Here is a 57,671-nt window from a genome sequence, read left to right on the forward strand (position 1 = left end):
CCTGGCTAAGTCGAAATCTTTTTGTACTATGTATTGCTCGATGAGTAACTCAGTTGAATGTTCAATAACCCAGGTATTATGAATTGTTCTAGGTAGAAGTAATATTTTCTCCAAATAAGGTAATGCCTTACTGTTATCTTTGGTGAATATCACGAAGTGATAATAGACGACAGCGAAATTAGATTCATTTAGCTTATGTTTCAGTAACAGAGCTTGCGCTTCATTTAGGTGAGCATATTTTTTGTGTCCGTCACCGGCTTTTTTAGCCAGTATTGAATAGGTAATATGTAACTGGAACAAACTTAGCGTGTCAACGTGTTTCTGACTAAATTCAAGACCTTGCTCTAGTATTTTAAACATTTTTTCAAAATCGTGTAGCTCTTGAGCTACCCACGCTCTGGCACTTATGTTTTCATATTTCAAAGCCCACAATGGTGTATCAGCTAATATAGATGATACTTTCTTTAAACTATTCGAGGCTAGTTTATATTTTCGATGCGCCTTATAAATATCACTCATTAGTCGCTGTGCCTTAGCTCGATAAGGACTAAAACCATAGGACTGGTCTGCATTAGCTAGCTTTTGTGCATAAGTCATTGCCACTTCCAGCTGTTTTACATCAAAATAATGATTTGCTAACCGGAATAGTAAATCCGGATCATTAGGTGAGGTTTCCATCATCGATGTCATTGTGCTGATATTTAACTTAATATTTGGCTTGGTAAATAAACCAAGTTGATCTAGCTCGATTAAGCGTTCTGACAATTTTTGAGTAACTTGTTCATGAGTTTTTCCAAATACATAACCACGCCAATAAACGTCGCCATTTGATACCCCATAATTTAAGAAAACTCCGTTTGAAGAAGCGAAATTTTCTGTCCATAACAACCACTCATTATCCGGAATACTCGATAACTTCCATGTTAGTTTCGGGGTATGAAAGGATTGTCTAGATGAATGATTGACAGTGGTATATTTGACCTCAAACCTGTTATCTTTGAGGATATTTTTCTTAACTAACTCAGTAAAATTTTCTGAATGTTGAGAATTTGCTTTGGTACTATGTACAAGGTGTAATATTACTTGTTCTTTTAGTGTAAATGTTTGAAAAAGGTAAACAACTATTGCTAACAAAACAGCTAAAAAGTAAATAAGCCAGTGCGACTTTACCAACGAGCTAGAGGCTTTATCCGCCTTAATTATAGTTGGTTGTACGTCTACCGTTGCAACTTTCTGTAATGGTATTTCCCACTTATAACCTTTTTTAGAAAAAGTCTTAATAGCATCAGAGCCCAAAATGGCTCTAAGTTGGCTGATGGTTTGAAAAACAACTTGTTCAGAGACAATTTTGTCCTGCCAAACAGCGTCCATAATTACATCTTTGCTGTGAATACCGTCAGGATTAGTGATGAAGAAATCTAATAATAGTGCTTGGTTACGTTTCAGCGGAATAATTTCTTCATGTTTATAAAGGATGAGTTGATCGCGTAAGAAACGGTATTCTGAAAATTTAACGTCCATATAATTATTGCTTAAGGAACTCATTACTATAGATGATTTTAATGGTGACTAACTTAGCATAGTAATGCAAATATGTAGAAAAATAATATCCGTATGAACTAGGCACATGATTTGAGCATCCTAATGATGGTCTTGTTCTAACTACAAGAACTATAATACGTACAGACAACTCATAAAAATTAATGAGTAAAACGTCCGTTTTCGTATCACTGTGACCATAAAAAACCGTCAATATAAACCTAGCTAATGAGCGAAATAGGCTCACAGTCATAAGCATTAAATATAATGTCTTCTTTTAGCGAAAATAGTCATGATCTCATCAGTTATTATGAGTGGCTTAATAAGTTAATGCATCACGGCATGCACACAGATATCGATAGCAAACACTTGAGACAACTGACATAGTCATTTTCAATTCAAGTGCGCCTATGCTCGAAACTAATACCTGACTCTTCACTTACCCAACCATACTACATCCAAGACTTGCCTGAGCTTTCTACAACCCGCAGCGCTTCGTCAACCCAGTCATACGCGAGTGACTCGTCTATAAATGGTACCGTTTGTGAGCCTGAAGCTAGAATTAAACTAATACTTGCCAGTGCTTTGCGTTTTGAAAACCAACTTTGTTTAATACTCGTTTGCTGTACTTTATAACGAGGGAAACAATAATAATCAACACCCAATAAACCTTTACGAATATAGATATAATGCTCATCTTGGGCGAATCCCCAGCGACGCCAACGACAATAAATCAGCGCAGTTAGGACGCTAAATATCCCCGAAATCAGCCAAAGTAACATGGTTTTTTCAATAACAAACACAAAAATACTGAGTAGCATAAAAATTGGCAGTAAAATATAACCAATATTGCGTAATAAAAAATGCTTGCTGATCGATTGGTAATCAATGCTCATTAATTGATTATTCGGATACGCATCGGCAATTAACGCTTGGCATTCATGGTATTTAATCGCTGGTACAATAATTTTATTGTTATGCGCCCCCGGCTGAATATTTTGCATATTGGCATTACTTTGCTCAAATTTTAAGTTGATGCGCTTTAATAATATATCGAGCCAATCTTGCTGTTTTACCACCATTTGTAACCGTGATAAGCGCATAGTCACTTCATGTTTGGTTAATAAACCACTGCGCCGAATGTAGCGATCATCAATTTTATGCAGGGTAAAATTATAAAAACTGATAATAGCGCCGGCTATCGAAAATAACGTTACCGTAAATAATGCCAATAAAGTTAACGTCAGCGCAAATAAACCAACTTGCCACCAAGGTTTGTCTGCCACCGTTAATAACTGCTCAATGTCTATGCCGAGATAAAAAAATGCACGCACACCATACTCGGCAATATCATCAAGAAATGGCGCCAGTAGCCCTAAAAAAATCCATACGCGATTACTGCTAATACCATGAATGACTAAATCTTTTAACGAACGTCGATTTAATAATATTTCAGCGCTGTCGCTAACACTCGGTTGGGTCGACTTATCTGTCTCAGCAGCTGCTTCTGTCATTGGAGCTTGCTGGTAACTGGCAAGAATTTCCGCTTTTAACTGCTCGGCAAAATCAACCTTTAAAGCGACCACTTTTGCTTCTTGTTTGGCCGAACCCGCGGTATCGAGTTGCAAACAAGTATAAGCAAACGGCCGGTAATAAATTGGCTGCTCTAATTTTACGTTTTGAATGCGACTAAAAGGCAAGTTGATATGTGTTTTTGAGAAAACCCCTGAGCGAATTTCGATATGACCATTAGATAAGCGGTATTGAAAAAAGTAAAACTTTAACAAGGTCACCGCAACCATTATGCTGAACAGCAGTAAACCGACCGGTAACCAAATATGGGGATGCGCTAAAATTTCGTTGTAACTCAGTAAAACCGCTGGCGCAATATAAACCACATTGCTGAACAGTGTGGTGATGAGTTTGGCGGCAAAATAAAGTATCGCGATAGGCGATAAACGTTGCCACTGCTGCGTATTCATCTCAGTTCTTGGCTCTGAAAAACTTGTCTCTGACACACTAGCATCAACTGAATACGGCTCAGCAACCTCGTTAACATCAACCGTATGACCATTAATAACATTGTCGCTCTCTTGCTTATGTTCCGTCGCTATAATGCTTTTATCCATGACGATTACTGTCTTTGTGATCAAGAATAAACTGGCGAATTTTCTGCGCCTCTGCGATAGGCAACCCCGGTATTTCAAAGGTATGTAAAGCACCACCGGCACTGAAAACCTGCAGCTTAGCTAGGCCTATTTTTCGATCAATAGGCCCTCTTTTTAATTCCACATGCTGAATGCGCAATATGGGTTGGCTCACTGTTTTATAAAAAATAAGACCCGAGCTATAACTAATATCATGCTCACGTAGCGCATAAAATTTAACCTTGTCAGCATAAGTACCGTATAAGGTCACAACAAAACCGAGTGTGGCAATGATTAAAATAACAACGGGAAATAAAGATAATAAACGGGCATTAATCGAGATAAAATCTTGCTGAGGCGCTAACCACCAAACAATAGCTAAAGCAGATATAAGTACCAAGGTAGTGCTTAAACGAAGATAACGATTTGCCTGAGCATAATTACGGGCAATACCCTTTTGTTGTAACTGCTTAACCGACGGCGCAACTAAGTTATCTACCCCGTGGTTAGTAAAGTTATTTTGCGTTATCTGGCTTGGTTCGGTATGACTTAAATCAATATGTTCGGGGTTAAGTGCTGACATAATACTCCTTATTAATAAGCGGTTTGCTAAGAAATGATTGATAATAACTATTTATGGTAGAAAGTCTTAATAAAAACTGCTGGCAAATTAAAGCCAGCTTGGGACACCATTAACTTTGGTTTAACTATGCTGGTTTAACTATGCCACCCATTATAACGTCAGGACATTAATTGTAATCTAATTGCGATCTTTATAACTTAATAAAAGACTCATTTATAAAAAAATGAATTTTATCTAGCCATTTACCACCAATATATTGCTATCCCTTGAATTTTAGCTGAGTTAAATTCGTCACTCTAAAAAATAAAGTAACATCACGCTTCTGATAGTTCATAAAAAGGCTATGCGCTATTCAAACAAGCCTGAGCATTGGCGATACCATGTGTGCGCTGCAAGCCAATATGTTCACTAAATTCACATAAATGCTCTGCTGTGCCTACGGCTCCTGTAAATATGCTTTCAAACTCTGTAGTGAGTTTGAACCAACTTTCTTCACTGATGTGTAGCCTTGTCAGAATGTTTGCCGTTTGATGGTTAATTGCACCAAATTTATTATCGCGAATGATACGAGCGGTTTCATCAACAAGTGATAAATAATCTTTTATGCTGAAGCGAATACCTCTTATTTTGTGCTGGTGTTCATCGCCTATAAAAGGTAATAACACTGTAGGCTGTTTACCTTTTATAGCTGCTTTAATACGTAATTGAATACTGGTGAAGTCAGACTGTTCAGGCGTTGGAACGATACCTGCGCGTACAGGATTCAAATCCACATAAGCCATACATGACAGTAATGCTCCTTCATCAAGTAGTGCTTGAGATTTAAAACGTCCTTCCCAAAAATGTCCAGTGCACTGGTCTTCTCGGTTAGCTTGTCGCGCTATCGGCTCGTTCAATGAACGCATAAACCAGCTAATGTTCATTAAGCGCTGTTTGTAAATATCAGCAGTGCTTTCCACCATCGCGAGTTGAAACTTATCAAGCGGTTGTTTATTCGAATATTTCTGAGTTAATAGTGTGCCTTTGAATAATTGATGCCAGCGTTGCAATATCTCATCAGTTGACCAGTTTTTTACTTGCTCACTATCAACGTGTAATACGATATGTAAGTGATTATGCATCACGGCATGCGCACAAATATCGATAGCAAACACTTGAGATAATTGAAATAAACGTTTTTCAATCCAAGTGCGCCTATGCTCAAAACTAACACCTGACTCTTTATCTACTCCACATAAAAATGCCTTTCGTACCGTGCGACTGCAAATGTGGTAAAAGGGCGTATCCAATAAACTAATTTGTTGCGAACGAGGTTTAGGCATAACAATCACTAGACTTAATCAAGGTAAATTAAGTCTAGTTTATTGATGTAAATATGCTCAAGTTATTATAGGTGGCCTAATAAGTTCTCAAGTTATTATGGGTGGCCTAATAAGTTTTACCAAACACTCTCATAATAAGATTAGCTAAACTCTACATAGAGAATTATCACCGTGATTAATTTCATATAAAGTACTCATGATAATAGCTAAACCTTCGGTTACTTCTATCTCATTCATCGCAGCAAAACCCAAGCGAATAAAACGGAACTCTTTACTAGATAAAGAGCCCGGTAAATGATTAGGCAAGTTATCCGGTAAAGCCTTATCGCGACTAAACTCTAGCTCGGTTTGCAAATAAACTTGCTTGTTTTGCAACTGCTCTTTTAAACCAATAATCGATTTACCCATATCTAACCATATCGCCATGCCGCCAGCAGGTATTTCAAATTGGATTGGTAAACCCTGCTTTTGGTAACCTTGTAATAAGGTAACCATAAAATCACGACGCTTTTGATATAACCTTGTCATACGGCGCAAGTGCCCTTCAAACCCGCCTTGTTGCATCCACTTAGCGACGGCTTGTTGCACTAAGACATTACTCTTGTGATTCATCAACATTTTATAAGCCGCCAGTTGCTCAATTAAGACGCTATCTGCGACAACATAACCAATACGTGCACTGCCAAACATCAGTTTTGAAAAGGTAGAAATATAAATCACTAGACCCGCGGGATCATCAGCAGCCATTGGCGCAATAGGTTGGCTGTCATAATGAAACTCATGATCATAATCATCTTCTACAATCGCCACACCATATTGCACAGCTAATTGATAAATTTCCATACGCCTAGAAATATCTAAAGAGACTGTCGTTGGGTATTGATGTAATGGCGTTAGATAAAGCAGCTTTACCTTGCCTTGTGCAAGTACTTGCGCCAAATGCTCAGGCACTATGCCTCGTTCATCTTGTTTGATGGCAATCAACTCAGCGCCAGTACGCTCAAAAGCAGCCCAAGCAGGAGGATAACCTAGCTGTTCAACCGCGACCCTATCGCCAGGTTGTAACAATAACTGCGAGATCATATACAAGGCTTCTTGCGAGCCATTGCAAATCATCAGCTCTTTATCGGTAATTGAACGAACACGCCTTAAGTAAGTCGATATTTCGTCAATAAGATCAGCTTCTCCGCGACTACCACCGTAACTTAAATCATCAATTTTTGGTCGTTGACATGCTTGTGCAAAATGACTTTTGAACTCATCAAAAGGAAATTTCCTTATATCCGGCTGACCGCCAGAGAAGTTATATGGATATTGACTCGCTTTAATTTTTTGCGTAACTGGCAAGTTTTGTTTTATTCGAAATTTCCAGGCGAATTTTTTCTCTGTTTGTCTCGCTTTATTCACCGCAAGACTACTTTGAATAGGTAAGTTATCTACCACTCTATAACCAGAACGCTCTTTTGCCTCTACCCATCCTTGAGCCACTAATTCAGCCAATGCTGCCATTATTGTATGGCGGTTAACAGTTAATTGCTGGGCAAGTTTTCGCGCAGAGGGCAAAGCTTCCGTTGGTGCAACTTGCCCTTCTTTAATTGCTTTTCGCAATGCATCAGCAATGGCTAAATATTTTGCTTTATTTGTCGCTATTTTATTGAGGTTTAACGCTTTCAATCTGGTCTATCAACTTATGTAAATCTGGTTGTAGTAGTTATACCAAAGACAACCATAATAACAACCATTACAGCTCGCTAAACTTTTATTGGAACAAGTTATGTTAAATGAAAAAACACTAAAAATAATAAAGCCAGTCACACTAGAAACCAGCTTAATAAAATTAGTCCCCATGACTATACAACACCTTAACGATTATTGCTTGGCAGGAAACTACCCACAAGTTTGGCAGCACATGCCTATCAATCGAAGTGCAAGTCATGATATTGCACGGCCATGGATGCAAGAAGCTATTGATGAAATGGCAGAAGGACTGCAACTTGCCTTTATTACCATTGATAAACAAACCAATAAAGTTATTGGTTCAACACGTTTATTTCGCTATACCGAAAAAGATAAAACCATTGAGCTTGGCCATACCTTTATTACGCCTGAATTTCAACGAAGTTATGTTAATTCTCATGCTAAATACTTAATGTTAAAGCACGCTTTTGAACACTTAAAAATGACGCGTGTCGAAATATGTACTAATGAGAATAATCAAAAATCTCGTAATGCTATTGCCCGTATTGGCGGTCACTTTGAAGGTATTTTAAGAAAACATCGACGTGCACCAAATGGTGATTATAGAAATACTGCCATGTTTAGTATCCTTGATGATGAATGGTCAACTGTAAAAATAACCTTATTAAATACAGCAAAAAATTCGGGAGAGTTTGAACATGTATCCACCTAAGTATTTTCAAACAACTGAAGAAGAAAATCATAAATTAAGCACACTAATCAATGACTACCCATTAGCAACATTATTAGTGAATATTGAGGAAGCATTACCACATATTAGTCACATACCTTTCCATTTTGCTGAATATAATTCTTCTACTGAGACAGAAACAGAAACAGAAACAGAAACAGAGAACAAGGTGCTGATTGCTCATGTCAGTAATCAACACCCGTTAGCAGAAAAATTATTAGCGCAGGATGATGTTCAGATCGGTTTAGTGTTTCATGGCGAGCAAGCTTATATTTCACCTCACTGCCATGACAATGCAGATAGTAATCAAAATAACAGAGCTAATGGCCAAGTTGTACCAAGCTGGAACTATGCCAAAGTACATGTTACCGGCACTGCTACGCCAATAAAAGAACCAAAACTGAAGTACCAACAAATGAAAATGAGCAGCCAATATTTTGAAAGAAAACAGGATATACCTTGGCAGTTAACAGAGGTTTGCGATAAAAAAATACGACAAATGTTAACAGCCATTACTTTTTTTAGCGTCCGTATAACGACTATGGAGGGACGTTTTAAACTGAGTCAAAATAAACCAGATCTGGTGAAAAATCGGATAGCAGAGAAGTTAGTGATAAAGGGTGAAGTGCTACTTGCTAACCAAATACTGTAGAATTTTTATTACATTGCTAGCTTATTGTAAACCATTAATAACGCCAAACTGGTAACGCTTAAAAAATTTAACTATGCAAATTTAACTATGCAAATTTAACTATGCAAATTTAACTATAAATTTAACTATGCCACCCATTATAACGTCAGGGCAATAATGGTGATTTAATTGCTATCTTTATAACTTAATAAAAAACTCATTCAAAAAATCAATGAGTTTTATCTCGCCATTTACCACCAATATATTTCTAACCCTTGAATTTTAGCTGAGTTAAATTCGTCACTCAAATAGAATAAAGTAACATCACGTTGCTGATGGTTCTTAAAAAGACTATACGCTATTCAAACAAGCCTGAGCATTGGCTATACCATGTGTGCGCGGCAAGCCAATATGTGCACTAAATTCACATAAATGCTCTGCTGTGCCTACGGCTCTGGTAAATATGCTTTCAAACTCTCTAGAAGTTATTATGGGTGGCCTAATAAATTGCCAAATAAATTTTGCTTGCATCTAATGCAGATTTATCAATACCTTGCTTTAATTTATAGGTCACTAGTTCAATTACCGTTGTAGTCATTTTTATTTCCTTTTTATATTCAAGTTATATAACGAGTTAGATAATAAATAACCCCTACTGACACCGTAGTGTCAGTAGGGGTTAAAAAAATTAAAATATATTAAAAAACAAAAATTGACTGGTCGCAATTATCAGAATTTTACCAAGGTTATACCCAAAAAGAACACTGTTAGAATAACAATGAGAAAAAGATTAATTGGAAAAAAAAGAGTTATTTGCTGACACATTTAAATTAAATACTAACGAAGGCGCTGTACAAAACAGCACCCTCTACTGCACAGTAGTTTGTAGAAACTTATCAAAAAGCTGAGCAGGAAATTCAATTAAACCAGTTAAACTAAGTCAGTTAACATTTCATCAGAATAACTGACTAACGGCTGCTTATTTCGGATTTTAGCAACATAATCTGGGTTAGCAATGAAAGGTCTGCCAATAGCAATCAGGTCAAACTTGTTAGCCTCTATAGCTTCACTTGCCGTTTCTGCGGTGTAACTACCCACACCAACTAAGGTGTTTTTGTAGTTTGCTCGAACATAACTTGAGGCTTTGCCGCCTAAATAATCAAACTCCATGCTATCGTCAAATATACCAATATGTAAAAAGGCCAAATCACGTTTTTCAAGCTCTGGAAGTAGTAGATCAAATACTTGACGATCGCGACTATCACCGGCCATATTAAAATAAGCTCCGGGCGATACTCTTAACGCAGTTCTGTCATTGCCAATTTTTGAGATAATCGCATCGACCACTTCTAAGGCAAAGCGGATCATGTTTTCACTGCTACCACCGTACTCATCATTACGTTGGTTACTATCATGATGTAAAAATTGGTCAATCAGGTAACCATTAGCGCCATGAATTTCAACTCCATCAAAGCCGGCTTTAATCGCATTTTCTGCAGCTAGTGCATAATCACTCACTAGTAATTTTATTTCATCTAAGGTCACTGCTTTTGGGGTTTTATAGGTTAGTTCGCGCATTCTAGGTACGCTACCTTCAACACCAATGGCAGATGGTGCTAATACTGGCGCATCATCATTGCCCTTGCCGTAAAAGTACGGATGTGCAACGCGACCTGTATGCCAAAGCTGGGCAAATATTTTTCCACCGTTTTTGTGTACTGCAGAAGTAACTGTTTGCCAACCGTCAATTTGTGCTTGGGTAAATAAGCCCGGTGTATTTGGATAACCTTGACCGTCAGGGCGGATAATAACCGCTTCTGAAATGATTAATCCTGACTCAGCTCTACGTGCGTAATACTCTGCCATTGCTTGAGTGGGTACTAAATTATCATCAGCCATACAACGTGTTAATGGCGCCATTAGAATTTTATTGTTTAAACTAATGCTGTCATTTAACGCGTAAGGTTTGAATAAATTTTCGGTCATGATTTTGTCTCTATCTTGAATGTCCATTCAAGATATCTTTATTTGAACGAACATTCAACTACTATTTTGAATGCTTGTTCAAAATTAGGTATAATAATGACATCGACTAAAATGAAGATGATAAATTAATGCGTAATGCTGAGTTTGATAGAGAAAAAGTACTAAGAGCTGCCATGAAAGCTTTTATGCATAAAGGTTATGCTAATACCAGTATGCAAGAGCTTAAAAAAGCCACCGGTTTACACCCGGGTTCTATTTACTGCGCTTTTGAAAATAAGCGCGGTTTATTACTTGCTGCGCTTGAGCAATATCGTGTCGACAGAGCTACCGAATTTGATCAGTTCTTTGCTAACTCGCATTTAGCTCTGCTTAATTTAAAATCCTACCTTGATAATGTGGTCGTTGAATGTATTAGCTGTGATAGTGCTCAGGCTTGTTTGTTAACAAAAGCATTAAATGAAATTGCTGAACAAGACAGTGAAATACAACAGATAATTAGTGATAATTTATCACTGTTACAACAATCACTAGCAGAAAAATTTGAGCAAGCTAAAGCAGAAAGAAGTATTAGCGCTGACAAAGATTGTCATCATCTAGCACGGTACTTTTTAATGGGCATATATGGTTTAAGAACCTTTGCTCATACTCACCCCGAAGCGAAAGTATTAGAGCAACTTGCTGAACAGCTTTATCATGATGTTTCTCAATAATTTTACTCATGCAATATTTTAATAACGCTAATTCTTCAACAGGTTTTTTAATTAATGAATAATATAGTTTTCATTAGTGGCTCAGAATCAGCAACTAAGTCCCTATGGCTAGCTGAGATCCAAAAGCAACTTATCAATGAAACAATACTTCTGCCTGAACAGATCGGTGAAGCACAAGCTAAGCAAGTAGACATTGCCATTGTTGCCAACCCAGATCCAAAAGACTTGGCCAGATTTCCTAATTTAGTGTGGATACAAAGCTTATGGGCTGGAGTCGAACAGTTAATAGCTGAAGTGGTTGATAAACCAGTAAAGTTGGTCAAGTTAGACGATCCACAATTGGCAAAAACAATGGCTGAATCTGTCCTTGCTTGGACCTTATATTTGCAAAGAAACATGCCTGGGTATGCTCAACAGCAAGTCAATAAACAGTGGCGACAATTGCCTTGTATAACGTCCGCAGAACTTAGAGTAAGTATATTAGGGGCTGGTGCACTTGGCATTGCCGCCTTAGAAACCCTTAAGAAACTAGATTACCAAGTCAGTTGTTGGAGCAGAACACCAAAGCAGCTTAATGGTATTCAAAGTTACCTAGGCACAGCGGGTTTACATACCATGCTAAAAAAAACAGATATTTTAATCAATCTGTTACCACTCACGCCAGAGACTTATCACCTACTTGGCAAGGAGTTATTAAGTACACTGCCCAAGGGTGCAAAGCTGATAAACTTCTCTCGAGGTGCGGTTATTGATACAAAAGCATTGCTGAATTTATTAGAAACCGGCCACATAAATCATGCGGTGCTCGATGTCTTTGAACATGAGCCTTTAGCGCCAACAGATGCCATTTGGAGTAACCCTAATATCACAGTGTTACCCCATATCTCAGCACCCACCAATATGTGCTCGGCGGCTAAGGTTATTGCTAAGAATATAACAAGCTATCGTGAAAATAACGTCATACCCATTTATGTCGATGTTAAACAGGGATATTAAGATACATTATCAATATCACTAAGCTTGTGTTTTAAAGCGCTCGCTAACATGGGTGAGCCTATAATTTCAAATAAACCGTCACTTAACTGATAACATTGCTCGGAAAAATTGGGCAACAAATAACTTTCTTCATCAATGGTAATAACATAGCCATCGTTTTGTCGCTTAATCGTAAGTGAGTGTTTATTTTTAATCCGCATTGAAATTAGTTTAAGGGTATTGAAATAACGGCTTGTGCGCCTTTTACACCTTCTCTATTGGTTAATTTAATTAAACCATCATGATTGAACATGATTTGTCGACAAAGTGTTAAACCAATACCACTGCCTTGGGGTTTGGTACTATAAAACGGCACAAATAAGTTCTCTTTGTTGGCTATGCCCATGCCCTGGTCGCTAATGATGAGGTGTAAATATTGTTGATCTTGTTGATAGCTAATTTCAAAAACCTTATTAGGAAGTTGCAACATGGCTTCGCGAGCATTTTTTAAAATATTGATAATAACTTGTTCTAACTGGCTTTTATCGGCGCTAACCTGGGTATTAATAGTTTTGGCATCATCCGCAAGTTGTAAATGGCAGTCATCAAATAATTTTGCTTGCTGTATAACCAAAGCATTGAGGTCAAATTTACTTTTGTTCGGTTGAGGTAAATGTGACAGTTGGCTGTAACTGGCGATGAAAGCACCCAGGGAGTCGGCTCGTTCTTTGATAATACTGACGCCTTCAGATAAAGAGCTTCTATTTAATGGCTTACTTTCATCTTGAAGTTTTTTCTTCATCGCCTGACTAATACTGGCGATGGGTGTTAATGAGTTATTCAGCTCATGACTTAATACTCTTAAAATACTCTGCCATGCTTTTCGTTCTTTTTCTAATAACAACCGCTCTGCATTGGTGATTAAATATAATGTATGTTGTTTACCCTCGCTCAAAAAGGATTCTTTAAAAAGAAAGTGTTCACCGCTGAGTTGTTGGTGAGCAAATTCGATAATACCAGAGTGGGCGTTAGCTATGGTTTTTCCTAATTTGAAGTCGGTTAATTGAATTGTCGTTAAGTCACTTTGCTCTTGAATATTGCCCAGCAGTAATTTTTTCGCAGAATCGTTGGCCATGACAATGAAACCTTGTTCATTGACCGCCAGTACCATGGCATCCATTTGTTGCATTATTTTTTCAAGTAACAACCGACTCTCTTTTGCTTCAAGTTTATGTTTCGATAAAGTATCGGCTAAGTTATTTACCAAGACCAGTAATTCTTGAAAGGCTTGATTATGCTGCAAGCGACCTCTTAAAGTATAATCACCACTAATCATCGACTCGATTATATTTGATAAGGTTCTAATTTGTTGTTCGGCTCTTTGTCGGCTTATCATCACTACAAAAAGGATAAATATCGATAAGACGATCATGATAAAGGCAACTAAGTAGCCCGATACACCGGCAACAAGTAATGAGATAGTTGACAGCAAAAAACAAGGCAGATAGATAATAAGTGCCAAAAAAGTATGATCATTTTTATGCGAGATACGATTACCTGCGACAAAAATTGCTTTCATCTTATAAATGCTAGTGTTAATCCAAGCCATATTTACTCATACGTCGATAAAAGCCACTTCGACTTAACCCCAGCGATTTTGCTGTTTCGGTGGCATTGCCACGATGATGTTTTAAGCGATTGATCAGGACTCTTTGCTCAATATCTTCCATAGAAAGCGTGGTATCTTCAATAGATTCTGTACCTTTCCCAGCCTCTTGCAGTAATAAATCTCGGGCGGTAATGGTGGTTTTTTTACAGGTAAAAAGTAACCTTTCCATTAAATGACTGAGTTCACGGATATTTCCTGGCCAACTGTATTGTTGAAGTTGTGCCACGGCATCGTCCGATAGCTCTGGTATAGGCAGGTTATATTTGATACTAAAAACCTGCAAAAAATGCTCTGCCAATGGTTTTATATCTTCAATGCGTTCATTCAAAGAGGGAACTCGCAGTTGAATGGTATTAAGTCGATAAAATAAATCCTGTCTGAATCGTTGTTCGTCAATGGCTTTGGCTAAATCGCAATTGGTTGCTGAAATAATACGAACATCGGCTGTTTGAGATTTGCTGCTGCCAACGACTTCGTATTTTTGCTCTTCTAATACCCTTAATAATTTTGCTTGTTGAGCGATGGGAATATTGGCGAGCTCATCTAAAAATAGCGTGCCTTGTTCCGCCATTTCAAAACGGCCAATGCGGTTTTCTTTAGCATCGGTAAATGCGCCCTTAACGTGACCAAACATTTCACTTTCAAATAAGCTTTCTGGGATAGCGCCCATATTAACCGGGACAAAAGAATTATTGGCTCGTGTAGACAGTTTATGCACGTATGACGCTAACATGCTTTTACCGGTACCATTATCACCCGTAAGAAGAATGCTCATATCACTTTTTGCTAAATCACTTAAGGTTGACATCAGTTGTTGCATAGCCGGAGACTGGGCAATGATTTGCTCTTTGGACTCGGGAAAAAATTGGCCGCTCAATAATTTATTTTCTTGGCTTAAACGGAGTAGTTTTCTATCACTTTTAGCCAATTTGATCTGGGTTTTAATAGCACTGATGATACGTTCGTTATTCCACGGCTTTTGAATGAAATCTACCGCACCCGCGCGCATGGCATCAACCGCAATATCTATGGTTGCCCAGCCAGTCATAACAATAATGGGCAAGTTTTCATCCAGTTTTTTGATCGCTTCAACTAGCTGTAAACCTTCTGCGCCCGACGTGGTGTCTTGCTGAAAATTCATATCAAGTAAAACCAGATCTACTGAGGTATTCTTTAAGTTTTCCAGCACCGCTTGTGGTGTTGTCATCGCCAAAATATCAAAATTTTCTTCCGATAAGATATATTTCAAACTAGCGATGATATTTATGTCGTCATCAGCGATGAGAATTTTACTATTATTCACAGAGCATTATGTCCGTTTTTTGGATGAAAATAAAATACGTTAATTGCCTAATATATCACTTTAACAAAAATTCACTAGGTTGTTGTATTCTAAATAAGTAATACCATTCCATCTAAGAAAGTGATCGCTTAGCGAGAATTTAAAGGTTTAGAGGCAAGGCTTTGATTGCAAATAATAGTCATTCTCTTATTAAAATCAATAACGCAGCATATAGGCCTTTAAACCTCGCCCTTCGGGAGCGCATGGGCATCATGATAAATGCACAAAATTTGTTAGATGTAGAATAACTATATCCCCACATATTTTGCTTGTTATCATATCGCCCATGTCGTTCTAAGTGGTCACTTCTTTAGATGGATTGGTATAAGCTTTATTTTAAGCGCTAAATTAACAAAATAAAGCCCCGAAATTAAGGGCTTTATTATGTGCTATTGATGATTATTCGTATCGTAATGCCAAACTTGGCTCCATAACCACGGCTTTTCTGGTGGGTGCATAGATAGCTAACATGACAATAAGGGATAAACTAACGATGACAACAGACGCCAAAACAAAGTATAAGTAAGTTGGAATAAGCCCTTCAGAAAACTCATTAAACATCACTGAAATAAGAGTGAAGAGCAGTAAGGCCAACCCCAAACCTGTCAGCAACTGTCTGCCACCTTGTTTGATAAACATGTCGGTAATGTTTTTGTCAGTTGCACCAACCGCTCGTCGTATACCTATTTCATGGGTACGTTGGGCAACAGAATTAGCGGTCAAACCATAAATGCCAACCATTGCTAACATTAGCGCAAAAAATCCGGTGCCAAAAATGACTTTCGAGGTCAAACGCATGCCGTCGCGCATGAGGTTTCTATTACGCTCTGCCGGCTGGACAGTCTGAACAACGTCAATGTTTCTATCTATCTCAAAGAGTGCTCTATAGAATATGCCTGCTGCATTCACACTTCCTTTAATCGTTTTGTAATATATTCTCATGCGGGGTTTTATGAATTGTAAACCAGAAATATAGGTTTCATCTTCGCTATCAAGTTTGCCAAAAAGAGATCTACCGTTAAACCGATTGGTCACTATACCCACAATGAAAAGCGACTCAGCCTTACCAGCTATTTCAAGGGTTATTTTCTTTTCTAGTGCCGATTCTCCTGGCCAATATCGGTTTGCCATTGATTGACTGATTAGGACGACTTTTCTAGCACCACTTTTGTCCCTTCGATTCAGGTGACGACCAGCAACAAGCGTTATACCTGAAAACTCGGTATTGCCGATGACGGTAAAGGTATCGATACTTAATTTTTCATGGCTATCATCGAAATCAAATTCACTTAAGATGATTGGTAAATGACTTAAGGTGGTCGCATGAGCATCAATGACATTACTGTCATTTTTTATACGCTCTAACAACGCCTGAAAGAGCAGAGCTTGTTCTTGCGGTGTTTGGTATTTGTTTTTCGGTAAGTTGATGCTGGCTCTCATGATATCGCTATAATCGTCGCCAGTTTCCAAATTAATAAATGTTTGTGTTATAAAGCCAGAAAGCGTACCAATAAGCATTAAAAAAGCCACTAAAAACACTTGTACGGTGACTAATAGTCGCGATAAACGACCGGCTTTTTTGCCTTGTGCACCTCGGGTACCGTCTCTTAAGGCCGCATTGATATCTTGATGGGCAGAGCGCCACGCGGGTAAAAAAACGGCGAGTATAATAGTCACTAAAGTAACAATAATAGCCATACCAAGGGTTTCTTTATCCAAACCCCAATGCCACCAAAAAACCATGCTATTTGGCATCCAGGAATGTAGAGCAATGTTGGTATAATCTAATGCAGCCCCTACTAGTAATACCGAAAGAATTGCTCCGACTGTGGTAATTATAATACCTTCCCACATGAGTTGACTAACCAAACGTTTACTGGTGGCCCCCAAAGCCGCACGAATCGCCGTTTCTTTTTGACGTTCCATAGAGCGAGCCAATAATAAATTACCAACATTGATACAGCCCAATGCCAAAATGGACCAGGCCACGACATTCAAAAAAATGAACATGGTATTGCCAATGCCGTTAACTTGATCCATTGGATAGCTGCGTAAATGCACTATTTTATTTGCCTCGGGTTGATTATAAAGTTTTACCGATTGTTGATAAAGTTGGTCAAGGGCAGCGCTTAAGTATTTTGTCGCTTGTTCGTTGCTGACACCACTTTTAAGTCGGGCATAGGCGGTAAAATAAGACGACGTATTTTGTTGTTTATTTAACTGGGATTGCTTTAGCGGTAACCAAATTTTAGCAATGCCAGGAAATCGGTAACCCGGTGGCATGACACCAATAACATCCGTTACCCTGTCATTTAAGTTAATCGTCATTGTTAACACGTCTTTACTGCCAGATAATTCATTTTGCCAAGTTTCATAGCTAATGACTGCAACCGGGGTTGTGCCAACAACCATGTCTTGCTGTTGAATGGTGCGTCCCATCATGGCTTTAGTTCGGCTAAATCTAAAGAAACCACTATCTACATAAGTTGCTGAAATGTTTTTCCCGGTATCTTCGAATGATAACCGAGCATCTATTGATTCATACAAGCCAAACTCATCAAGCGATGATTGTGTTTTAGCAATTTGCCTAAACTCATAAGCAGAGAGAGAATTTTGATTTGTATCCATATTCATTGAAATACCAATCGTTTCCGTTGATAAAACTAATGCTGTTTCGCCTTCAGGCATAGGCAGTGCTTTATGCAAGGTTGAATACAAAAAAGAAAAAGTGAATAAGCTGATGGTTAAACCGCCGACTAATACCGATAAGGTCATGGCGGTAAATTTAGGCGCTTTAAACAGTAACCTCAGTGCATATTTTATATCTATTAATACCGACATAGTAATCTCCTAACTTGCTACTAATTCAATTGCTGCGACGGAAGAAGCGAGCTTTTGATGCGATGGAGTATTTAAGTTATCCGCAATGAGGCGACCATCAAACATTTCTAAACATCGGCTGGCTCTTTTCGCTGAAATGGGATCATGGGTTACCATGCAAATCGTTGCGCCATCTTGGTGAAGTTTGTCAAATAAAGCCAATACCGCCTGGGCATTTTTTGAGTCTAAATTACCAGTGGGTTCATCCGCTAAAATTATGGCTGGGTCGTTAACTAAAGCACGAGCGACGGCAACACGCTGTTGTTGTCCGCCCGAGAGTTGTGACGGGAAATGATCTTTACGATGAGACATCTCTACTTTGGCCAGCACATCGTGTACTTTTTCTGCAATTTCTTTTTTAGAGAAACCTGATTGATAGGTTAATGGCAACATCACATTTTCAAAGATAGTTAAATCTGATATTAGATTAAATGACTGGAAAACAAAGCCAATTTGCTCGCTTCTAATTTTTGCCCGTTGATCACGAGAGAGCGATGAAACATCAACATTATTTATCAGATAACTGCCTGATGTTGGTGAATCTAACAAACCGAGCAATGAAAGTAGTGTTGACTTACCGCAACCAGATTGGCCACTTAATGATAAATATTCACCTTTATTAATGGTGATATTGATACTATTTAGCGCGCGAGTTTCAATTTCTTCAGTTAAGAATGTTTTAGTTATGTCTTTAAGTTCAATAAGTGCGGTCATGTTAGTCTCCGATTAAATTTGTTTTTAGCGATGTCTTAAAATGTGCATTGTGCTAATTGATCATTATGTCTGTGTGTTCTTGCCAGTTTGAGGTATCCGAAATGATAACTTGGTCGCCGACAGTCAGACCTGATAATATTTGGATTTGATTCACTGAGCTTTGTCCCAGTGCAACAAGTTGTTTTTGGGCAAACTGTGCATCAGGGCTTAAACGATATAAGCCGGTTTTACTATGTCTAGGAGCAAATACCGGCCGCTTAATATAGAGCGCATTATCGATATTACTTATTTCAATTAAACCATCAACGGTCAGATCAGGGCGAGCTTCATTAGGCAGTACGCTGGTTAACTTAACATCGACTTGCACCATGCCAGTATTAACTGCAGGGTCTATTCGTATTACTTCACCTAAGATTTCAGAGGTTCGAGTATCAACAACAACGGTTTGCCCTAAGGAAATGTCATTGATTTTAATTTCTGGTACTTGTAATTCTGCAAATAAAGACTCTTGGTCGGCGATAAGGGCAACACTGCCGCCCACTTGGGCTTGTTCGCCTAAGACCAAGGAAACTTGTTGTACAACACCATCTGTTGTTGCTTTTACGGCAAGTGATGATACTTGATCTTTAACACGTAAGTAGTTGTTTTCAACTAAGCCTAAACGGGCTTGCTGAGCTGTTTTTGTTGCTAATAAGTTAGCTTCCATTTTTAACACTTTTTGTTGTTGTGATTGCCAATATTGTATTTTCTGCTTCACTTCCAGCTGACTGCGTTGGTAGTCCAGGGCGGATACGGTGCCATTTTGTTTTTCAAATAACTGTGTTTCGGCATCTAGTTTTAATTTACTGCCCTGATAGCTATAGTCGGCGGCAACAACCGAATTTTTCAAATCGAGCAGTTGTGATTCAAGGGCAACAAACGCAGCATAATTTTCAGCTTTTTTTGCCGCAAGCTCCCAGCGTGCTTGTTCTAATTCTCGGTGTAAGTTTGGATTAGAAAGTAGCATTAAAATTTGACCTTCGCTGACCACTGCACCGGCTTTAACAAAAACTTGCTCAACGCGACCTGATACTTGTGATGATACCCAGCGAATATCCATTGGCTTTAAAACGCCACTAGCGCGAATATTGACTCTAAAGTTTCCTTGTTTAACGGTGGCGATAACGAGTTCACTCTTGGCGACAATAAATGATGCATTACCAGTCATGCCTTTAATTAAATAGATTGCCGTCACTAAAATTAGCCCGGCCACAACATACCAATATTTTCGCCAAATGGCCGGCTGTGCTTTTACTCGTATCGTATCCATAAATTATCTTTAGGTTGTTTTGCCTTATCTGGTTAAATACAAGTGTTATGCCAACCATGAAATAAAAAATAACCTACTGTTATTTAACAGATAAAAAATTTCGATTAAGTGGTAAGAATATTTAAGTGTGCCGATTTTAAGACAGGGTTTTTGCTTTAGTGTCTTAATATCGACACAGCCTTTAGCCAGCCGTATAATGATTAAGTCACTTAAAGCGGCAAGTAGGGCATGCTAGCGGGAGAAAACCTTCTCTTGATCTAGTTGAGATGGCAAAGGAGAAATTTGAAAGGCTGACGTGGTTTAATGGATTCGACTACCCCAGTTAAGAGATAATAAACTTAACTGGTGATAGAACATGTCAGTCTATAGTGGAACACAAAGCTCCCACCGGTTTTAAAACAAAACGTTTTCCCCTTCCGTAACAAATTTTATAGTTCTTTTTTTGTCTATATTCTTTGTCTTTAACTTGTTCACAATTTTTAAGTTCATTGATAAAATCTTGTTGCCTGTAGTTCGGCACCCTAAATGAAATTTCGATGTCATCTATGCCGACTTCAATATTGTACTCAGTCAATTAATTAGAAAATATAGGGAAAAAAAATTAGTGCTAATGTCTATAATGCGCACCACAATGTCATTAGCGTTAAACTATTTTTCACTATTCATTGGTTAAAAGCTAAGGCTCATTTTTACCACAATTTTGACAAAAAAAACCCTACCATTCCTGATCAGGGCTTCAAAATGATGGTACCAGCAGTGGACTCGAACCAACACGCCTTGCGACAGGGGATTTTTAATCCGGCGTGTCTACCACGTCCACGACTGCGGCAAAAGACTGTAGCCTATTTTTCAATTTTCACTTTAAAAACTGATTTCTTTGTAAACTATTTTCGTCTAACTATCTTACTAAATAACGATAGCGTTTATAAGTCTTCATCCGTAATATGATACATGTTTGAAGTTAAGTTGACAGTGCCCAATTGATGACAAAACTGTGACCAATTCCCTTTGCAGTGATTTTCTTGGCTAAATGATACAATCTAGTCGGCTAAGGTATTTAAAATCCTTAATAACTCGATTAAAGTGCAGTACCATGATTAGTGGTCAATGATGCCAAAAATAAAAACCGTTCATAACATAAAACAAGGACATCCTTTGCGCTATTTACACTTTGCTGATATTTGCATCGATACTCATAACCAATTGCTTTATCGTCAGGGTGAAACAATAAATTTAGCGCCTAAAGTTTATGATTTACTCGTCTATTTTTGTCAACACACTCATCGAGTGATCAGCAAAGATGAATTGATGGAGCAAGTATGGACTGGCACATTAGTGACAGAGAATGCCATCAGCCGTACCATAGTGAAAGTAAGGAAAGCCTTAGCAGACGATCCGAAGAATCCACAATTTATTATTACCGTGCCACGCAAAGGTTATCGGATGGTGGCAGAATTTGTCGCTGTAGAAACGGTCAGTAACCAAAAAACTTCTGATTGTGAAAGCCAAGAGTCACAAAGTCAGTGGGTCAAAAAAAGCAGACCAACTGATGTTCAACTAAATGGCATAACCCCAAGTAATCAGACAAAAAGTAACCTATCGAAAAACACCTTCTGGGTTATCGCAGGGCTAATGATCATCATCGTACTTACCTTTGTATTTTCAACAAAGAGCAATAAGGTTTTACAAACAAAGCAAGTGAAAGCACTAACACGTGAGGTTGGTATTGAACTTTATCCTGCTCTATCACCTGATTTAACTCAACTGGCTTATAGTAAAGAAGTCACCGGCAAGCCGTCATATATAAACATCGAAAACCTAAGCAACCATGTGAAGCGATCGATTTCTCATTCAAGAGCAGCACTGAGCAAACCGGTATGGTCCCCTAGCGAGGATAAGCTTGCTTTTTTGTACCAACACAATAGTGTTTGTATGATCTATTGGGCACAACTCGATAACATTAAAGACAAAGAGTCTTGGCAAGCCATTACTGAATGTAGTGCCGACAGTAGTCCGCATTTTGTTTTTTCGCCTGATGGCCAATTCCTTTATTTTAATGACAGACAATCGGCGAGTCATGGCTACCAAATATTTAGGGTTAATTTAACCAATAGTGAAAAAGATATTGTTAATCAGCCGATCACTAATGGCTTAGGAAATTATAGTTTTGATATATCAGCCGATGGCAAAAGCTTAGTCATGGTAAATAGTGAATTCTCGCCAACGACTCGGATATACACCTTAAACATTGAAGAATCTAAGCTTAAACAAACTGCAAAATTAGATTATTTAATGCGTGCTGTGCTTTGGCACCATGACAATGAAACCATTATTCATCCGTCACCACACCCAGCGTACGAGCTTTGGCAAAGTAACCTTGATGGCACTAAGTTAGCCGTTGTTGCCAGTAATACCTCACGGGTGAAACATTTATCTCGTCTTAATAACGGCAAAGATTTTAGTTTTGTCTCTTATTTACTTAATAGAGATATTCACTTCGAATCAAGAGGTCAAGAAAACATTGAGTTAGATAACTCTACCGTAATGGATTATCTACCGGCTTTAGCACATAACAGTGGTCAGTATGCCTTTGTCTCTAAGCGTTCAACCTCCGCTGAAGTATACCTTAGTGATTTACTCGACGCTTCAACCATTGAAAACACTAAGCAATTTACGTCATTCAATAACCCAGTTAAGCTCTATGATTTAGCTTTTTCGCCTAATGATAGTCAGCTAATGATTTTGGCTGATAATCAAATATATATTGCCAATACCAACAGCATGGAGGTTCATAAGTTGCCGCTAGATAATATCGCTATTGTTGGCGTCAGTTGGCAGGATGAAAACAATTTACTGCTATCGAGTGTAAGAAATGCAGATTGGTATTTAATGCGTTACAACATTAACGAGCAAAAATTATCGCCTTTACCTGTTGGTTACCAAGGTGGCGTATATTCAGCAGTTGATAATAGTTATTACCTGATTGCTGATGACAGTTTCCAAGTAATGAAATTTTCCGATTTATCGGTACTACCTCAGGTTATTCCACTCACTTGTCAACCAAGTATTATCAATAGAAAACTTAATTTGAAAGTAACGTCTGATGGCTTAGTATGCCAATCGAATGCTGAAGACAATCAATATAAGCGCTATTCATTTACCACAAAAAGTAGCCGGTTATGGCAAAAATCAGTGCCAAGCATTGACTTTGATATCAAAAAACGTGGCATGGTATACACCATAACGAAGCAATCTGTTTCGGATATAATGCAAACAATCAGTTTATAGCGTAACTTATTGGATGTTGCTAAATTAAATTAATTACACTTAACTCGTTGTTTTTATATATTTAAAGTTGTGACCACCACTGATGGTCACAACTTTTCCAACAATAATCACACTTTCATCCCGCTTTCTTCCTTCTTTTAAAGATGTTCTGGTTAACACTGCTTATCAAATTAATGAGCAGGAAACTCTATGGACAAGCCAATACCTAAAACTCGCAATAAAAAACATCAATTCACTATTTTATTTTTTGTCATTAGCACTAGCCTAATTATCGGCATTTTTTCTTTTACTCAAAGCAACAGTGCCTCAGGTAAACACTACAATATATCCAGTGAAAACCTCGTTATTAGTACCATTAAACAAGCTGAGTTTGCTGAATACTTACCTTTACGTGGTGTTGTCGAACCAGAAAAAACCATTTTTATTGATGCCATTGATGGCGGACGCGTGGATGAAGTGTTTATTCAAGAAGGCGCCATGGTCGCACAAGGACAAGCAATATTAAAACTCAGTAATACCAATTTGCAACTAAACGTCTTAGCACGAGAGGCCGAAGTTTCAGAGCAAATTAATAACATGCGCAATACTCGTTTGGCGTTAGAGCAAAATCAACTGGCGTTAAAACGAGATGTAATTGAGCTAGATTTTGCAGTGCTGCGCCTGCAAAAACAATTTACTCGTTATAAAACACTGGTAGAGAAAAACCTTATCTCACAACAAGCCATTGAAATGGTAAAAGACGAACTAGATTTTCAACTGAAATATCGTGAAATGGTTCAACAGAGCCAGCAAAAAGAAGCCTTATTGCAAACTCAGCAACTTCAGCAACTTGAGCAAAGTATAAATACCTTAGAGAGCAACCTTACTATCTCTCGTGGCAGTTTAGACAACCTAATTATTCGTGCCCCCAGTGCCGGGCAGTTAACCTTTCTTGATGCACAAGTGGGTGAATCAAAAAGTATGGGTCAGCGTTTAGGACAAGTAGATCTGATTGAACAATACAAAGTGAGCGCACAAGTGGATGAGTTTTACGTCAGTCGTGTAGCCAAGGGGCAAACAGCAAGCTTTGAACTTAACCAACAAATTCACCACATAGAAGTCGCCAAAGTATATCCGGGCATCGACAACGGAACCTTTAAAGTCGACTTTACTATTTCAGATAAGGTCGTCGCTAAGCAGTTGCGTTTAGGGCAAAGCCTACAGCTTAAATTCAATCTGTCGTCAAGCGAATCAAAACTACAAATCGCCAACGGTGGTTTTATACAAAACACTGCCGGTAGCTGGGTTTTTGTTGTTGATGCTAGCGGTCAGCAAGCAAAAAAACGCAACGTTCGTTTAGGCAGAAAAAATCCACAAAGCATTGAAGTATTATCAGGTTTAGTGAAGGGAGAGCGGGTGATCACTTCATCTTATGCCAGCTTTTCTGACGCAGAACAACTAAGCCTATCACTGAATAATTAATGCCTTAGAACCAATGCACCAACATAATAAAAGACAAAACCAACACAAAAAATAAGGAACAATCATGATTAAAATTAATAATATAAGCCGCTCATTTATCGGCGATGAAGTAGAAACCGTCGCCATTGACGAGATGAACTTAACCATCAACAAAGGCGAGTTTTTATCCATTTTAGGGCCATCAGGATGTGGCAAGTCAACCTTGCTCAATGTTTTAGGCATGTTAGATAGTATTGATAGTGGCAAATTCAGCTTTTTAGATAATCCTGTCGATAAGTTTAGTGAACAACAACGTGCGAAGTTAAGAAAACAACATATTGGTTTTATTTTTCAAAATTTTAACTTAATTGATGAGTTAACGGTTGAGCAAAATATTGAGCTACCACTTTATTATCATAATGTTGCCAAAGCTGAGCGAAAAAAATTAGTCGATGCGGTATTGAAACGTGTTGATATTAGTCATCGCCGTAAACATCTTCCGGCAAAGTTATCTGGTGGTCAGCAGCAACGTGTTGCTATCGCGAGGGCGATAGTCACTGAGCCAGATTTAATTCTGGCGGATGAGCCTACCGGTAATCTCGATTCAAAAAGTTCAACTCAAGTTATGACATTGTTGCAACAACTTAACCAAGACGGGGCGACTATCGTGATGGTAACCCATGCGGCAGAACATGTCTGTTATAGCAGCCGGGTAATTGAATTACTCGATGGTAAAATTATTAACGATCATCAGGTTGACGGGGAGGTACAAAGTGGCAATGACGAAATAAATGGTATGGCAAAGGGTGAAAAAAATCAGCAAACATTCGCGGAGGTTTCTTGTGGTTAAATTTTTATTTATTGTAGCCTGGAGAAACTTTTGTCGTGACAAGTTAACCAGCTTTATCCAGCTAACAGGTTTAATTATTGGCATCGCCAGTTTCATTTTAATACAGCTTTATGTTGATCATCAAAAAAGCTATAACACCGCTTTTACTGATGCTAAGGATATCTATCGAATTAACTTGCTTCGTGGTGAAAATAAACCGCAAGCACAAACCCCCTTAAGATTATCAAGAGAGTTAAGACAAAATTTTAGCCAAGTAGAAGATGCCACGCGCGTCTCGCCAGCCAATGTTTCGGTCAAATATTTACAAAGTGTTTATTCCGAGCGAGCCCTTTATGCTGATCCAAACTACTTTGAATTTTTTGATTTTGAATTGCTTGAAGGCGATATTAATACCGCGCTTGATGCGCCCGATAGCCTGATACTGCATCAAGACTTAGCGGTTAAGTATTTTGCTGGTATTGCTGGCGTTATCGGCAAACGTTTAACGATAAACGGTAAAGAACATCAAGTAACCGCCGTGATCAAAAAACCAACAACACCTACAACAATGCCACTGACGATGATCTTGCCTATGGTTAATTACTATGCACAATTTTCCAATCCTGAATGGATTGATGCCTGGAATTTTAATGCCACCAGAACTTTTGCCAAAATACCGCAAAAATCGGCAATTAATACCTTAACCGCAACCATCAGTGATTATTATGATAGTCGCGCTAAAGGTCTGTCATCGTATAAAACTAATCGAATTAATATTCAACCCTTATTAGATATCTATCTTGACAACACCACCACACAAAGCTTAACGCCACCCAGTAGCGCAGTGATGGTGTTAATCTTTAGTATCATTTCAATGATGATCTTAGTGCTGGCGTGTGTCAATTTCACTAACTTATCTACGGCTGCGGCTATGCGTAGAGGAAAAGAGGTTGGTGTGCGCAAAGCGTTAGGTGCAAGTAAAAGACAATTAATCAGCCAGTACTTAGCAGAAGCAGTGATGTTATCAGCGCTTGCCAGCGTATTTGCGGTTGCGCTTGTTGCTCTTTGTTTACCAGCCTTTAATCAATTAATGAATGTTGAGCTTCTGTTTGATTTTTCAGTATCGCAAGCGCTACAGTTGCTGGCGTTAACTCTATTGGTTGGCATATTGGCTGGTAGTTATCCCGCTTTTTATTTAAGTAACCTTTCGCCTGCTCATGTACTAAAAGGATTAGTGACAACCTCTAAATCAGGCGTGTGGTTAAGACAATCTTTGATTATTTTACAATTTGCTATTGCAGCTTTTTTATTAGTCGCTAGTTTAGTAGTGAACTGGCAAATGCAATATATTAAAAATATGGAGCAAGGTTTTGACAGAGAGGGTGTGATCGTTATTTCAAGAGGCGACAATACTTATAATGCGTTTAAAAACCAGGCGCTACGCCATCCAGACGTTTTATCGGTAACCATGTCTCATACGGTACCGACTAAAGCAACCAGAACTTCAAACACGGTCAGGCGACTTGATGATATTAGTAATGAGATCTGGGTAGGCAATAATCCTGTTAGTTTAGATTTTTTCAAAACTTACGGTATAAACCTGCTTAGTGGTCGAGCATTTTCTAATGCTTATATTAATGATGCCTATCAAGAAAACCAAACGAATTGGCAGTCTTCAACGGGTAAGCTTATGATTAACCAAACATTAGCCGCTACCTTAGGTTGGAGCCCAGAAGAGGCCATTGGCCAGCTACTGACTTTAGGTGGTGGTCAAGACGGTTTACATAATCATCAAATTATTGGCGTGGTTGAAGACAGCCATTATGTCAATGTGAAAAATATCGTGCCACCAATGACTTATGTTTTATCGGCGCAGCCAGAAGATTTATCATTACGTTGGACTTCAATCCGCTTTAAGGCCAGAACAAGCTATAAAGCGCTTAAGGAAATAGAGCTAATATGGTTGGGGTTAGCGCCAGATTTAGCCTTTAAATATGATTGGTTAAGTGATTTATTTGACTCAAGTTATCGCAATGAAACTCAGCAAACCGAATTACTTAATGTATTTACCTTGTTAGCTATTGTGGTCACTGCCATTGGTTTATTTGGCTTAGCGGCTTTTAATACTCAGCGCCGAGTGAAAGAAATTGCTGTGCGTAAAATACTGGGCGCGAGTACCGGCCAGCTTTGTTTTATGCTGGTAAATCAATTTTCCATCTTAGTAGTAGCTGCCAATGTTATTGCTTTACCTTTGGCTTATCTCTTAATGAGGGATTGGTTAGATAACTTTATCTACCGTATTGATATGCCTTATAGTGCCTTCTTATTAAGTGCGGCATTTAGTTTAGTTATTGCCTATTTTACCGTGATGGTTATCGCCTATCGAGCAGCAACGGCCAAACCCGTTGATTCACTACATTGTGATTAATTGCTGATGTAACTAATATTTGATAGGAACTAGCTAATTTCATTATCAAGGATAATTAGCTTACCAACAAATTCATGCATAATATTTATACCTGAAAGTGTAGATGCAAAAAAGCCCCGTTCATTCTCTAATAAAGAGCATGAACGGGGCTTTCTATGTATGGTACCGCAAGACGGACTTGAACCGTCACTTCTTTCGAAACCGGATTTTGAATATAACGCGCTTAAAATAACCCCGTAAATTCAACCACATAAAAACCCTAATACATACTTTACAAAAACTTTACGTAAACACTTTGCCGGTAATCCCATAATCGTGCTTTAATTACGTATGAGTAAACAAGTAGCACGACACGATATAACTGACGAGTTATACATATATAAACAAGCAAACAGCCTACGCTGGTATGCTCGCTTTGTGTTGTATGGTAATTGGTTTACTAAGACTACAAAAAAGAAAGACCTAGAACAAGCAATACCTGCCGCCCATCAGCACTTTATCGAATACAAACTCAAATTAGAAAATAACGTACCCATTAATACCAAACGCTTTAAAAGCGTTGCTGATTTAGCAATTAAACGTATGCAGCAGCAACTTGCACAAGGCACAGGAAAACTGTCTTACAATGACTATATAGGCGTATTAAATAAGTATCATATTCCATACTTTGATAATAATTATATCACCAGCATTGATAATCAACGATTATTAGAATTTGATGTTTGGCGTATTGAACAATTAAAACGTACACCTGCCAAATCAACCCTACTCAACCATAACGCCGCAATGATGCGTGTCTTTGAAGAGGCACTATTAAACAAGTGGATTTTACCAATTCAAATACCCAGACTAACTGCTTCTGCAGGGTCTGATGGTCAACGCAAGGCTGCATTTAATAAAGAAGAATATCAAAAATTAATATCAGCCTTACCTAGTTTCATAGGTAATAGCAGAAAACAAAATACTCATATGTTACGTGAACTATTACAAGACTATATGGATATTGCTGTTTACTCAGGTATTAGACCTGGTACTGAAATGGAAAACTTAACTTGGGGTGATATAGAACTAAGGCAGAAATACGATAAAATTGTATTTCTAATTACAGTTCGCAAAGGCAAAACCACAAAGCACACGGGTGCTAGAACAGTAGTATGCCGTGAAGAAGTATTGTGGGCATTTGAACGATTAAGAGAGCGTTTTCCAAACAGAAAACCAAAAGACCTTTTATTTAAATTAGAAGATGGCAGTAAGACAAAAGAACTTAGCAGAGCATTTGATAAATTAATTATTGAGAATGAATTAAAAGAATCACCCCGTGGTAAACGTACACTTTATTCCTTAAGGCATACGTACATCACATGGCAATTAATGAATCAATTACCTGCACAAATTATCGCTAAGCAATGTGGTACGAGTATTCAAATGTTAGAGCAACATTACAGCCATGTAATGCCTGAAATGTTTACTAATGAACTATCGGGTGTTGATTTTACAAATACCGACCCCGTTAAACTAATAGTGCAAGATACAGAAGAAGAAAAAGCAGAGTTAGCCAAAGATACGGCTAAATGGATGAATGAATGGAATGCTGAATATAAAAAACGTGGTTGCCTGTAATGCAGAATGATATTTTATATATTTTAGGTAACGGTTTCGATATTCATCACGGAATAAAATCACGTTATAGTGATTTTAAAGAATACATCAAATTAATCGATTGCGATGTTGCTGACTCAATTGAAAAATATTTAATGATTTCAGAGAACTGGAATAATCTTGAATCGGCATTATCAAGTGTGGATGTTGATACATTAATCGATGATGCAATGCAGTATCTAGCATCATACAGCGATGAAAACTGGAGTGATAGTGGGCATCATAGTTTTCAAATAGAGGTTGAACGATACACTGACTCATTGTCCTCAGAATTAAAAAGGCACCTACTTAACTGGGTACTTGAATTACGAATACCAACCCAGAAAAAAATTAAAGTTATTTCACCGTCTGCTTTTTTTCTATCATTCAATTATACCGATACATTAAATAAAATTTATGATGTTCCATGCGAGCGAATATTACATATACACGGCAAAGCAATAAACAAGGATAGTGAGTTGGTATTAGGGCACGATTGGTCATCATCAAAAACTTATACTGAAAATGCTAACATACAATTTGATGAGGACTGGGATACTAGAGTAATGGAGGGGTATGGAATTGTAGATGATTATTTTAAAAAAACATTCAAACCTGCTCAAGACTTAATTAATGATAACGAATTGTTTTTTAAAAAGTTAAATTCAATAAGGCATATTTACGTATTAGGTCACTCTATATCAGAAGTAGATATTAAGTACTTTGCCAATATCGTAAACAATATCGACAAACAATCCGTGCAATGGCATTTAAGTTACTATGATGCCGAAGATAAGCACTCTCACTTAAGTGCGCTTATATACTTAGGCATAAAAGAAAACCTCATACATATCTCACATATTGATTGCTTTTCTTAAACAAAAAGTTCGCTATTTGCGAATTTATTTGACATCGACGAAAACTACCTCTAGTATCTTAAGCGTCATTAAGAAAAGAGAGAAAATCGCCATTTAGAACTGAATGCTTGCATTCGAGGAGAATCTTGAATTCTCTAACCTTTTTCCCCCACATGTGCTCATCAGATAACTTAACTTAACTATGTAGCAAGATTGGTAGGGGACACACACCGCGGGCGAACCCGGTGTGTAAAACGAGGGGTATTTGCCAATAACTCTCACCTATATTTGGGCGAAACTGCTAGCAATTTTGCGAAACAGTAAATATGGGAGCATGAAAATGCAAAAAAGAATTAATGATTATTGGCAGGCACTTGATACTGAAGACCTAAAGAAGAAGAAACGACGAAAACTTTGGACTGCTATCAAACTCTTAATGAGAGTTGGGTATTGGATTTGGAGGTTATTAAATTGTTTCGGTTAACTAAGGGCGCTCATATCAAGTGTTCCCCTTAGTTTTTAAGGAATATACACATGATAAATAAAGCATTAAAGATTATTAGACAATTTCATAATTTAAAACAAGTTGAGTTAGCCGAAAGTCTTGCTATCTCTAAATCTTATTTGAGTGAAATTGAATCTGGTAAAAAACCAGCAAGTGTAGAATTGCTCGAAAAATATTCAAAGCAATTTGATATACCTATGTCTTCATTAGTTTTCTTTTCAGAGTCATTAGAAGACAAGAAAAAAATACCAGAAAAATTCAAACGTTTTTTTGCAGCAAAGATATTAAATATCATGGAATGGGTAACTGAGCGTGAAGAAACAAAAAAGACCCAAGTTTAAGATTAAAACATTAAACAAAGCATACGAAATTTCTGACTCTCCTTTATATAAACTAACAACTAAACGTAAACTTGCGGCTTTACTTTTACTTGAACCTGTAACTTTAAATGCTCTAATTAAAAATACTGACAATTACAATGTATTTGAGCAAGTAAATAGTAATGGTAAAAAACGGATAATTGAGCACCCGAACCTTGAGTTAGATAAAGTCCATACGAGAATTGCCAGTCTCTTGTGTCGGATAAAAATACCAGATTTTGTACATTCTGGTAGAGCGAAGCACTCACATATTACGAATGCGCGCATCCATATAGGGCACCATAAAGTATTAACAACTGATATCCGTTCTTTTTTCCCATCGACCTCTAGGACTCATTTATTTAACTTTTTCAATAGAAAGATGAAGTGTTCTTCAGATGTATCTGACATATTATCAAAAATTTGCACCTATAATGAGCATCTTCCAACAGGTAGCAGAATAAGTATGCCTTTGGCTTTGTGGGCTAATATTGGGATGTTTTTGGAATTAGAAAAAATAGCAGTAAAGCATGATATAAAAATGTCTGTTTATGTTGATGATATAACTTTTTCAGGGGATAAATTAAATAAATTATTTATATCAACAATTAAGAGAATTGTTGAACGTCACGGGCATATAATACATCCGGTAAAAACGGTTCTATACGCCAAGGATGATGCAAAGGTAATTACAGGCGTCATACTGAAAGACGGCAAACAATTTGTTAAAAACGAACAGCACAGAAATGTCTATCAAGATATAGAACAATGGAAAATCCTCAAAGACACCCCTTATATGCCAGAAACCCTAAAAAATAGGCTCCTAGGTAGACTTAACTCACTCTCCGCTATAGAACCAAAATTTAAAGATAAGGCACGAAGCATTCGAAATCACAAAACCCCAACACCTTATTAAGGAGCAGTTAAGTTTTTATTTATCTCCTCATTGCAATGCTTTGATGCGCTCTATGCTTAACTTGGTTTCATTATCCATACGGGTTTTTTCTAAGTCCACTTTTTGGTCGTTGGTCAAAGATCCTTCTAGACCATACATAGTAGGTAAAAACTCTAGCCGCTTTTTCTTTTCTTTGTCTGCATGGTCTTTAGATTTTCGTAAGTTATGAATATGGCGTAATGTTATCTTTTCAGCCCCAAGTTCATAATAATCATTGTTCTGTAATTCTTCCCTACTCAATGTTTCAATAAGTTGCTTTTTCTTATGTTGGTAATTGGATTCTAGTATTTCGTAAAAGTACATGGTCGCTCCCTTTACCCTATTTATGAGCCATTCATTAATCCCATATAATACATATTATGTTGGATTAGCATATATTTATTCTGTACCTCACTGAAATTATTAGTGAAAATGCGTTTTTTGTGTTTTTACCTAAAAACGGTGCCGAGTGTCATCAATGAAAATATACTTGTTGCATACTTTTTATGGGATTGGACTAAATTATGACTAAGCAAGCGGATATTTTAACAGAGAAGCAATTTGCCCTATGTAGCAAAGTAGCAAGTGCGGGTAAATTTGGACTTCGTAATAATTTGGCAATTAATTTAGGTTGGTTTGCTGGATTAAGGGCTAAAGAAATTTGCTCTTTGAAAATTAGTGACTGCTTTATGAAAAATGGCGAAGTTGTAAAAATGGTGCATTTGACTAAGGAGCAGAGTAAAAGCCACAGTAGAACTTTCGTAGCAAATAGTAAGTTAGCCAAAATACTGAGTGCTTACTATGTGCAAATGGGCTTATCAAAAAAAGATGCTAATAGCCCATTACTTGTTAGCAACAAAGGCAGTGCGCTTAGTGCTCACAGTACAGTGTGCGTTATTAAAAAAGTGTTGGAAGATGCAAATTTAGCGCATAACAGAAGTTCACATAGTTTTAGACGTAGTTTTTGCACCAAATTAATAAGTAAGGGAGTGAATAGTTTTTTGGTTTGCGAACTTATGGGGCACCGAAATGTAAGTACCACACAATTATATTTTTCTGCTAACCCAGTGCAATTACAGGAAATAGCAGAACTCGCATAAGCGTACTTGTTGTGCGCTCTGTGCTCCTCTGTGTGCTATTTTAGCGGTAAAAACAAGCATTGAGTACTGATTTTTGTTGTGCAAAAAGAGGAAAGTAAAAACGTTACTTGCTACCCCTTACGTCACTTGCGCTTACCAGTTCACTTGCTCGTATCGTCTATGTACTGTTTAGTTGTGCTGGGTGTTATGCAGTCATTTGTTAGTCTTCATCGTCGAATTTTTCTGTTATCTGGCGGGTTCTGCTTGGTTTTATACAAAGGCGCAACTTCCTGCGTCTTGCCCCTCGTGTCGTTTGTGCTTATCAGTTCAATTACTCGCTTCGCCTTAAAGTACATCCACTACGTCTATAATACAGTTGTTTTTGCTACTTAAGTCAAAGCCTATAAATATCTGCCAATCATCCAGTTTTGTGTCACATAGCAAATAGTTACAGTCTTCGTCAGTGCTTATATAAGTTGTTATTGTGCTGTCATTAAATGCGTTTTGTAGGCAAGTTATTACTGCTTTACTTGCCGCCTCGCTTGCCTTGTCTAATGTACTGTTATTGCCCAACCGTTTTATTTTGGGTAAGTAAGTTTTACTTAGTAAGCCTATTAGGTCTTTAGTTGTTATTTTATATTTTCCTGTTATGTCCATCTGTGTAATTCCCTTAATGTTATTTTTTACTTCTCTTTTGATTAACTTTGATTAGTCTAATTATTTTTGTTAAAGGGTGTGTTGTATAATTATTAGTGGATTTAATTACTTTTGTTTTACGCACACTTTAACAACAAGTGGCACGCTCCTTGTGCCACTTGTTAACATCTATCATCACATTAACATTATGTTTATATGCTCACCCAGCCAGTGCTAGTGCACCGTCTGCGCTCTCAATAAATGTGCGTCATATCCCAGTTAACAGCCTCCGCACTGTTCGTTTTGATTTCTTTAGTTATATAATCCAACCAGCCAGCCGTATTGTAAATTTCTTGCAAGTCATTTACTTTGCCGCCTCCTGCTCTTTTCCAACAACCAAACAGTTCATCTTCCAATAATTTAATACTCAATACTTTGCCACCTAAAGCAAAAATAGCGTGGTAATGCCACCTTTTATCTATACTTCCTTGCTCCAATACTGCAAACATCATTATTTTCTGTGCCTTATCTTTGCCTACCTTTTGCCTGTAGTTGTTAAAACCCATTGCTTCATTAAATAAACTGCAAAAGTACCTACCTATATTTCTTGCCTCTTGCTCATTTATCACATGCTTTTTTCCATACCTGCCGTACCTATCACTAAACGTTAGTGTTACTGCGTAATCAAAGTCTAAACTTGCATTTAACACATAACTCATTAGCGCTTCGCGTAAACCGCTCCGTACATACGTTTTACTAAACTCTGCCTGTATTACTGCCCTTGCCAGTTCAAGTTTTTCATTTACTATAAGTACCTTGTCTTTATTTTTTTTCATATCAAATTCCTTTTCATACTGCTCGTGCAGTAAATCTATTTATCCTTTCTTGCTAAATTTGCCCTCAAAAACCGTGCAAAAGCAGCACTTTTTAACTAGCCAATGAAGCACACTTAGTATTAAGCGCAGATCACTAACGGGTTAGTTTTTTAACAAGTAAAACAATACCTACCTGAACGGCATAAACTGTGTGAGGTGTTGTGTGTATGCACTGAATTAAGTGCAAAAAGAGGTGAGAGATACCTTAAACTTGTATTAAACATATACCATGTTTTGACTTTTTCTGGTGGTTATCCGACCAATAAAAACAACTAAACTGCCTGAATTACAGTTGGTTATACCTGATGGGTTTAGTGGCAGAGTCGTTTATTAAACTAACCATAAAGTGCTCGATGTCCGTCAAATTTGGTTGGTGGCACTACCGTTCAATTTAATGCGTTGATTAATTTAATTAACTGGAAAATACGTATTTCTTAATTAGGGGGTACGTTGACCTTGTTATTTTTAGGTGTGAAATTATTTAACTGGGTGCGTTATTTTTAGGTACTTTACAGGTTGGTATGAGTAGGTGTTTTTAACTGGTTTGATAAATACAAGTATTGCAAATGCAATGCAAATATAAGGAGAAGTAAATGGAATTACAAGAATGCTATGACAAATTGGTTCAAGTTGGATTGTGCAGGACGGGATTAGATTTTTCAGAAAATTACTGTGGCAAGTACAGGAGTTACTATAGCGTTGTTAAGGCGCGTGGGGATAAATTGAATACCGATGTGCTTGTGCATTTGAATTATTGCTTACGGAGGAAACTAGCGCGATTACAGGAGGAAAGTAGTACAGAGGTGCAGCGCCTAGCAGTACAAGACTTACAAAAACGTGTGAATGCGGAAATACAAGCAGTATGTGAGCAAGCCTTTTACGCTGCATAGGAAACTTGTTTAACATTGGTGATTGCCGAAAGTTTCAATACGGCTGTACTGTGTGGCTTTACTAACAAAACAAGGTCACAGATTATGGCTAAATCAATTATTGGTTCACTTAAATTAAGCGTTAAGCAAGTAGAAAAAAACGTTGACCCAATCGTACGCAAACAAAACAAGTTGATTAAAAACTTACGTGAACAACGCTTAATGGCGGAGTTTTTAATTAAAGGTAAGCAGTACGTTTCTTACAAAGAAAAAGCAGTTATTGACGAGCAAACAGGTGAGAAAACGACGTTACAGATACCAAAAAAAGTACGTGCTTGGTTTTTTGAAGTTGATAGCACATTTTTTATTGAGGTGAAATACTCAAATGTTGCGTTTAAGTTGGGTTCAAAAAGTGAAACTGCTATTGAAGTTGGTGATAAAAAGCAACTACCTGTTGTGATTGATAAGTTGATTGAAGCAACAGAGCAAGGCGAGTTTACGACTAACTTTGAAGCATTTAGCAAGACTAAAAAGTAAGTGGCATATATTCTATTAAATACAGGCCAATAAAAAAGCCCTGATATTTCTATCAGGGCTTTCATATAATGGTACCGCAAGACGGACTTGAACCGTCACTTCTTTCGAAACCGGATTTTGAATCCGGCGTGTCTACCAATTCCACCACTGCGGCAATACTCTTTCACCTCATGAAACATAAGGTTTTGTAAAATTACTTCACAAGAAACTTTACAAAACTTTACGAGTAATTTTTATTTATTTTTAATTGAAAGAAATTTAACTTTCAATGAGTTACAAAAATCACAGCGAATACGCTTTGTTTTTTGAATCCGGCGTGTCTACCAATTCCACCACTGCGGCATAGGGTTTAACCTACTTTTGCGATTTGCAAAGAATTAAATTTTCATTGGAAAACTGAAGTCTTTGCAAACTATCTCTTCTATCTACAACCCTATTTAGGCAAGAAGCTAAAGAGGTGGGCATTATACGAAACTTAGTTCAGTAAGCAACACCTTTTTCGCAAGTTAGCCTGATATAGCTTTAACTGCCGTTTATTTGTCCGAATGCTGCCTACTCTTTCTTAGAAACTAATAATTTAAAGATGATGGGCATTTAAAAAGAGTTCGACGGCCTGCTCTACCTGTTGGCTAATTTCCTCATCGGTGACTTCTTTGTTAGGCAATAATAAACTTCGGGTATGCAATGGCCCTTTTGCCATTTCAATCAACATTTGCGCACTAAAATGACAGTTTTCAATTTTTAATAATTTTTGCTCAGTCAACCACTGCAAATAATCGGCTAAAGGTAAAATACCAGTCATCGGTCCTTTTTGATAAATCATTTCGCCTAACTCTGGAAACTTCACCACTTGCTGTACCACTAAGCGAAAGAGTGACATCAACTCTGGCGATAACATACCTTTTACAAACTTAAAACAGACTTGGTTCAGTGCGGTTTTTGCTGAAACATCACGATTTATCGAGGTTAGCGTTGCCGTTTGCACTGTTACTTGTCTTTGAATAACCGCCATTAACAAGCCCTGCTTATTACCAAACTCGTTATAAATAGAACGCCTTGAGCCGCCGGTCTTAGTTATGATCATCGCTAAAGATGTTTCATCAAAGCCTTGTTGATAAAAAAGTGTTTGTGCTGCATCAAGTATCAACAGGCCTCTGTCGCTAAGTTTTGTTATATCTAAAGTACTCGCTGTAACCATTGGTGATTGCCGTAAATGTAATTATGTTGTTGACTTTGGTACTGTATAGTACCAAAATATCTGGTACTGTGTAGTACCAATTGTACAGTGTTACAAAAATGATCTTTACTAATAGGGATATCCCTGCACTTTACTCAGTTAAAGCACCCAAAGGAACACGCATGCGCCCGCTTTTATTTGTATTAATGACTTTATTTCTCGTTGGTTGTAATGAACCGGCTAAAGAAATAACTAAGCCAATTCGCCCTATCATGTGGACCAAGGTAGTCATAAGCCCTTTTGAACAAATCCGCACTCTGTCAGGCATTGTTGCTCCAGTAGAAGCAACAAAACTGAGTTTTGAAGTGCATGGTAAGCTGCAAAAAATTCACGTGAACTTAGGTAATGAGGTTGTCAAAGGGCAAGAGTTAGCGCGTTTAAATCAACGAAATTTTAATTTAGGCTTACAGTCTGCTCAAGCGAAATATCAACAAGCCCAAGCGACATTGTTGGACGCATTCAATAGCCATAAACGATACGAGAAACTACTTAAGCAAGGTGTTGTATCACAATCAGGCTTTGATAACGCCAAAGCAAATTATGATGCCAGTAAAAGTGCTGCTGATGTGACTCAGGCCCAACTAGATATTGCCCGTAAAAGCTTAGAAGACAGTATTTTATTAGCGCCCTATGACGGCATTATTACTAAACGCTTATTTGAGCCTTCCCAACAAATATCCGCAGGACAATCGCTCTTTGAAATTGAAGGCAAGCACGGTCTTGAGATTCATGTCATGGTACCAGAAACGCTGATTCGCGAATTAACTCATAATGCGATTATCCCCATCAAGTTCCCTGTTTTACCTGAATTAACTATGCAAGCTCGTATTACTGAAATTGGCACGCGTGCAGAGTTCGCTAATGCCTTCCCTGTCACTGTTGTGCTACAAGGTGATAATGCTTTATTACGTGCGGGCATGACAGCCGAAGTCGAATTTTCTTTTGCCGGAACGGGCAGAACGGGTCATAAAGGTGATGTTATAAGTATTCCTGTCACAGCATTGAGTGCCGGTTTAGCACAAAAATCCTATGTATTTGTCTATAACAGTCAGACTCAACAAGTCATTAAAACGCAGGTACAAACAGAAAATATTTTCAAAAATGAAGTGTTCATTTCATCAGGCTTAAAACAAGGCGATATTATTGCCACTGCCGGTGTTGCCTTTCTACGAGATGGCCAACAAGTCAGTTTGGTTGATAAAAACATCCAGCGCTTTAACTAAGCTAAGATAAAATTAGGAAATCTGATGAACATTACCCAACTTGCTTTTACTTATCGAAAAAGCGTGTTTTTGATTATGGCTGTGCTACTTGTTAACGGTATATTTGCCTATTTCACTTTACCTGCACAAGAAGATCCGACAATTACCATTCGTGAAGCGATTGTCAGTACTTCTTTTCCAGGCATGGCACCCGATAGAATAGAACAGCTAATCACTAAAAAACTTGAAGAAGAAATACGTAAGATACCCGAAGTCAAAGAAATAAAGTCGAGTTCAGCGACTGGTATTTCGATCATTCACGTTAAAATTTACGACCGCTATTTTAACCTTGATGATATTTGGCAAAACCTGCGCAATAAAGTGACTGCTGCCCATAGAAAAATGCCCTCAGGTACGCATGTACCTTTTGTTAATGATGAATTTGGTGATGTATCGGTTGTCACCCTAGCACTGACCGCTGATGGTTTTGACTTAGGTGAAATGTATGATATTGCCCAACATATTCGCGATACCCTATATGGCGTTGAGGGCACCAAGAAAATTGAGATATTAGGTCGCCAGGAAGAACGAATATTTCTAGAAGCTTCGAATGCTAGGCTCTCTCAACTAGGTATATCTCCGCAATCACTTATCAATGAATTACAAAAGCAGAACATTGTTCGCTCTGGTGGTCAGGTAAATATAGGCGCGGTTAGTTTTATTGTTGAGCCTTCAGGCAACTTTTCTAGTCTCGAGGATATTGGCAATACTTACATCAACATCCCCAATAGTGAAGACTTTATTGCCCTAAAAGATGTGGTAACTTTACGCCGTGATTTTATCGATCCCCCTGATAAAACTGCTTATTGGAATGGTCAGCCCGCAATACTTTTTGCTATCTCGATGTTGCAGCAAGACAATATTTTAGAATACGCGCCACGTGTACTCGATAAAATAAATGAAATTGAGTCGAGTTTACCTATCGGTTACCAGCTTAACATTGCCACTTATCAAGCCGATCAAGTAGCAAAAACCATTAATGGTGTCTCGGTCAATGTACTGCAGACCTTAGCGATTGTGCTAGTGGTTGTTATTCTATTTTTAGGTTTACGCACCGGCTTAATTGTTGGCGCTATTGTACCTTTTGTGATGTTAACCACATTAAGTATCATGCAGTTTAGTGATATGAAACTCGAGCGCATGAGTTTAGCGACCCTTATTATTTCGCTCGGCTTATTAGTTGATAATGGCATTGTAATCGCTGAAGACTTTAAGCGCCGCTTAGAAGAAGGCATTGCTCGTTATGATGCTATGTTGCAAGGTAGCAAAGAGTTGGCAATTCCCCTACTCAGTTCATCGGTAACAACTATTTTGTTTTTCTTACCCTTGATGTTGGCTGAGCATGTTGCTGGTGAATACACTCGTTCAATATCATTGGTAATTCTGATTACCCTACTAACGAGCTGGATATTGGCTTTATGCGTCACCCCACTGCTGTGTTACTTCTTTATTAAAGTGCCGAAAAACACCAAATCTAAAGGTGATAATGCTAGTAGCGAAACCTCACCACAAACACAGTCCAGTAAATTTTATCGTTACTATGAAGCCTTTTTACATTGGCTACTTAAACATAAAGCGTTGTTTATGATGGCTATGTTGGCGTTATTTATTGGCGCTATCATTTCGATGAAGTATGTCGCGAAACAGTTTTTCCCTGACTCAGACCGTACCCAAATACTGGTGAATATCGACTTACCAAATGGTACCTCTGCCAAAGAAACAAATCGCCAGATGAAAGATATTTTCACCTGGTTAGACGATGATAATCGTTTTGACTTTATTGACAGTTATTCTGCTTATGTCGGCTTTAGTGGGCCAAGATTTGTGATGTCACTAAACCCAGAAGACCCTGCGCAAAATAAGGGCTTCATGGTATTAAATGTTAAAGATGGTACTGATATCAGTGCCACCGTATTAAAACTTGATGAGCAAATAGAGCATAACTTCCCTAACGTATCAGCGCGCGTGAAGAAAATGTTTTTAGGGCCGTCAGACTCAAGCACGATTAAAATTCAAGTGAAGGGTCCTGACAAAGAAGTTATTTATAAAAAAGCCCAGAAAATTATGGCGGTATTACACGATGTTCCCAATACGCTTGATATACGAACCGATTGGGAAAACTTAATTACTAAGATAGATGTGCAAATAGATCAACATAGAGCAAAACGATCAGGGCTAACTTCTGAAGAAATAGCGCAAGCGCTAGAAGCTTATTTTTCCGGATCTAAAATTACTGAGTTTCGCGAAGGTGATAATGTTATCCCGGTGGTATTAAGAGCAAAGCAAACTGAAAGAGAAGATCTAGACCGGCTTAGAACACTAAACATCTACTCTAATAAAACGGGGCAAACCGTACCTTTATTTCAAGTGGCGAACTTAGCACCTTACAATCAATTTTCGATTATTCATCATGAAGATTTGTTCCGTACCATTAGTATTCAAGCGCGCAATAGCGACATGGCCGCAGAAGATCTTAAGCTTGTTATTGATAAAAAAATTCAAGCCTTAGCCATCGATTTGCCGATAAATCATCGCATTGAGTATGATGGTGTTATTAAGGAGTCTAAAGCAGCGCAAAAAGCCTTGGGCGCGAGTATGCCGATAGTGTTAGGGTTAGTATTAATATTATTAGTGGCGCAATTTAACTCCTTCAGACAAGCAGCGGTAATTACCCTAACTATCCCGCTATCTTTTATTGGCGCTGTCTTAGGGCTATTTTTGATGCAAGCACCTTTTGGCTTTATGGTCACGTTAGGCTTGTATAGCTTAGCGGGCATTATTATAAATAATGCCATTGTCTTAATTGATAGAATAAAAATTGAACGCGCGTCTGGAAAATCTGACTATCAAGCAGTGATTGATGCCTGTTTAACACGTTTAAGGCCAATTGCTATGACAACTATCACCACGGTTATGGGCCTTTTACCGTTAATTATTGGCAATGACCCACTCTTTTACGGTATGGCAAATGTTATCGCCTTTGGCCTCGGTATAGGCACTATTTTAACCTTAGCGGTGGTACCTGCCCTGTATTGTAGTTTTTATAAAATTACTGACACCCGAAAAAATCCAAGTCCCTTACCAAGCATGAGCTAAACATAGTTCTGTGCGCTAGAGCATTGAAAATAACGGCTGACATACTCGCTAGGTTCTTTAACACGGAATCTCAGCGAGTAGGCTTTGGCCTGTTTAACGGATATTCGTAGCAAGCTAAGCTTCTTAGTTATTCGCCCTGCGGGTATACTCAACTCAACTAAATTTTGCTAAACTGCGCCAATTAGCCCACTCCTCTGTTTACTCGTAAACATTCTAGATAAAGAAGATTAAATGACTGATAACACCCCTGCTACTTTTCCTCGCGCTGGCTTTAGACGACGTTTTGGCTCATGGATTTATGATTTCCTGCTGTCTTTTTCCGTCTATATGGTAGCGGGAGCGGTTTCTTTTTTATTAATATATCTAGGCCATTATATGGGTCTGTATGGCATGCAAGGCGAACAACATTTTTCCGATACTATTGCCAATACCGCTTGGTTAAAGTGGCCAAATGAATTATGGAAAATGGCTTGGGTGGTTTTTTTCTTTGTCTATTTCTGGACTAAAAATGGCCAAACACTCGGTATGAGAGCATGGCGTTTGCGCCTACAAAATCTTGATGGCTCACTGTTAAGTAAAACCACAGCCCTTAAACGCTTAGTGCCGACGTTATTAGGCTTAGGTAATATTTTAGTTATTGTTGATCGGAAGAATAAGCTGAGTTTACAAGATAGACTGACCAAAACTGAAGTGGTAGTGCTGTCGCTAGATGCGAACCGAGGCAGGCTGTAGCCTCTGATGCCAGACTATGAGAAAACGTTCGGGCGTAAACACCCTCCTACAGTGTGCCTGTAGGAGCGACTTTAGCCGCGAACAATGTTAGATTCCCGACAAGCAACCTCGGGAATGACGATAAGTATTAGCAAATTTGTTAGCTTTACTTAATTCAGTACTTAAGCTTTCTTGCTAATAAAGTACCAAGCAAAACTAACAAAAATTATACTCGGTAGCGTCGCCCCCAGTATTGGCGGCAACTGAAACACTAAACTTAATGAGCCTAACACTTCATTACTAATAAAAAAGAGTATACCGGTAAAAACGCCCATCATAATGCGCGCCCCCATAGAAACAGTGCGCAAAGGTCCAAAAATAAATGAAAGTGCCACTAGCAACATTACCGCAACGGTGAATGGCTGCATTATTTTTCGCCAGAAGGCGAGCTGATATCGGCTAGAATCTTGTTCATTTGCTTCTAAATAATCTAAATAATCAATTAAACCACGTAAAGAAAGTGACTCTGGTGTTACCGTTACTACACTCAGTTTTTTCGGTGTGAGTGACGAATTCCAAATTTTTTGACTATGCTTTTTAGTAATGATCTTATCTTCTAATAAGATGAACTCCTCTACATCCGTCAACAACCAACTATTCTCTTGATATTTAGCACTTTTCGCAGAAAGCCAACTATCAATTTCCAATTGTTCATTAAAGCCGTAAATTTGCACTTTTTTCAATTGACCTTTGTCGAGCACTTCACCAATATTAACGAAGTAATCTCCATCTTTAGCCCATACGCCGTTTTTAGAGGCAATTAAGCTACCGCCCGAAATAGCCTGCGCACGTATCTCACGTGCCTTGGCTTCCCCGCTTGGCGCTAACCATTCACCAATAGCCATACTGACGATAATCAATAGAATAGCGGTTTTCATCACCGATTTGATAATGTCTAACTTCGATAGACCCGCGGCCTGCATTACCACCAGTTCACTATTACTAGCAAGCATGCCGATACCTATTAAACCGCCAATTAATGCCGACATAGGAAAGAATATTTCTACATCGCGTGGTACCGCATACAATACGTATAATGCCGCATGAGCTAAGTCGTAATTACCTCGCCCTATCGCGCGCATTTGTTCAACAAATTTAATAATGCCACTGACGTTAACAAATACCGCCAAGGTGATAAATGTTGTCGAAGCAATGATGCGGCCAATATAAAGATCAAGAATACGCATTATTTTTCCTTTTCTTGATTGTTACTAGCGGCTGATTTACGTTTAAAACGCGGAAATTTTGCTTTGAGAATACGGCCACTACTGCGTTCTTTCATTAACAGCATAATGCCGATAAATAAGGCACTGAAATGGATAGGCCATAAGCCGATAGCACTGGGAATAGCATTTTTTTCGATGGCTGAACGCATTGACGTTAACAATAACAAATAGCCTAAAAAGAGCATCAATGCCGGTAACATTTTAGCGAATTTACCTTGCCTTGGGTTAACCACACTTAACGGTACGGCAATAAAAACGAGGATAATACACAGTAAAGGAAAGGCTATTCGCCATTGGATTGTGGCGCGATAAGCTGATTCTAATTCTGGCGAAATGTTATTATAAAGCTCAACTGTGGTTAAAGCGCTTAATTTTCGGTGTTTATGCTCAACTTCTTGATCTTTAATTTGGATATAATATTTTTTAAAGGCAACAGATTGGAATTCATTGGTATTAATATCTCTGTGGTAACGAATACCATCGCCGAGTACTAATTGTTGCGAGCCTGTTTCATCCTCAAAAACTCGGCCACTTTTAGCGTAGACTAAACTTGAGTTGATAATGCTGGCATCGGCATCAGCGCCTGATGGCATTTGAGCAACAAACACCTTATTAAAGCTGTTATTTTTACGGTCTTTATCATGGATAAACACTACAGCATCTTGGTTACCCGTTTGTTGAAAACGCCCTGACACTAAGGCACTTAAGCCAGAATCGGCAGCGAGTTCCTCTTTTACTTGATATTGATATTCTGAGGCGAGTGGCGCAAGGTATAAAGTAAAAACACCGGTAAAGATGGCGGTAATAACGGCTAAGACGAGCGTTACCCGTACCACATACCATTCACTAACACCGCAAGCGTGCAACACGGTCATTTCACTGTCTGCATAAATGCGACCATAAGCGAGTAAAACCCCTAGAAATAAACTAAGAGGTAAAATAAAACCGGCCAAATCAGGTATTTTTAGGGCAATAAAGGTCATCACCAATTGTCCAGGGATACTTCCTTCTGAAGCATCGCCGAGAACACGAACAAACTTTTGACTGATAAAAATAGTCATTAACACAAAAAATACTGCTAATTGTGTTTTGGCGACTTCTTTTAATAAATAACGAAAAATGATCACAAAAAGATCCCGTAAAAACGTAGTATTTTTCTGACATAATGGCAAATATTGAGTAAACTTGTCGTTTTCATAAGTAAACTATATAGTCAGTAACTAACGAATATTGATGAGTGCGACTATAATTATAGCCCTTAGCGATATCAATTGAATAGCCAAGAGTGCTATTTTTTACTTATTTTAGCAAGTTATACCAAGCTGATTAACTAATTGAGCAACTTAAAACTACATTAACGAGCTTAGAACAAGCAAAATGCATCAAACATAGTTATTCTATATTTAATTCATTTTATGATGTGATCAATTTACTCATCAGTTCCCAATAGATCAGCTAAGTGAGCAATTAATTCGCCTAATTGGTATTAAGCGAATTAAATACCTAAATAAACACCCAACAAATTTGTAAAAGGAAAAGTCATGGAGTTCAGTGTAAAAAGCGGCAGTCCCGAAAAACAACGTAGCGCTTGTATTGTAGTGGGTGTTTTTGAACCACGTAGACTTAGCGGTACAGCCGAACAGCTTGATGAAATAAGTGGCGGTTACATAAGCAACCTTTTACGTAAAGGTGATTTAGAAGGTAAATCAGGACAGATGTTATTATTGCATCATGTGCCTAATATTTTAAGCGAACGTGTTTTACTCGTTGGCTGTGGTAAAGAGCGCGAGCTTGATGAACGTCAATATCGTCAAATCATTACCAAAACAATTCATACCTTAAATGAAACCGGTTCAATGGAAGCAGTATGTTTCTTATCTGAACTACATGTTAAAGGCCGTGATATTTATTGGAAAGTACGTCAAGCAGTAGAAGCCGCACAAGATGGTTTATACAGCTTTGATAGTTTAAAAACACGTAAAGCCGAGCCTCGCCGCCCTTTACGTAAAATCGTATTTAATGTACCAACACGTCGTGAATTACCTATTGGTGAGCGCGCTGTTCATCATGCATTGGCCATTGCTGAGGGTGTTACTACCTGTAAGAATGTTGCCAACATGCCGCCAAACATTTGTAATCCGGCTTATCTTGCTGAACAAGCAAAGATCCTTGACAGTGATTATGAAAAGGTCACTACCACGGTTGTTGGCGAAAAAGAAATGGAAGAGCTTGGCATGGGTTCATACCTTGCTGTAGGTCGTGGCTCTGTCAATGAATCATTAATGAGCATTATTAAATATGATGGTGCTGGTGATGATTCAAAACCACTCGTTCTGGTCGGTAAAGGCTTAACGTTTGACAGTGGTGGTATTTCATTAAAACCAGGCTTAGGCATGGACGAAATGAAATATGATATGGGTGGTGCTGCTGGTGTTTTAGGTGCTATGCATGCCCTTGCCGAACTTAACTTATCTATCAATGTTATTGGCGTTTTAGCGGGTTGTGAGAACATGCCAAGCAGTAATGCTTATCGTCCTGGTGATATTTTAACAACTATGTCTGGGCAAACGGTTGAAGTACTAAATACTGATGCCGAAGGTCGTTTAGTTTTATGTGACGCACTTACCTATGTTGAGCGTTTTAACCCTGATGCGGTTATTGATGTAGCAACTTTAACCGGTGCTTGTGTAGTTGCACTTGGTGCACATGCGACCGGGCTATTAAGTAGTCATAATCCTCTTGCCCACGAGCTATTAAATGCTTCAGAGCAAAGCGGTGACAGAGCATGGCGCTTGCCGTTATGGGATGATTATCAAGATCAACTTGAAAGCCCATTTGCTGACTTTACCAATTTAGGTGGCAAAGAGGCCGGCACTATTACCGCGGCTTGTTTCTTATCAAAATTCACTAAGAAGTATAACTGGGCCCATTTAGATATTGCGGGCACAGCATGGCGCAGTGGTAAAAATAAAGGTGCTACTGGTCGCCCGGTAAGCATGCTAACGCAATTTTTACTGAACCGTGCCGGTCAAGAGCAAGGCGAGTAATTGTAGCAGGGAATTTATTCCCGATTGTCACGCTCATACACGAGTATGAGCTTAATCGCGGTTAAAGCCGCTACTACAAATTAACTTAGGCGAAAACAATGCAAAGCCAAGTAATGTTTTATCTACTTAAAGATGAAGTTACAGATGAGAGTGATAAAGATACTCGTTCTGCGATTTATCATGCTTGTTTGCAAGCCAGTTATTTCTACCGCCAAAATCAACGGGTATATATTTATACCCAAGATAAACAGCACGCTGAACAAGTTGATGAAATGCTTTGGGCATTTGATAGCGACAGTTTTGTACCACATAACCTCGTCGGCGAAGGCCCAAAACAAGGTGCTGTTGTTGAAATAGGCTATCAAGCTCCGCAAGGACGTCGCCCAGTACTGATTAACTTAACCAGTACTGTGCCTAACTTTGCTAATCAATTTCAATTTATCGTTGATTTTGTACCCAGTGATGAAACACTTAAACAACAAGCGAGAGAACGCTTTAAAACTTGCCGACAATGGGGCTTTCAAGTAGATAACCAAACGGTAACCGTGCCTGCCCCTCTACCAAGTGAGCCTGCTAATGAGTAGCTTCTCTGAGCTATAACAGGCACAAAAAATACAGAACTCTATAAGTGTGCATCTACTGTAGCGCGCTTTTACTTTGTTAGTCTTTTATTGCTAAATTTTGCAGATAAGCACTACGACAATAAAACAACGAATAATACTAAACTTATTACCGGATACTATGATGGAAAAAACCTTTAACCCTACCGACATTGAACAGTCCCTCTACACCAGCTGGGAAGAGCAAGGTTACTTTAGCCCTACAGGCGAAGGTGACAGTTACAGCATTGCTATTCCACCACCTAATGTTACGGGTAGTTTACATATGGGTCATGCTTTTCAGCAAACCATCATGGATACGCTTATTCGTTACCAACGCATGCAAGGTAAAAACACCTTATGGCAAACAGGTTGCGATCATGCTGGTATCGCGACACAAATGGTAGTTGAACGTAAGATTGCTGCTGAAGAAGACAAAACGCGCCATGATTATGGTCGTGAAGGTTTTATCGATAAAATCTGGGAATGGAAAGAAGAGTCTGGCGGCACTATAAGCAAACAAATGCGCCGTTTAGGCAACTCTATCGATTGGACTCGTGAACGCTTTACTATGGATGACGGTATGTCTGAAGCCGTACAAGAAGTCTTTGTACGTTTATTTGAAGACGACCTAATCTACCGTGGTAAACGCCTAGTAAACTGGGATCCTAAATTCCATACCGCTATTTCAGATTTAGAAGTTGAAAACAAAGATAAAAAAGGCCACATGTGGCACTTGCGTTACCCGCTTGCTAATGGTGCAAAAACAGCCGATGGTCTTGACTATTTAGTGGTAGCGACCACTCGACCTGAAACTATGCTTGGCGACACGGGTGTTGCAGTAAACCCAGAAGATCCTCGTTATAAAGACTTAATTGGTAAACAGATTTTATTACCGTTAGTAAATCGTTTAATCCCAATAGTTGGTGATGACCATGCCGATATGGATAAAGGCACGGGTTGTGTAAAAATCACCCCTGGACATGACTTTAATGATAATGAAGTTGGTAAACGTCACGCATTGCCACAAATAAACATCTTAGATAAAGATGCCGCTATTTTAGCTAACGCTGAAGTTTATGATACCAAAGGCGAAAAATCTGATGTTTACAGCACTGAATTACCAAGCGAATTCGCCGGTATGGATCGTTTTGTTGCCCGTAAAGCTATCGTTGCTAAGTTTGATGAGCTCGGTTTATTGGTTGAAGTTAAAGACCATGATTTAGTTGCCCCTTACGGTGATAGATCCGGCGTTATCATTGAGCCACTTCTTACTGACCAATGGTATGTACGTGTTGAAAAATTAGCCGGCCCTGCAGTTGAAGCCGTTAAAGACGGTCAAATTGAATTTGTCCCTAAGCAATATGAAAACATGTATTTTTCTTGGATGAACAACATTCAAGATTGGTGTATTTCACGTCAACTATGGTGGGGACATAGAATCCCAGCTTGGTATGACGAAAGCGGTAAAGTGTATGTTGGCCGCAATGAAGCAGAAGTTCGTGCTAATAACCCAATTAGCGACGACATGAAATTAAGACAAGACGAGGATGTACTTGATACATGGTTCTCATCAGCTTTATGGACTTTCTCAACGCTAGGTTGGCCTAAAGAAACTGAAGATTTAAAAACCTTCCATCCTACCGATGTCTTGGTAACAGGTTTTGATATTATTTTCTTCTGGGTTGCCCGCATGATCATGATGACCATGCACTTTAACAAAGATGAAAATGGTAAAGCACAAATCCCTTTCAAAAAGATTTACATGACCGGCCTTATTCGTGATGAAAATGGCGATAAAATGAGTAAATCAAAAGGTAATGTGGTTGATCCGTTAGATATGATTGATGGTATTTCTCTTGAAGACTTATTGAAAAAACGTACCGGCAATATGATGCAGCCAAAACTTGCCAAGAAAATTGAAAAACTGACCAAAAAAGAATATCCAAACGGCATTGAAGCACACGGTACTGATGCGTTACGTTTCACTTTAACCTCAGTAGCGACTACTGGTCGTGATATTAGCTGGGACATGAAGCGTCTTGAAGGTTACCGTAACTTTACCAATAAATTATGGAATGCTAGTCGTTACGTAATGATGAATACCGAGGAATTCGATTGTGGTCAAGCTTCAGAAAACGGCGCACCTGGCGAAATGGAATTATCTCTTGCTGATCGTTGGATCATAGGCCAGTTCGAACAAACAGTAAAAACGGTTCACGAAGCCTTTGATACTTACCGTTTTGATCTTGCCTCACAAGCTTTGTATGAATTTACCTGGAACCAATTTTGTGATTGGTACTTAGAGCTCACTAAGCCGGTATTATTCAAGGGTAATGAAGCACAACAACGCGGTACTCGTCATACCTTAGTAAACATATTAGAAAGCTTATTGCGCTTAATGCACCCGATTATGCCTTTTATCACCGAAACGATTTGGCAGCGTGTTCAGCCATTAAGTGACTTTAGTAAGGTGGGTGATTCAATTATGATTCAAGCCTTCCCTCAATTTGATCAGAGCAAGTGCGATCAACAAGCGATTGATGACTTAGAATGGGTAAAACAATTTATTGTTGCCATTCGAAATATTCGCGGCGAAATGGATATATCACCAAGTAAAGAATTACCGGTATTGCTTAAAAATGTCAGTGACCTTGATCAACGTCGTTTGAGCAGTAACGAGCAATTCTTATTAACGCTAGCAAAACTTGAAAGTATCACCATATTAGCTGAACACGAACAAGGCCCTGCTTCGGCATCTGCTGTTGTTGGTGATTTATCGGTACTTATTCCAATGGCTGGTTTAATCGATAAAGAAGCCGAGTTGGCCCGTTTAGATAAGGCTATGGATAAGCTTGAAAAAGATGCGGCGAGAACCCGTGGTAAGCTTAGTAATGAGAACTTCGTTGGTAAAGCCCCTGCAGCGGTTATTGAAAAAGAAAAAGCTAAATTGGCCGACGCAGAGTCTGCCCTCGCTAAAATGCTTGAGCAAAAAGAGCAAATAGCAGCGCTGTAATTCACAATACTTACCCATAGAAAAATAAAGTGACGACTGGTCTAACTAGTGGTCACTTTTTTATTTAACCCTCAGTAAAACCTCTTATCACTACATTTCCACTAGCTTTGATAGCCACTCTCATTTAAAACTAAGAAATGTTGAACTAATCTAATTTTTTATAAAGCATATTAAAAATAACTATGCTAGACTGCTTTTGCGTTGAGTTCTTGCGTTGCAGATGAAGGTTTATACTGACTTTTGTTGTAGGTTTTCTATCTTATACACTTTAGTGTATTGATATACTTGATTATTCTACACAGACAGATTTTAAACAATGCAAACTGTTGTTTGAAGCATTATTTGTGTCGAATATGGTTTGTTCCTTCCTCTTCCTGTACTTTTTGGTAGAGGGCATTTACTCGGGTGAAAACGGTTTCTATCCATTCTGGAATAGAGCCACATTATTATTTTATGACTACGGGAAAATGTTAGTATGTCTGATACAGTTACTGGTAAAGTTAAATTTTTCAACGAAACTAAAGGTTTCGGTTTTATAGAGCAAGAAAATGGTCCTGACGTGTTTGTTCACTTCAGCGCTATCTCTGGAGACGGTTTCCGTACTCTAGCTGACGGTCAAGCAGTTACTTTTACTGTTAAACAAGGTCAAAAAGGCCCTGAAGCAGAAAACGTACTAGCTGTATAAGTTTAACTTATAAGCTAAGCTAAAAAAACGAAGCATGAGTTTAACTCGTCCTTCGTTTTTTTGTGCCTGTTGCTTTATTTCTCCCTATTTTAGGTTTTAATCCTGCGCCTCTAAGCCCTACCCTTGATAGCTTTCCTAATTCTTAAATCCTACCCATTAAGCCATTAAGCCCCTAAAGTAATGATTAGTTATTCTTAGGTTTAAACATACCTTTACAGTAAAACTAATAATTAAATAACCAACTGCTGCGCCTACCTAACTTTATAACGTCCTTGTATTAATAACTCTACCGTCCAAATCAAACCAGTCAAACAAAACAGCAAGGTTAAGATAGCAAAAAAGATAATCTGCCAATTATTGAAACCGCCAACAGCATCTTGGCCAAATATAGCGTAATCCATAAAGTGCAGCATAAAGAAAAAATCAACAAAGCGTTTATCTTCATTACTGTGACCCACTAAACGACCTGAGCTAGCATTGATATAGACACTCGTATCGAGTTCATCGATAAAATTGACTTGCCATAAATTATTTTTCTCTTTTAAAAAATCAGCGATCGGAGGCCTAACCAACAATACCTCCGCTATTTTTCCTGAACCACTGTAACTAGACTGGGCAAGCGCAGATGCCATTTCAATATCTATTTGCTTAACGGTGCCAGTATAAGCATCAACTAAGCTAAAGTGGCTGTCAAAGTGGCTATATAAGCCTTTATCATGGGTTAATAAGTAATACGGCTGCCCAAGTCGCTGCACCAAGGTTATCTCACTAGCAGGGGAATTACTGGCAACTAAGACTCTATGGGGAGCAAGCAAACGCTGAGGGTCAATATCTTGCTTAACAAATGCTTGCCTATATTGATTACCACTCGCTTTAGCATGATCCATCCAGTTAAAAAATATGCCGGTGCCTAGCCAAATAAACAATTGGATAAAAACCAATAATGATAACCACTTATGCAGTGACTTGATGGTTGATAACTTAAAGTATGTCGAGCTGTTTTCATTAGATTTTTTCATTAGCTGCCCCGAGTATTTTTACTTTGGTTTGGCTGGACTTAACTCTACGAGACTTTCCTTTGCTGCGCTTGGTCTGCGATGGAGATAGGCGGTAGTAAGTAAGTACTAGGCCAAATATACTGGCAAGAAAAGCTAATATAGAAAAAACCCGTAGTAACTTATTGTCTGGGGATTCGTCGATATAATCCATAACATGAAATGAAAACATCCAATCAAATACACGCCAAAAGTTATGTCGCTTAGTCACTAGCTGAGCAGCATTGGCACTGATATAAAAACTTGGGCTAGCAAAGTCATCAAAATCAATGCGCCATACCGGTAAATTCCGAGCACTGAGCTCCCGTGGAGGATTGTCTGTGATCAACTTAACACTGGTTATCACGGCATTTTTATTAGCATAACTTTGCCGAGCAATTTCAGTCGCTAAACGTTCATTTATCGGTGAAAGTTGCTGGCCATCTTCTGCAGAAATGGTCACTTTTTCTTTGTTGAGGTTAAAACGGTACACCGCTTGATTAAGCATTAAACCAAGTTTAATTTTACTGGCCTGTGGATGAGCGACTAATAGCTGTTTAAAGCTATAGTTAACCTGCTCAGCACTTATGGTCTGCTTTTCTTCTGCAACTAACGAATCACCATGTATATAATCGATATCCATTAGTACCATATAGGTACCTGTGATAGACCAAACAACAAATTGTAAGCCCACGAACAGCATTAACCACTTATGATACTTTCGACTATTTCTATGCCAAGACACTAAACCATCTCCCTTACATTATGCCGCTTCATGATACCTGCTCAATTGTACCGGCTAGGTACAACCTTTAAATTTCTGCTAACGCTTGTACTAACATGGCTTCTATTTGTCCCATAATGGCTTGATTGGTTTTGGCATCAAAACCACTAATACGTGGGGTATGAATATGGCCGGTAGGAATACTTGAGCCAAGTTTATTGCGCAGCGCAATACTGCGATAGGATATTTCATTTGATAAATAACCACCGCCACCACCTTGTACTGACACTTTCCCCTTCAGCTCAGCTAAGCTATTGGCAGTGATATCTTTAGCCTTTCCTGAGGCGAGTATTGTTACACCACGGTTATCATTAATTTTATACTTGCCTTTGGCTTGCATCATTGCTTGATAAGGTAAACTAAAAAGTACAAATTCATCCCCCATTAGCGGTGCTTTAAGCAAACTAGGTACTAAAGGGTTAGCTTTATTAGCGCCAGTATAAATATTGACATTATCTGGTGCCGTGGAGCTGCGCCTTAAACCTGGGAAGTGTTCTAAATCGAAATCACTGCGCCCCATAGAGAGTGTAGCAATCAAGTCCACGCTATTAAGCGCATAAAAAGGCGCAAGTAAACTTTCTATTTCACCTTGGTCAAAATCGGCATAACGCACCGGTACCATCACGGTATTAATTTCTGCGGTAATGGTCTTTTTAACACCGTCGATAATACCACTGTATTTAATAATTTTACCATCAAGCAATAAGGCCGCTAATCCGGATGGATTTGACTGCTTTAAATTTCGATCGAGCAGGAAGGGATCAAAACCGGTTAAAAATATGCGCTTATCGGTCGATTTTACATAAGCCATATCACGGTAACCGCGAGAGCTTTTTTCGAAGCTTTCTAACAAACTTGCCAGTTCGGTTTGGCTAAAGTTATTCTTAGTGGATTTAATAAAAGCATGAACAGCTAATCGAGTCCAATATAAAGGCCTATCGTCAACTATTTTACCACTTTGAGCTTGTTTTTTACTGAATTGCCAAAGCTCATCACCGAGCTTATTCATCGCCCGTTGAGCAAGCGCGAAGTCGGACACCTGCAACCAACTACCTTGGAAAGCAGCCCAGTCAAAGTAATCATTGAGCATAGGCATAACTTGCTGCGCTTTTTCAAGACGTAACTCTTCAATAGTTAGTTCAGTCTTAGCAATGGTGCTAGGACTTGTGGCATTGGTAATAAAACTTGTGGAGATGGCGATAAAAAAAACAGCTAGGGGATAAAAAACCAACGTCATGGTGAACCTTTATAAAATTTATTTAAACCATAATGCCATGAACAACATTTAAGTAAACTTGTTATGTGACCTTAAACAAAAAATGGCGCTATATGTTGTAAACATATAGCGCCACTTATAAAGCTTATAGAGAGTGTTGTACACTCCTGAGCAGTAAATTACTAATCTGCGATATACTCAACTACTTCTAAGCCAAAACCAGACAGTGAGTGATATTTAGTTTGTGAGCTTAATAAACGCATTTTACTTACGCCTAAGTTAGCGAGTATTTGTGAGCCAACACCAACATTGCGCGAGCCAACATGACGGTTGATTTCTTTTACCACTTCACCGGCATCAATTTTGGCATATTTCTCAACAAGGTTAATAAGCTCAGTTGGCGATTCATGTTTGCCTAAAAGCACCAATACACCACCTTCTTTAGCGATTTTCTCTAAGGCACTTGCCATCGGCCAAGTGGCTACACTTTCGCGTTGGCTGAATAATAAATCTCTAAAAGTATTTTCTAAATGCACACGCACAAGCGTTGGTTGTTCTGCTTTAATTTCACCTTTAGTTAAAGCAAAATGCGCTTGGCCATCAATGGTGTCTTTAAAAACGGTTAAATCAAACTCACCAAATGCGGTTGGCAGTTTACACTGAGAAACACGTTCGATAGTGGTTTCAGTGGCATTTCTAAATTCGATTAAATCGGCAATGGTGCCCATTTTAATATCATGTTTTTGCGCAATAACTTCTAAATCAGGACGGCGCGCCATGGTGCCATCTTCATTTAAAATTTCAACAATAACAGCAGCAGATTCAAAACCCGCCATACGAGCTAAATCAACACCGGCTTCAGTATGACCGGCGCGATTAAGCACACCGCCATCTTTAGCAATTAAAGGGAAAATATGACCAGGCTGGACGATATCTAGATGTGTTGAGCCTTTATTAGCGGCTGCAAGAACCGTAGTAGCACGGTCAGCGGCAGAAATACCCGTTGTTACACCCGTTGCAGCTTCAATAGATACGGTAAAGTTAGTACTAAACTGCGCATCATTCTTGTCAACCATCAAAGGTATTTTTAATGTTTCACATTTTTCACGACTCATTGGCATACAAATCAAACCACGGCCATGAGTTGCCATAAAATTAATTGCTTCTGGGGTCACTTTTTCAGCGGCCATAATGAAGTCACCTTCATTTTCCCTGTCTTCATCATCCATTAAAATAACCATCTTACCTAAGGCGATGTCTGCGATGATTTCTTGTGGGGTATTTAATTTCATTTCGGCCTCTTTGATGGCTAGCTATTTGTTAGCGCCATTTTACTCTGCATATGTATTGTATATTAATGAATTCATAATTTTATGCACTCATCATTTGTTTGTTTAGCTTAATTCTCTGATCTTATCTGCTTAACCTGGTTACTTAACCTGAACTCTGGATAAGCAGCACTTGCTCAATATTCCCCTTTATCCGGTTCTCAGCGTTAAAGCGTCGATAAATAACCAGTTATGCATAAACGTTTTGCCTTGATAATCGAATAAATTGAAACATTGATAGAGTATATCGCTACTTTACCTTGTGAATTTTATTCTTAATAATCGTAAGCTGTTGTTTTTATTTAAACATCAAGCACTCATTATCCAGAGTTCAGGTTACTTAATAAAGCCTGCTTTTATTAACATCGCTTCACTAACGTTTGATTTTGGCGTTGTCTCATTAACATCACTTTTAGTCAGTAAACGCTCTAGGTAACGGGCAATTAAATCCACCTCAATATTCACCTTAGTGCCTATCTGATAATCAGCAAAGATAGTTTCTTTTACTGTGTGCGGCACTATCGTTAAACGAAATTTACCTTGTAAAGAGCCTTGTGAAGAGCCTTTTGAGCCACCTTCAGCCAAGGCATTAACCGTTAGGCTAGTACCATCAATAGTAACAGAGCCCTTTTCAGCAATGTAATGCGCTAGTTCACTTGGCATACTTAACCAGTATTCAATGCTGTTACCGTTATTATTAATCGCTAATACTTCACTAACACCATCAACATGGCCAGAAACCATATGGCCACCAAAACGAGTACTGGCTAGCATAGCTTTTTCTAAGTTCACTTTACTACCCACTTGATAGTTAGCAAAACCTGTACGCTGTAGCGTTTCATTAGAAACATCAGCACTATAACTGCCATTGCCTTTAGTACTATTAAAATCCACCACGGTAAGACAAATACCGTTGGTGGCTATTGAGTCACCTAGCTTAACATCACTCATGTCCAAGCTATTGGTAGCAATAACTAAACGCGCACCTTGAGCATTAACATTGATAGCTTTTATGGCTCCAACCGCTTCGATAATTCCTGTAAACATAGACTTCTCTATTTAATTTTTTGTGTGTTTATTTATTAGCTGTTAGTTATACCAAACTGATTAATTGGCTAGTGATGCGAATATCAACACCGACCATTCGAATATCACTAATGGTTAATGCTTTCGCTTGACCTAGCTGAGTGATGCCCGGCATTGCCACTAAGCTTTTACCATCACTGCCCATTAACTTAGGCGCTTGGTAAAGAATAAGTTCATTGACTAAATCTTGTTCAATAAAGGCACCACTTAATTGTGCGCCTGACTCAATTAAAATATCATTGAGTTCACGCTTTGCTAATAAAACTAATAAAGCCTTTAAATCTATTTTTAAATGACCTTGAGCGTTTTTCACCAAAGGTAATTGCACCTGTTCTACGAAATGAGGCCATTTTGGTAAGTTTTCAAGATTTGATTCAAGTTTATTTTCCATATTGCCATTGATGATTAATATTGGCGAGTCACTTTGGAAGAGTGCAAGATCAGGTGTTAGCCTGTTTTGACTATCGATAACCACACGTAATGGTTGGCGAAGTGTGTCTTCTGGGTAGCTATTTTTTAGCTCGCCTAATTCTGACCAACGCACTGTCATTTTTGCATTATCGAAAATAATAGCGTCGGCACCACTAATAATGGCGCAACTTTGTGCTCTTAATCGTTGGACATCTTGGCGTGCTTCACTTGAGGTTATCCACTTACTCTCGCCACTGGCCATGGCGGTCTTGCCATCAAGACTAGCCGCTAATTTACAACGTACAAAAGCAAGCTTGTTGACTCTATGATGAATAAAACCGACATTAAGTGCTCTGGCGCTTTG

The 57,671-nt window shown here is 38.4% G+C and carries 46 protein-coding genes and 1 tRNA gene (2 of these 47 cut by a window edge); 22 read left to right on the top strand and 25 right to left on the bottom strand.

Going from position 1 to position 57,671, the window contains the following annotated elements; genetic code table 11:
* The 5 genes from F580_RS25405 to pdxR form a co-directional block, all read right to left on the bottom strand.
* A protein-coding gene (locus tag F580_RS25405) for a winged helix-turn-helix domain-containing protein (RefSeq protein WP_019026557.1) crosses the window boundary here: on the bottom strand, positions 1–1,521 show its 5' portion. Its footprint begins 282 nt before the window's first position; the window shows 1,521 of its 1,803 coding nt (coding positions 1–1,521); its start codon is at positions 1,519–1,521; its stop codon lies off the left edge, out of view.
* A gap of 470 nt (positions 1,522–1,991) precedes the next feature.
* Positions 1,992–3,668, bottom strand: coding sequence for a PH domain-containing protein (locus F580_RS0104805; RefSeq protein WP_019026558.1), 1,677 nt, complete (start codon positions 3,666–3,668; stop codon positions 1,992–1,994).
* Positions 3,661–4,269, bottom strand: coding sequence for a PH domain-containing protein (locus F580_RS0104810; protein ID WP_019026559.1), 609 nt, complete (start codon positions 4,267–4,269; stop codon positions 3,661–3,663). The genes F580_RS0104805 and F580_RS0104810 overlap by 8 nt, the downstream gene beginning before the upstream one ends.
* A 341-nt stretch (positions 4,270–4,610) precedes the next feature.
* The gene (locus F580_RS0104815; protein WP_019026560.1) at positions 4,611–5,591 is read right to left on the bottom strand and encodes a hypothetical protein; all 981 of its coding nucleotides are present in this window, start codon (positions 5,589–5,591) and stop codon (positions 4,611–4,613) included.
* A 144-nt stretch (positions 5,592–5,735) separates the two neighbouring features.
* Positions 5,736–7,265, bottom strand: coding sequence for a MocR-like pyridoxine biosynthesis transcription factor PdxR (gene pdxR / locus F580_RS0104820; protein WP_019026561.1), 1,530 nt, complete (start codon positions 7,263–7,265; stop codon positions 5,736–5,738).
* Positions 7,266–7,365: 100 nt separating this feature from the next.
* On the opposite strand from pdxR, the gene F580_RS0104825 reads away from it, so the two are divergent.
* Positions 7,366–8,001, top strand: a complete 636-nt coding sequence (locus F580_RS0104825; protein ID WP_019026562.1) for a GNAT family N-acetyltransferase — start codon at positions 7,366–7,368, stop codon at positions 7,999–8,001.
* Complete coding sequence (locus F580_RS0104830) at positions 7,988–8,671, top strand: FMN-binding negative transcriptional regulator (RefSeq protein WP_019026563.1); 684 nt, start codon at positions 7,988–7,990, stop codon at positions 8,669–8,671. Before F580_RS0104825 ends, F580_RS0104830 begins: the two co-directional genes overlap by 14 nt.
* Before the next feature lie 909 nt (positions 8,672–9,580).
* On the opposite strand, the gene F580_RS0104840 is transcribed toward F580_RS0104830, so the two are convergent.
* Positions 9,581–10,636, bottom strand: coding sequence for an alkene reductase (locus tag F580_RS0104840; protein WP_026301253.1), 1,056 nt, complete (start codon positions 10,634–10,636; stop codon positions 9,581–9,583).
* 128 nt (positions 10,637–10,764) lie between these two features.
* Here F580_RS0104840 and F580_RS0104845 point away from each other — a divergent pair, with 128 nt between their 5' ends.
* Complete coding sequence (locus F580_RS0104845; protein WP_019026566.1) at positions 10,765–11,346, top strand: TetR/AcrR family transcriptional regulator; 582 nt, start codon at positions 10,765–10,767, stop codon at positions 11,344–11,346.
* Between the two features lie 54 nt (positions 11,347–11,400).
* On the top strand, positions 11,401–12,342 hold the full coding sequence (locus F580_RS0104850; RefSeq protein ID WP_019026567.1) for a 2-hydroxyacid dehydrogenase: 942 nt from the start codon (positions 11,401–11,403) through the stop codon (positions 12,340–12,342).
* On the opposite strand, the gene F580_RS0104855 is transcribed toward F580_RS0104850, so the two are convergent.
* The 6 genes from F580_RS0104855 to F580_RS0104880 form a co-directional block, all read right to left on the bottom strand.
* On the bottom strand, positions 12,339–12,542 hold the full coding sequence (locus F580_RS0104855) for a hypothetical protein (RefSeq protein WP_019026568.1): 204 nt from the start codon (positions 12,540–12,542) through the stop codon (positions 12,339–12,341). The genes F580_RS0104850 and F580_RS0104855 overlap by 4 nt on opposite strands.
* Positions 12,543–12,547: 5 nt before the next feature.
* Positions 12,548–13,900 carry a sensor histidine kinase gene (locus F580_RS25410; protein WP_157442996.1) on the bottom strand — a complete coding sequence of 451 codons (1,353 nt, stop codon included), beginning with the start codon at positions 13,898–13,900 and terminating at the stop codon, positions 12,548–12,550.
* 16 nt (positions 13,901–13,916) lie between these two features.
* On the bottom strand, positions 13,917–15,293 hold the full coding sequence (locus F580_RS0104865) for a sigma-54-dependent transcriptional regulator (RefSeq protein WP_019026570.1): 1,377 nt from the start codon (positions 15,291–15,293) through the stop codon (positions 13,917–13,919).
* A gap of 438 nt (positions 15,294–15,731) precedes the next feature.
* Positions 15,732–18,173, bottom strand: a complete 2,442-nt coding sequence (locus tag F580_RS0104870; RefSeq protein WP_019026571.1) for an FtsX-like permease family protein — start codon at positions 18,171–18,173, stop codon at positions 15,732–15,734.
* Positions 18,174–18,182: 9 nt separating this feature from the next.
* Positions 18,183–18,926, bottom strand: coding sequence for an ABC transporter ATP-binding protein (locus F580_RS0104875; RefSeq protein WP_019026572.1), 744 nt, complete (start codon positions 18,924–18,926; stop codon positions 18,183–18,185).
* A 52-nt stretch (positions 18,927–18,978) separates the two neighbouring features.
* Positions 18,979–20,235 (bottom strand): efflux RND transporter periplasmic adaptor subunit, encoded by a 1,257-nt coding sequence (locus F580_RS0104880; RefSeq protein WP_019026573.1) that lies wholly within the window; start codon positions 20,233–20,235, stop codon positions 18,979–18,981.
* A gap of 1,110 nt (positions 20,236–21,345) precedes the next feature.
* On the opposite strand from F580_RS0104880, the gene F580_RS0104885 reads away from it, so the two are divergent.
* The 8 genes from F580_RS0104885 to F580_RS0104925 all read left to right on the top strand — a co-directional run bounded on the left by F580_RS0104885 (position 21,346) and on the right by F580_RS0104925 (position 32,495).
* Entirely contained in the window at positions 21,346–23,523 is a 2,178-nt protein-coding gene (locus tag F580_RS0104885) for a winged helix-turn-helix domain-containing protein (RefSeq protein ID WP_019026574.1), read from the top strand.
* Between the two features lie 189 nt (positions 23,524–23,712).
* Positions 23,713–24,984 (top strand): efflux RND transporter periplasmic adaptor subunit, encoded by a 1,272-nt coding sequence (locus F580_RS0104890; protein WP_019026575.1) that lies wholly within the window; start codon positions 23,713–23,715, stop codon positions 24,982–24,984.
* Positions 24,985–25,048: 64 nt separating this feature from the next.
* Positions 25,049–25,813, top strand: coding sequence for an ABC transporter ATP-binding protein (locus F580_RS0104895; protein WP_019026576.1), 765 nt, complete (start codon positions 25,049–25,051; stop codon positions 25,811–25,813).
* Positions 25,806–28,220, top strand: a complete 2,415-nt coding sequence (locus F580_RS0104900; protein ID WP_019026577.1) for an ABC transporter permease — start codon at positions 25,806–25,808, stop codon at positions 28,218–28,220. Before F580_RS0104895 ends, F580_RS0104900 begins: the two co-directional genes overlap by 8 nt.
* A gap of 330 nt (positions 28,221–28,550) precedes the next feature.
* Entirely contained in the window at positions 28,551–29,840 is a 1,290-nt protein-coding gene (locus F580_RS0104905) for a tyrosine-type recombinase/integrase (RefSeq protein WP_019026578.1), read from the top strand.
* The gene (locus F580_RS0104910; protein WP_019026579.1) at positions 29,840–30,736 is read left to right on the top strand and encodes a bacteriophage abortive infection AbiH family protein; all 897 of its coding nucleotides are present in this window, start codon (positions 29,840–29,842) and stop codon (positions 30,734–30,736) included. Before F580_RS0104905 ends, F580_RS0104910 begins: the two co-directional genes overlap by 1 nt.
* Positions 30,737–31,249: 513 nt before the next feature.
* Complete coding sequence (locus F580_RS0104920; protein WP_019026581.1) at positions 31,250–31,561, top strand: helix-turn-helix domain-containing protein; 312 nt, start codon at positions 31,250–31,252, stop codon at positions 31,559–31,561.
* Positions 31,533–32,495, top strand: coding sequence for a reverse transcriptase family protein (locus tag F580_RS0104925; RefSeq protein ID WP_019026582.1), 963 nt, complete (start codon positions 31,533–31,535; stop codon positions 32,493–32,495). Before F580_RS0104920 ends, F580_RS0104925 begins: the two co-directional genes overlap by 29 nt.
* A gap of 27 nt (positions 32,496–32,522) precedes the next feature.
* On the opposite strand, the gene F580_RS0104930 is transcribed toward F580_RS0104925, so the two are convergent.
* Positions 32,523–32,837, bottom strand: a complete 315-nt coding sequence (locus F580_RS0104930; RefSeq protein ID WP_019026583.1) for a hypothetical protein — start codon at positions 32,835–32,837, stop codon at positions 32,523–32,525.
* 200 nt (positions 32,838–33,037) lie between these two features.
* On the opposite strand from F580_RS0104930, the gene F580_RS23990 reads away from it, so the two are divergent.
* Positions 33,038–33,613, top strand: coding sequence for a tyrosine-type recombinase/integrase (locus F580_RS23990; protein WP_019026584.1), 576 nt, complete (start codon positions 33,038–33,040; stop codon positions 33,611–33,613).
* A gap of 324 nt (positions 33,614–33,937) precedes the next feature.
* Here the strand turns inward: F580_RS23990 and F580_RS0104940 are convergent, their stop codons facing one another.
* A complete protein-coding gene (locus tag F580_RS0104940; protein ID WP_019026585.1) occupies positions 33,938–34,249 on the bottom strand; it encodes a hypothetical protein in 312 nt (103 codons plus the stop codon).
* Positions 34,250–34,482: 233 nt separating this feature from the next.
* Positions 34,483–35,064 carry a hypothetical protein gene (locus F580_RS0104945; RefSeq protein ID WP_019026586.1) on the bottom strand — a complete coding sequence of 194 codons (582 nt, stop codon included), beginning with the start codon at positions 35,062–35,064 and terminating at the stop codon, positions 34,483–34,485.
* A gap of 632 nt (positions 35,065–35,696) precedes the next feature.
* Here F580_RS0104945 and F580_RS0104950 point away from each other — a divergent pair.
* Entirely contained in the window at positions 35,697–35,993 is a 297-nt protein-coding gene (locus tag F580_RS0104950) for a DUF6626 family protein (RefSeq protein WP_019026587.1), read from the top strand.
* 84 nt (positions 35,994–36,077) lie between these two features.
* Positions 36,078–36,509, top strand: a complete 432-nt coding sequence (locus tag F580_RS23995) for a DUF6641 family protein (RefSeq protein WP_051092048.1) — start codon at positions 36,078–36,080, stop codon at positions 36,507–36,509.
* Positions 36,510–36,578: 69 nt separating this feature from the next.
* Here the strand turns inward: F580_RS23995 and F580_RS0104960 are convergent.
* Both F580_RS0104960 and F580_RS0104965 read right to left on the bottom strand, forming a co-directional pair.
* Positions 36,579–36,663 (bottom strand) — tRNA-Leu (locus F580_RS0104960).
* A 423-nt stretch (positions 36,664–37,086) separates the two neighbouring features.
* Positions 37,087–37,707, bottom strand: coding sequence for a TetR/AcrR family transcriptional regulator (locus F580_RS0104965; protein WP_019026589.1), 621 nt, complete (start codon positions 37,705–37,707; stop codon positions 37,087–37,089).
* 161 nt (positions 37,708–37,868) lie between these two features.
* Between F580_RS0104965 and F580_RS0104970 the strand changes: the two genes are divergently transcribed.
* The 3 genes from F580_RS0104970 to F580_RS0104980 all read left to right on the top strand — a co-directional run bounded on the left by F580_RS0104970 (position 37,869) and on the right by F580_RS0104980 (position 42,836).
* Complete coding sequence (locus tag F580_RS0104970; protein ID WP_019026590.1) at positions 37,869–38,969, top strand: efflux RND transporter periplasmic adaptor subunit; 1,101 nt, start codon at positions 37,869–37,871, stop codon at positions 38,967–38,969.
* Positions 38,970–38,993: 24 nt separating this feature from the next.
* On the top strand, positions 38,994–42,104 hold the full coding sequence (locus F580_RS0104975; protein WP_019026591.1) for an efflux RND transporter permease subunit: 3,111 nt from the start codon (positions 38,994–38,996) through the stop codon (positions 42,102–42,104).
* A 231-nt stretch (positions 42,105–42,335) separates the two neighbouring features.
* Entirely contained in the window at positions 42,336–42,836 is a 501-nt protein-coding gene (locus tag F580_RS0104980) for an RDD family protein (RefSeq protein WP_019026592.1), read from the top strand.
* Positions 42,837–42,997: 161 nt separating this feature from the next.
* Here the strand turns inward: F580_RS0104980 and lptG are convergent, their stop codons facing one another.
* The gene (gene lptG / locus F580_RS0104985; protein ID WP_019026593.1) at positions 42,998–44,062 is read right to left on the bottom strand and encodes an LPS export ABC transporter permease LptG; all 1,065 of its coding nucleotides are present in this window, start codon (positions 44,060–44,062) and stop codon (positions 42,998–43,000) included.
* Positions 44,062–45,228, bottom strand: coding sequence for an LPS export ABC transporter permease LptF (gene lptF, locus F580_RS0104990; RefSeq protein WP_019026594.1), 1,167 nt, complete (start codon positions 45,226–45,228; stop codon positions 44,062–44,064). Before lptF ends, lptG begins: the two co-directional genes overlap by 1 nt.
* Positions 45,229–45,642: 414 nt before the next feature.
* Here lptF and pepA point away from each other — a divergent pair, with 414 nt between their 5' ends.
* The 4 genes from pepA to F580_RS0105010 all read left to right on the top strand — a co-directional run bounded on the left by pepA (position 45,643) and on the right by F580_RS0105010 (position 51,448).
* Positions 45,643–47,148 carry a leucyl aminopeptidase gene (gene pepA / locus F580_RS0104995; protein ID WP_019026595.1) on the top strand — a complete coding sequence of 502 codons (1,506 nt, stop codon included), beginning with the start codon at positions 45,643–45,645 and terminating at the stop codon, positions 47,146–47,148.
* A 98-nt stretch (positions 47,149–47,246) separates the two neighbouring features.
* Positions 47,247–47,732 carry a DNA polymerase III subunit chi gene (locus F580_RS0105000; RefSeq protein WP_019026596.1) on the top strand — a complete coding sequence of 162 codons (486 nt, stop codon included), beginning with the start codon at positions 47,247–47,249 and terminating at the stop codon, positions 47,730–47,732.
* Positions 47,733–47,892: 160 nt separating this feature from the next.
* Positions 47,893–50,763: a valine--tRNA ligase gene (locus F580_RS0105005; protein ID WP_019026597.1), complete on the top strand. Its 2,871-nt coding sequence runs from the start codon at positions 47,893–47,895 to the stop codon at positions 50,761–50,763.
* Between the two features lie 475 nt (positions 50,764–51,238).
* Complete coding sequence (locus tag F580_RS0105010) at positions 51,239–51,448, top strand: cold-shock protein (protein ID WP_011041587.1); 210 nt, start codon at positions 51,239–51,241, stop codon at positions 51,446–51,448.
* 251 nt (positions 51,449–51,699) lie between these two features.
* Here F580_RS0105010 and F580_RS0105015 read toward each other — a convergent pair whose 3' ends face one another.
* The 6 genes from F580_RS0105015 to ribD form a co-directional block, all read right to left on the bottom strand.
* Positions 51,700–52,467: a PepSY domain-containing protein gene (locus F580_RS0105015; protein ID WP_019026598.1), complete on the bottom strand. Its 768-nt coding sequence runs from the start codon at positions 52,465–52,467 to the stop codon at positions 51,700–51,702.
* Positions 52,454–53,227 (bottom strand): PepSY domain-containing protein, encoded by a 774-nt coding sequence (locus F580_RS0105020; RefSeq protein WP_040356859.1) that lies wholly within the window; start codon positions 53,225–53,227, stop codon positions 52,454–52,456. The genes F580_RS0105015 and F580_RS0105020 overlap by 14 nt, the downstream gene beginning before the upstream one ends.
* Positions 53,228–53,294: 67 nt before the next feature.
* A complete protein-coding gene (locus F580_RS0105025) occupies positions 53,295–54,503 on the bottom strand; it encodes a hypothetical protein (RefSeq protein WP_019026600.1) in 1,209 nt (402 codons plus the stop codon).
* A gap of 161 nt (positions 54,504–54,664) precedes the next feature.
* Entirely contained in the window at positions 54,665–55,774 is a 1,110-nt protein-coding gene (gene ribB, locus F580_RS0105030; RefSeq protein ID WP_019026601.1) for a 3,4-dihydroxy-2-butanone-4-phosphate synthase, read from the bottom strand.
* A gap of 372 nt (positions 55,775–56,146) precedes the next feature.
* Positions 56,147–56,857, bottom strand: coding sequence for a riboflavin synthase (locus tag F580_RS0105035; RefSeq protein ID WP_019026602.1), 711 nt, complete (start codon positions 56,855–56,857; stop codon positions 56,147–56,149).
* Between the two features lie 46 nt (positions 56,858–56,903).
* Positions 56,904–57,671, bottom strand: the 3' portion of a protein-coding gene (gene ribD / locus F580_RS0105040) for a bifunctional diaminohydroxyphosphoribosylaminopyrimidine deaminase/5-amino-6-(5-phosphoribosylamino)uracil reductase RibD (RefSeq protein ID WP_019026603.1). It continues 447 nt past the right edge of the window; the window shows 768 of its 1,215 coding nt (coding positions 448–1,215); the start codon falls outside the window, past its right edge; the stop codon is at positions 56,904–56,906.

It is taken from the genome of Colwellia piezophila ATCC BAA-637 (genome assembly GCF_000378625.1).
GTDB classification, from domain to species: domain Bacteria; phylum Pseudomonadota; class Gammaproteobacteria; order Enterobacterales; family Alteromonadaceae; genus Colwellia; species Colwellia piezophila.

Coding starts and splice junctions, on each gene's coding strand:
- F580_RS0104805 (WP_019026558.1), bottom strand. CDS start 3,668: ATGGATAAAAGCATTATAGCGACGGAACATAAGCAAGAGAGCGACAAT.
- F580_RS0104810 (WP_019026559.1), bottom strand. CDS start 4,269: ATGTCAGCACTTAACCCCGAACATATTGATTTAAGTCATACCGAACCA.
- F580_RS0104815 (WP_019026560.1), bottom strand. CDS start 5,591: ATGCCTAAACCTCGTTCGCAACAAATTAGTTTATTGGATACGCCCTTT.
- F580_RS0104825 (WP_019026562.1), top strand. CDS start 7,366: ATGTTAAATGAAAAAACACTAAAAATAATAAAGCCAGTCACACTAGAA.
- F580_RS0104830 (WP_019026563.1), top strand. CDS start 7,988: ATGTATCCACCTAAGTATTTTCAAACAACTGAAGAAGAAAATCATAAA.
- F580_RS0104840 (WP_026301253.1), bottom strand. CDS start 10,636: ATGACCGAAAATTTATTCAAACCTTACGCGTTAAATGACAGCATTAGT.
- F580_RS0104845 (WP_019026566.1), top strand. CDS start 10,765: ATGCGTAATGCTGAGTTTGATAGAGAAAAAGTACTAAGAGCTGCCATG.
- F580_RS0104850 (WP_019026567.1), top strand. CDS start 11,401: ATGAATAATATAGTTTTCATTAGTGGCTCAGAATCAGCAACTAAGTCC.
- F580_RS0104855 (WP_019026568.1), bottom strand. CDS start 12,542: ATGCGGATTAAAAATAAACACTCACTTACGATTAAGCGACAAAACGAT.
- F580_RS25410 (WP_157442996.1), bottom strand. CDS start 13,900: ATGAAAGCAATTTTTGTCGCAGGTAATCGTATCTCGCATAAAAATGAT.
- F580_RS0104870 (WP_019026571.1), bottom strand. CDS start 18,173: ATGTCGGTATTAATAGATATAAAATATGCACTGAGGTTACTGTTTAAA.
- F580_RS0104875 (WP_019026572.1), bottom strand. CDS start 18,926: ATGACCGCACTTATTGAACTTAAAGACATAACTAAAACATTCTTAACT.
- F580_RS0104880 (WP_019026573.1), bottom strand. CDS start 20,235: ATGGATACGATACGAGTAAAAGCACAGCCGGCCATTTGGCGAAAATAT.
- F580_RS0104885 (WP_019026574.1), top strand. CDS start 21,346: ATGCCAAAAATAAAAACCGTTCATAACATAAAACAAGGACATCCTTTG.
- F580_RS0104890 (WP_019026575.1), top strand. CDS start 23,713: ATGGACAAGCCAATACCTAAAACTCGCAATAAAAAACATCAATTCACT.
- F580_RS0104895 (WP_019026576.1), top strand. CDS start 25,049: ATGATTAAAATTAATAATATAAGCCGCTCATTTATCGGCGATGAAGTA.
- F580_RS0104905 (WP_019026578.1), top strand. CDS start 28,551: ATGAGTAAACAAGTAGCACGACACGATATAACTGACGAGTTATACATA.
- F580_RS0104910 (WP_019026579.1), top strand. CDS start 29,840: ATGCAGAATGATATTTTATATATTTTAGGTAACGGTTTCGATATTCAT.
- F580_RS0104920 (WP_019026581.1), top strand. CDS start 31,250: ATGATAAATAAAGCATTAAAGATTATTAGACAATTTCATAATTTAAAA.
- F580_RS0104930 (WP_019026583.1), bottom strand. CDS start 32,837: ATGTACTTTTACGAAATACTAGAATCCAATTACCAACATAAGAAAAAG.
- F580_RS23990 (WP_019026584.1), top strand. CDS start 33,038: ATGACTAAGCAAGCGGATATTTTAACAGAGAAGCAATTTGCCCTATGT.
- F580_RS0104940 (WP_019026585.1), bottom strand. CDS start 34,249: ATGGACATAACAGGAAAATATAAAATAACAACTAAAGACCTAATAGGC.
- F580_RS0104945 (WP_019026586.1), bottom strand. CDS start 35,064: ATGAAAAAAAATAAAGACAAGGTACTTATAGTAAATGAAAAACTTGAA.
- F580_RS0104950 (WP_019026587.1), top strand. CDS start 35,697: ATGGAATTACAAGAATGCTATGACAAATTGGTTCAAGTTGGATTGTGC.
- F580_RS23995 (WP_051092048.1), top strand. CDS start 36,078: ATGGCTAAATCAATTATTGGTTCACTTAAATTAAGCGTTAAGCAAGTA.
- F580_RS0104965 (WP_019026589.1), bottom strand. CDS start 37,707: ATGGTTACAGCGAGTACTTTAGATATAACAAAACTTAGCGACAGAGGC.
- F580_RS0104970 (WP_019026590.1), top strand. CDS start 37,869: ATGCGCCCGCTTTTATTTGTATTAATGACTTTATTTCTCGTTGGTTGT.
- F580_RS0104975 (WP_019026591.1), top strand. CDS start 38,994: ATGAACATTACCCAACTTGCTTTTACTTATCGAAAAAGCGTGTTTTTG.
- F580_RS0104980 (WP_019026592.1), top strand. CDS start 42,336: ATGACTGATAACACCCCTGCTACTTTTCCTCGCGCTGGCTTTAGACGA.
- lptG (WP_019026593.1), bottom strand. CDS start 44,062: ATGCGTATTCTTGATCTTTATATTGGCCGCATCATTGCTTCGACAACA.
- pepA (WP_019026595.1), top strand. CDS start 45,643: ATGGAGTTCAGTGTAAAAAGCGGCAGTCCCGAAAAACAACGTAGCGCT.
- F580_RS0105000 (WP_019026596.1), top strand. CDS start 47,247: ATGCAAAGCCAAGTAATGTTTTATCTACTTAAAGATGAAGTTACAGAT.
- F580_RS0105005 (WP_019026597.1), top strand. CDS start 47,893: ATGGAAAAAACCTTTAACCCTACCGACATTGAACAGTCCCTCTACACC.
- F580_RS0105010 (WP_011041587.1), top strand. CDS start 51,239: ATGTCTGATACAGTTACTGGTAAAGTTAAATTTTTCAACGAAACTAAA.
- F580_RS0105015 (WP_019026598.1), bottom strand. CDS start 52,467: ATGAAAAAATCTAATGAAAACAGCTCGACATACTTTAAGTTATCAACC.
- F580_RS0105025 (WP_019026600.1), bottom strand. CDS start 54,503: ATGACGTTGGTTTTTTATCCCCTAGCTGTTTTTTTTATCGCCATCTCC.
- ribB (WP_019026601.1), bottom strand. CDS start 55,774: ATGAAATTAAATACCCCACAAGAAATCATCGCAGACATCGCCTTAGGT.
- F580_RS0105035 (WP_019026602.1), bottom strand. CDS start 56,857: ATGTTTACAGGAATTATCGAAGCGGTTGGAGCCATAAAAGCTATCAAT.